This is a genomic window from Shimia sp. (assembly GCF_039969785.1).
Taxonomy (GTDB): Bacteria; Pseudomonadota; Alphaproteobacteria; order Rhodobacterales; family Rhodobacteraceae; genus Shimia.
Window position 1 is genome coordinate 1 of sequence record NZ_JBDVNC010000039.1, and the last position, 54,229, is coordinate 54,229.

63 protein-coding genes and 1 pseudogene (1 of these 64 cut by a window edge) are annotated in these 54,229 nt (G+C 61.1%); 13 read left to right on the plus strand and 51 right to left on the minus strand.

Annotated features, from left to right (window positions below; translation table 11 throughout):
* Positions 1-123 precede the first annotated feature (123 nt).
* The gene (locus tag ABJI08_RS18310) at positions 124-2,394 is read right to left on the minus strand and encodes an adenylate/guanylate cyclase domain-containing protein (protein WP_348403302.1); all 2,271 of its coding nucleotides are present in this window, start codon (positions 2,392-2,394) and stop codon (positions 124-126) included.
* A gap of 330 nt (positions 2,395-2,724) precedes the next feature.
* Between ABJI08_RS18310 and ABJI08_RS18315 the strand changes: the two are divergent.
* Positions 2,725-2,958, plus strand: a pseudogene (locus tag ABJI08_RS18315) (site-specific integrase); the annotation flags it as partial.
* A 176-nt stretch (positions 2,959-3,134) separates the two neighbouring features.
* Here the strand turns inward: ABJI08_RS18315 and ABJI08_RS18320 are convergent.
* The 10 genes from ABJI08_RS18320 to ABJI08_RS18365 form a co-directional block, all read right to left on the minus strand.
* A complete protein-coding gene (locus ABJI08_RS18320) occupies positions 3,135-3,842 on the minus strand; it encodes a helix-turn-helix domain-containing protein (protein WP_348403303.1) in 708 nt (235 codons plus the stop codon).
* Between the two features lie 275 nt (positions 3,843-4,117).
* A complete protein-coding gene (locus ABJI08_RS18325; RefSeq protein WP_348403304.1) occupies positions 4,118-5,695 on the minus strand; it encodes an SNF2-related protein in 1,578 nt (525 codons plus the stop codon).
* 47 nt (positions 5,696-5,742) lie between these two features.
* Positions 5,743-6,126, minus strand: coding sequence for a hypothetical protein (locus ABJI08_RS18330; RefSeq protein WP_348403305.1), 384 nt, complete (start codon positions 6,124-6,126; stop codon positions 5,743-5,745).
* A gap of 301 nt (positions 6,127-6,427) precedes the next feature.
* Entirely contained in the window at positions 6,428-6,640 is a 213-nt protein-coding gene (locus tag ABJI08_RS18335) for a hypothetical protein (protein WP_348403306.1), read from the minus strand.
* A 3-nt stretch (positions 6,641-6,643) separates the two neighbouring features.
* Positions 6,644-6,847 carry a hypothetical protein gene (locus ABJI08_RS18340; RefSeq protein WP_348403307.1) on the minus strand — a complete coding sequence of 68 codons (204 nt, stop codon included), beginning with the start codon at positions 6,845-6,847 and terminating at the stop codon, positions 6,644-6,646.
* 9 nt (positions 6,848-6,856) lie between these two features.
* Entirely contained in the window at positions 6,857-9,100 is a 2,244-nt protein-coding gene (locus tag ABJI08_RS18345) for a hypothetical protein (RefSeq protein WP_348403308.1), read from the minus strand.
* Between the two features lie 120 nt (positions 9,101-9,220).
* Entirely contained in the window at positions 9,221-9,805 is a 585-nt protein-coding gene (locus ABJI08_RS18350; protein WP_348403309.1) for an ssDNA-binding protein, read from the minus strand.
* Between the two features lie 88 nt (positions 9,806-9,893).
* Positions 9,894-11,132 (minus strand): DUF2800 domain-containing protein, encoded by a 1,239-nt coding sequence (locus ABJI08_RS18355; RefSeq protein WP_348403310.1) that lies wholly within the window; start codon positions 11,130-11,132, stop codon positions 9,894-9,896.
* Positions 11,133-11,135: 3 nt separating this feature from the next.
* Entirely contained in the window at positions 11,136-11,912 is a 777-nt protein-coding gene (locus tag ABJI08_RS18360) for a dATP/dGTP diphosphohydrolase domain-containing protein (RefSeq protein ID WP_348403311.1), read from the minus strand.
* Between the two features lie 119 nt (positions 11,913-12,031).
* On the minus strand, positions 12,032-12,583 hold the full coding sequence (locus ABJI08_RS18365; RefSeq protein ID WP_348403312.1) for a hypothetical protein: 552 nt from the start codon (positions 12,581-12,583) through the stop codon (positions 12,032-12,034).
* Between the two features lie 157 nt (positions 12,584-12,740).
* Here ABJI08_RS18365 and ABJI08_RS18370 point away from each other — a divergent pair, with 157 nt between their 5' ends.
* Together ABJI08_RS18370 and ABJI08_RS18375 are read left to right on the plus strand one after the other, a co-directional pair.
* Complete coding sequence (locus tag ABJI08_RS18370) at positions 12,741-13,064, plus strand: hypothetical protein (RefSeq protein ID WP_348403313.1); 324 nt, start codon at positions 12,741-12,743, stop codon at positions 13,062-13,064.
* 46 nt (positions 13,065-13,110) lie between these two features.
* Entirely contained in the window at positions 13,111-15,867 is a 2,757-nt protein-coding gene (locus tag ABJI08_RS18375; protein WP_348403314.1) for a VapE domain-containing protein, read from the plus strand.
* Between the two features lie 22 nt (positions 15,868-15,889).
* Here the strand turns inward: ABJI08_RS18375 and ABJI08_RS18380 are convergent, their stop codons facing one another.
* The 22 genes from ABJI08_RS18380 to ABJI08_RS18485 form a co-directional block, all read right to left on the minus strand.
* Positions 15,890-16,114, minus strand: coding sequence for a hypothetical protein (locus ABJI08_RS18380; protein ID WP_348403315.1), 225 nt, complete (start codon positions 16,112-16,114; stop codon positions 15,890-15,892).
* Positions 16,115-17,353: 1,239 nt separating this feature from the next.
* Positions 17,354-17,476 carry a hypothetical protein gene (locus ABJI08_RS18385; RefSeq protein WP_348403316.1) on the minus strand — a complete coding sequence of 41 codons (123 nt, stop codon included), beginning with the start codon at positions 17,474-17,476 and terminating at the stop codon, positions 17,354-17,356.
* Positions 17,473-17,700: a hypothetical protein gene (locus ABJI08_RS18390; RefSeq protein WP_348403317.1), complete on the minus strand. Its 228-nt coding sequence runs from the start codon at positions 17,698-17,700 to the stop codon at positions 17,473-17,475. Before ABJI08_RS18390 ends, ABJI08_RS18385 begins: the two co-directional genes overlap by 4 nt.
* A gap of 255 nt (positions 17,701-17,955) precedes the next feature.
* A complete protein-coding gene (locus ABJI08_RS18395; RefSeq protein ID WP_348403318.1) occupies positions 17,956-18,804 on the minus strand; it encodes a hypothetical protein in 849 nt (282 codons plus the stop codon).
* Positions 18,804-19,055, minus strand: a complete 252-nt coding sequence (locus ABJI08_RS18400) for a hypothetical protein (RefSeq protein ID WP_348403319.1) — start codon at positions 19,053-19,055, stop codon at positions 18,804-18,806. Before ABJI08_RS18400 ends, ABJI08_RS18395 begins: the two co-directional genes overlap by 1 nt.
* 66 nt (positions 19,056-19,121) lie before the next feature.
* Complete coding sequence (locus tag ABJI08_RS18405; RefSeq protein WP_348403320.1) at positions 19,122-19,727, minus strand: hypothetical protein; 606 nt, start codon at positions 19,725-19,727, stop codon at positions 19,122-19,124.
* Positions 19,724-21,085 (minus strand): DUF3560 domain-containing protein, encoded by a 1,362-nt coding sequence (locus ABJI08_RS18410; protein WP_348403321.1) that lies wholly within the window; start codon positions 21,083-21,085, stop codon positions 19,724-19,726. The genes ABJI08_RS18405 and ABJI08_RS18410 overlap by 4 nt, the downstream gene beginning before the upstream one ends.
* 34 nt (positions 21,086-21,119) lie before the next feature.
* Complete coding sequence (locus ABJI08_RS18415; RefSeq protein WP_348403322.1) at positions 21,120-21,752, minus strand: hypothetical protein; 633 nt, start codon at positions 21,750-21,752, stop codon at positions 21,120-21,122.
* A gap of 16 nt (positions 21,753-21,768) precedes the next feature.
* Positions 21,769-22,599, minus strand: a complete 831-nt coding sequence (locus tag ABJI08_RS18420) for a hypothetical protein (RefSeq protein ID WP_348403323.1) — start codon at positions 22,597-22,599, stop codon at positions 21,769-21,771.
* 3 nt (positions 22,600-22,602) lie between these two features.
* Positions 22,603-24,291, minus strand: coding sequence for a hypothetical protein (locus ABJI08_RS18425; protein WP_348403324.1), 1,689 nt, complete (start codon positions 24,289-24,291; stop codon positions 22,603-22,605).
* An 834-nt stretch (positions 24,292-25,125) separates the two neighbouring features.
* Positions 25,126-25,377 carry a hypothetical protein gene (locus ABJI08_RS18430; RefSeq protein WP_348403325.1) on the minus strand — a complete coding sequence of 84 codons (252 nt, stop codon included), beginning with the start codon at positions 25,375-25,377 and terminating at the stop codon, positions 25,126-25,128.
* A gap of 45 nt (positions 25,378-25,422) precedes the next feature.
* Complete coding sequence (locus ABJI08_RS18435) at positions 25,423-25,650, minus strand: hypothetical protein (RefSeq protein WP_348403326.1); 228 nt, start codon at positions 25,648-25,650, stop codon at positions 25,423-25,425.
* Between the two features lie 51 nt (positions 25,651-25,701).
* The gene (locus ABJI08_RS18440; RefSeq protein ID WP_348403327.1) at positions 25,702-26,298 is read right to left on the minus strand and encodes a hypothetical protein; all 597 of its coding nucleotides are present in this window, start codon (positions 26,296-26,298) and stop codon (positions 25,702-25,704) included.
* A gap of 82 nt (positions 26,299-26,380) precedes the next feature.
* On the minus strand, positions 26,381-26,920 hold the full coding sequence (locus ABJI08_RS18445; RefSeq protein ID WP_348403328.1) for a hypothetical protein: 540 nt from the start codon (positions 26,918-26,920) through the stop codon (positions 26,381-26,383).
* On the minus strand, positions 26,917-27,381 hold the full coding sequence (locus tag ABJI08_RS18450) for a hypothetical protein (protein WP_348403329.1): 465 nt from the start codon (positions 27,379-27,381) through the stop codon (positions 26,917-26,919). The genes ABJI08_RS18445 and ABJI08_RS18450 overlap by 4 nt, the downstream gene beginning before the upstream one ends.
* A 287-nt stretch (positions 27,382-27,668) precedes the next feature.
* Positions 27,669-27,905: a hypothetical protein gene (locus tag ABJI08_RS18455; protein WP_348403330.1), complete on the minus strand. Its 237-nt coding sequence runs from the start codon at positions 27,903-27,905 to the stop codon at positions 27,669-27,671.
* Positions 27,906-28,545: 640 nt separating this feature from the next.
* Positions 28,546-28,770: a hypothetical protein gene (locus ABJI08_RS18460; protein WP_348403331.1), complete on the minus strand. Its 225-nt coding sequence runs from the start codon at positions 28,768-28,770 to the stop codon at positions 28,546-28,548.
* Complete coding sequence (locus tag ABJI08_RS18465) at positions 28,767-29,183, minus strand: hypothetical protein (RefSeq protein WP_348403332.1); 417 nt, start codon at positions 29,181-29,183, stop codon at positions 28,767-28,769. Before ABJI08_RS18465 ends, ABJI08_RS18460 begins: the two co-directional genes overlap by 4 nt.
* A 20-nt stretch (positions 29,184-29,203) precedes the next feature.
* On the minus strand, positions 29,204-29,692 hold the full coding sequence (locus ABJI08_RS18470) for a hypothetical protein (RefSeq protein WP_348403333.1): 489 nt from the start codon (positions 29,690-29,692) through the stop codon (positions 29,204-29,206).
* Positions 29,693-30,075: 383 nt separating this feature from the next.
* On the minus strand, positions 30,076-30,288 hold the full coding sequence (locus tag ABJI08_RS18475; RefSeq protein ID WP_348403334.1) for a hypothetical protein: 213 nt from the start codon (positions 30,286-30,288) through the stop codon (positions 30,076-30,078).
* 238 nt (positions 30,289-30,526) lie between these two features.
* Positions 30,527-30,760: a hypothetical protein gene (locus tag ABJI08_RS18480; RefSeq protein ID WP_348403335.1), complete on the minus strand. Its 234-nt coding sequence runs from the start codon at positions 30,758-30,760 to the stop codon at positions 30,527-30,529.
* Positions 30,753-31,271, minus strand: coding sequence for a hypothetical protein (locus ABJI08_RS18485; protein ID WP_348403336.1), 519 nt, complete (start codon positions 31,269-31,271; stop codon positions 30,753-30,755). Before ABJI08_RS18485 ends, ABJI08_RS18480 begins: the two co-directional genes overlap by 8 nt.
* Positions 31,272-31,555: 284 nt before the next feature.
* On the opposite strand from ABJI08_RS18485, the gene ABJI08_RS18490 reads away from it, so the two are divergent.
* From ABJI08_RS18490 to ABJI08_RS18520, 7 genes are all read left to right on the plus strand, one after another.
* Entirely contained in the window at positions 31,556-31,852 is a 297-nt protein-coding gene (locus ABJI08_RS18490) for a DUF2312 domain-containing protein (RefSeq protein ID WP_348403337.1), read from the plus strand.
* Positions 31,852-32,061, plus strand: a complete 210-nt coding sequence (locus tag ABJI08_RS18495; protein WP_348403338.1) for a hypothetical protein — start codon at positions 31,852-31,854, stop codon at positions 32,059-32,061. The genes ABJI08_RS18490 and ABJI08_RS18495 overlap by 1 nt, the downstream gene beginning before the upstream one ends.
* Positions 32,058-32,240: a hypothetical protein gene (locus tag ABJI08_RS18500; protein ID WP_348403339.1), complete on the plus strand. Its 183-nt coding sequence runs from the start codon at positions 32,058-32,060 to the stop codon at positions 32,238-32,240. Before ABJI08_RS18495 ends, ABJI08_RS18500 begins: the two co-directional genes overlap by 4 nt.
* Before the next feature lie 110 nt (positions 32,241-32,350).
* Positions 32,351-32,695 carry a hypothetical protein gene (locus ABJI08_RS18505; RefSeq protein WP_348403340.1) on the plus strand — a complete coding sequence of 115 codons (345 nt, stop codon included), beginning with the start codon at positions 32,351-32,353 and terminating at the stop codon, positions 32,693-32,695.
* Positions 32,692-33,018, plus strand: coding sequence for a hypothetical protein (locus ABJI08_RS18510; RefSeq protein ID WP_348403341.1), 327 nt, complete (start codon positions 32,692-32,694; stop codon positions 33,016-33,018). Before ABJI08_RS18505 ends, ABJI08_RS18510 begins: the two co-directional genes overlap by 4 nt.
* Complete coding sequence (locus tag ABJI08_RS18515) at positions 33,015-33,293, plus strand: hypothetical protein (RefSeq protein WP_348403342.1); 279 nt, start codon at positions 33,015-33,017, stop codon at positions 33,291-33,293. Before ABJI08_RS18510 ends, ABJI08_RS18515 begins: the two co-directional genes overlap by 4 nt.
* 121 nt (positions 33,294-33,414) lie before the next feature.
* Entirely contained in the window at positions 33,415-33,663 is a 249-nt protein-coding gene (locus tag ABJI08_RS18520; RefSeq protein WP_348403343.1) for a hypothetical protein, read from the plus strand.
* Positions 33,664-34,181: 518 nt separating this feature from the next.
* Here the strand turns inward: ABJI08_RS18520 and ABJI08_RS18525 are convergent.
* Together ABJI08_RS18525 and ABJI08_RS18530 are read right to left on the minus strand one after the other, a co-directional pair.
* Positions 34,182-34,322, minus strand: a complete 141-nt coding sequence (locus ABJI08_RS18525; protein WP_348403344.1) for a hypothetical protein — start codon at positions 34,320-34,322, stop codon at positions 34,182-34,184.
* 310 nt (positions 34,323-34,632) lie between these two features.
* On the minus strand, positions 34,633-34,818 hold the full coding sequence (locus tag ABJI08_RS18530) for a hypothetical protein (RefSeq protein ID WP_348403345.1): 186 nt from the start codon (positions 34,816-34,818) through the stop codon (positions 34,633-34,635).
* A 65-nt stretch (positions 34,819-34,883) separates the two neighbouring features.
* Here ABJI08_RS18530 and ABJI08_RS18535 point away from each other — a divergent pair, with 65 nt between their 5' ends.
* From ABJI08_RS18535 to ABJI08_RS18545, 3 genes are all read left to right on the plus strand, one after another.
* Complete coding sequence (locus tag ABJI08_RS18535) at positions 34,884-36,155, plus strand: hypothetical protein (RefSeq protein ID WP_348403346.1); 1,272 nt, start codon at positions 34,884-34,886, stop codon at positions 36,153-36,155.
* Positions 36,156-36,239: 84 nt separating this feature from the next.
* A complete protein-coding gene (locus tag ABJI08_RS18540) occupies positions 36,240-36,893 on the plus strand; it encodes an MT-A70 family methyltransferase (RefSeq protein WP_348403347.1) in 654 nt (217 codons plus the stop codon).
* A 178-nt stretch (positions 36,894-37,071) separates the two neighbouring features.
* Positions 37,072-37,641 (plus strand): hypothetical protein, encoded by a 570-nt coding sequence (locus ABJI08_RS18545; protein ID WP_348403348.1) that lies wholly within the window; start codon positions 37,072-37,074, stop codon positions 37,639-37,641.
* Positions 37,642-38,499: 858 nt separating this feature from the next.
* Here ABJI08_RS18545 and ABJI08_RS18550 read toward each other — a convergent pair.
* The 16 genes from ABJI08_RS18550 to ABJI08_RS18625 all read right to left on the minus strand — a co-directional run.
* On the minus strand, positions 38,500-39,159 hold the full coding sequence (locus ABJI08_RS18550) for a hypothetical protein (protein ID WP_348403349.1): 660 nt from the start codon (positions 39,157-39,159) through the stop codon (positions 38,500-38,502).
* Entirely contained in the window at positions 39,156-39,569 is a 414-nt protein-coding gene (locus ABJI08_RS18555) for a hypothetical protein (RefSeq protein WP_348403350.1), read from the minus strand. The genes ABJI08_RS18550 and ABJI08_RS18555 overlap by 4 nt, the downstream gene beginning before the upstream one ends.
* A complete protein-coding gene (locus tag ABJI08_RS18560; protein ID WP_348403351.1) occupies positions 39,566-40,351 on the minus strand; it encodes a glycoside hydrolase family 19 protein in 786 nt (261 codons plus the stop codon). The genes ABJI08_RS18555 and ABJI08_RS18560 overlap by 4 nt, the downstream gene beginning before the upstream one ends.
* 170 nt (positions 40,352-40,521) lie before the next feature.
* Complete coding sequence (locus ABJI08_RS18565; protein WP_348403352.1) at positions 40,522-41,031, minus strand: discoidin domain-containing protein; 510 nt, start codon at positions 41,029-41,031, stop codon at positions 40,522-40,524.
* Positions 41,028-41,747, minus strand: coding sequence for a DUF2793 domain-containing protein (locus ABJI08_RS18570; protein ID WP_348403353.1), 720 nt, complete (start codon positions 41,745-41,747; stop codon positions 41,028-41,030). Before ABJI08_RS18570 ends, ABJI08_RS18565 begins: the two co-directional genes overlap by 4 nt.
* 65 nt (positions 41,748-41,812) lie before the next feature.
* The gene (locus ABJI08_RS18575; protein ID WP_348403354.1) at positions 41,813-44,275 is read right to left on the minus strand and encodes a phage tail protein; all 2,463 of its coding nucleotides are present in this window, start codon (positions 44,273-44,275) and stop codon (positions 41,813-41,815) included.
* A 2-nt stretch (positions 44,276-44,277) separates the two neighbouring features.
* Positions 44,278-44,481: a hypothetical protein gene (locus ABJI08_RS18580; RefSeq protein ID WP_348403355.1), complete on the minus strand. Its 204-nt coding sequence runs from the start codon at positions 44,479-44,481 to the stop codon at positions 44,278-44,280.
* Positions 44,478-44,720: a hypothetical protein gene (locus ABJI08_RS18585; protein WP_348403356.1), complete on the minus strand. Its 243-nt coding sequence runs from the start codon at positions 44,718-44,720 to the stop codon at positions 44,478-44,480. The genes ABJI08_RS18580 and ABJI08_RS18585 overlap by 4 nt, the downstream gene beginning before the upstream one ends.
* Positions 44,721-44,729: 9 nt before the next feature.
* Positions 44,730-45,584, minus strand: coding sequence for a phage BR0599 family protein (locus ABJI08_RS18590; RefSeq protein ID WP_348403357.1), 855 nt, complete (start codon positions 45,582-45,584; stop codon positions 44,730-44,732).
* The gene (locus ABJI08_RS18595; RefSeq protein WP_348403358.1) at positions 45,581-47,266 is read right to left on the minus strand and encodes a hypothetical protein; all 1,686 of its coding nucleotides are present in this window, start codon (positions 47,264-47,266) and stop codon (positions 45,581-45,583) included. Before ABJI08_RS18595 ends, ABJI08_RS18590 begins: the two co-directional genes overlap by 4 nt.
* 3 nt (positions 47,267-47,269) lie before the next feature.
* Complete coding sequence (locus ABJI08_RS18600; RefSeq protein ID WP_348403359.1) at positions 47,270-51,784, minus strand: tape measure protein; 4,515 nt, start codon at positions 51,782-51,784, stop codon at positions 47,270-47,272.
* Position 51,785: 1 nt separating this feature from the next.
* Positions 51,786-51,938 (minus strand): hypothetical protein, encoded by a 153-nt coding sequence (locus ABJI08_RS18605; protein WP_348403360.1) that lies wholly within the window; start codon positions 51,936-51,938, stop codon positions 51,786-51,788.
* 83 nt (positions 51,939-52,021) lie between these two features.
* Entirely contained in the window at positions 52,022-52,483 is a 462-nt protein-coding gene (locus ABJI08_RS18610) for a hypothetical protein (RefSeq protein WP_348403361.1), read from the minus strand.
* 19 nt (positions 52,484-52,502) lie between these two features.
* On the minus strand, positions 52,503-53,276 hold the full coding sequence (locus ABJI08_RS18615) for a hypothetical protein (protein WP_348403362.1): 774 nt from the start codon (positions 53,274-53,276) through the stop codon (positions 52,503-52,505).
* A 50-nt stretch (positions 53,277-53,326) separates the two neighbouring features.
* Entirely contained in the window at positions 53,327-53,821 is a 495-nt protein-coding gene (locus ABJI08_RS18620; protein ID WP_348403363.1) for a hypothetical protein, read from the minus strand.
* Positions 53,818-54,229, minus strand: partial view of a hypothetical protein gene (locus ABJI08_RS18625; RefSeq protein WP_348403364.1) — the 3' portion only. Its footprint extends 197 nt past the window's final position; only the last 412 of its 609 coding nucleotides appear in the window; the start codon falls outside the window, past its right edge; it ends in the stop codon at positions 53,818-53,820. The genes ABJI08_RS18620 and ABJI08_RS18625 overlap by 4 nt, the downstream gene beginning before the upstream one ends.

A 54,229-nucleotide genomic window follows, 5' to 3' on the forward strand; every position in this document is an offset into this window, starting at 1 on the left:
GCTTCAAGGCCAGTTCAGAAGCTGCAAAGAAAACCACAAAGGAGGCCACCATATTGACCAAAGCATAGCCGCCGATACATAAATAAAGCGGGTCAAATCTCGGTGACAATACCGGGTCAGTTATCAATGACATTCAACAGTCGCCGCTAAACAATTCAGGCCATTTGTTAGGTGATGTATCGCCTCTTCGTTTGCCGATTTGGAAATTGCGATAAGGCCAGCCGAAAGCCAGAGGGGAACGGCATCACCAACGAGGCCAGCGGCCGAGAAGTGCTGAGCTGCTAGCTCTGGCTGCAATTCAACCTGTGTCGCAAATTGTTCCGTCAGCGCATTGGCGATTTTTGCGTGTAACTGCTGACGGCGGCTTTTCAGCAAACTGCTATAAGCCGCGTCCTGCACGAGTGCATGCTTGAAGGTGTAGATTGAGTCTGGTGGCGTACCACGCACACTGATCAGTTCATTTTGAACAAGCTCTTGAAGAGAGTTTTGCAGATCCTGATTGGTCTGGGGTGATACGAAGGCAAGTAGTTCGAATGAAAATTCTCGACCGATACTTGCTCCAGTCTGCGCGACGTCCTTGAGTGGGCTAAGGCGATCGAGTTTCGCCATCAAGGAATCTTGAAGAGACGACGGAACCGCAAATGGCGGAAGCGGCCCTTCGAGAATATAGGCACCATCATTCTCCACCAAAAAACCGGCGTCCAGAACGGTTCTGGTCAGCTCTTCGACAAATAGGGGAATGCCATCCGTTTTTTCAAGGATTTGGTCGACGATCTGGCGAGGTAGTTTTTTCCCTTTGGTAACGCCGTCGACGATCGACAAACTGTGCCGTTTGGGCAATCGGTTGAGATTATATTGCGTTACGTGGCCAAAGCTCTGCCAGGGTGACTCGAATTCTGGCCGATGTGTAATCAGCAGGAAGACAGGTAAGTTTTCTACCCGTTGAACAGCGGCTTCCAACATATCAAGCGTTGAGGCATCACACCAATGGAGGTCTTCAAACAAGAAAAGCAAAGGGGATTGCTTGGATTGCCCTGCGAGAAAATCAACAAAGGCATCAATGGTCTTTTCCCTTTGTTTAAGAGGTTCCAGCCCAATTGCAGGGTATCTATCCAACGGCAACGAGAGCATTGCCGCAAACAAAGCGACAACCGAAGCGGTATCATCAAACACTGTTTGGAGGAGCGTCTCAAGTTTATCCAGCTTCGTTACGTTAGCGTCGTGCCGTGAAAAGCCTGCTGAGCGTTCAATATATCCTATTACTGGGTAAAATGTGGTGTTCGCGTAGTATGGCGAACACTGGAACTGCAGTATTCTGTGTGGCTGCCCTTCAAGATTGTTAACAAAAGCAGCGCTTATCTGGCTTTTACCAATGCCAGCTTCTCCGGAGAGAACGAAAACCTGCCCTTCGCCTTCAACAGCATTACTCCACCTATCCATTAGAAGCGAAAGTTCCGTTTCCCGGCCGACAAGCGGCGCCGAGCTCGTCGAAAGATTGGCTCCGGCAATGGTTGATGCATCGTGCTCGCCTTGAACGACATATACGTCGACGGGTCGCGAGATCCCTTTGAGATCTCTTTGACCCAGATGCTTCACCTCAATCGAATGACTGAGCAAATGCCGGGTCGTATCAGACACAACAACTTGACCGGGTTCCGCGACACCTTGCAATCTGGCGGCCAGATTGGGTGTCTCACCAATTACGGCCTCTTCCTGTGATGCACCTTCTCCGATCAGATCACCGACGACGACCAGACCTGTAGCGATACCGATCCGCGCTTCCATTCGATCGCCATTCGACGCAAACGCGGATTCGAGATCAGAAATAATGTTCAGTGCAGCACGCGCCGCGCGCTCAGGGTCGTCCTCGTGAGCCTGTGGCCAGCCAAAATAGCAAAGCACACCATCACCCATGTATTTGGCTACATTGCCCTCAATGGCGTTCACATGTTTCGTAACGCACTCTTGATAAAGCGTAATCGCTTCGCGCATATCCTCTGGATCAAGTACCCCGGCCAATTCCGTCGAACCAACAAGATCCGCAAACATAACGGTCAGTTGACGGCGTTCCGCCGATCCGGGCCGATGGATTGGGTTGTCCGCAACAGACGAAACCGCCAATTTGCTCGCTGTTGCTGTTGCTTTCAGTTCAACCGCATGCTCAGCGAAACCGTCTTGAGGGTTGGTTGCTGAACTAGACGCCCGCAAAATTGCTTTCCGGTGCCCCATCGACGCAACACCGAGGTCTTTCAGATCTGCATCAGTCAGGTCTGGCAGGTCCAATAATGTGATGTCGTTTTCTTCGAAAGCACTAACATATTGCGGCATCTCTAGACTTGAGAGCCAGCGCCCAATCTCTGACTCCATTGCTTGAAACGCCCTTTCAGCTTCCACACATATAACTCGTATATCAATTTGCCATATGTAGATAGCTGTGATCGGCGAAAATCATGAGACGGTGTATTGAGACAAACTGCCCAATGATCCCATTGACCTTCGGAAAAATACTGTAGTAGCACGTGTTGAGGCTGTTCAACGAATGCCCTGTGTACCCGCGTTGCCAGCAAACAGCCAACGACCGACGTTTCAAAGTCACCAAATGCTGTAAGCGTCACCAATGGCTGGTCTAGAGAAACCACATTGCTGCGCCGGACGAACATCGCAAAGGAGGCAATGGGCCGATAGCTCTCCACACTCCCGTGTGAAACACGTGCATCTGGCCTAGCAGCCTGCTCATCGCATGGGTTGCGCAAAGCCTGTGCCACGCGCTTGGCCGAATCCGGCGCATCAGAACGCGAAATCATGGCTTGGACAGGTCACAGCTCACCGCAAATGGTCCAAATCTACGCGGACAAAGCAAGGCGTGGGCTAATGGCAGATCAGGGCTTTGCGAAACTCAGGCAGAACGAAACGGGTTCAAAAACTGACGAACCCACTGATAATGGTTCGACAAAATGAGAGGTAAACTAAATGAAAACAAAGGGTAAGAAGGTGAAATGGCGCTCTGGGGAGGATTCCCTTTGTTAATATTTTCAATAGGTTAATTCGGTAGTTACACCCTTCTTACACCAATTGACCGTGTTCTATGCCGAAGTTACACCCATCTCTTTTTCCAAGTGGGTGTAACTTACGCCTTACTTCGCAACTAGGTCGGCGAGGTTTCGGGCGGGCTTGAACGTAGTGTTGATGTTGGCGATCTCGAAGCCCGACGGGGTTCGCGTCGCCTGAACGAGGGAGAACCCTCCCAGATTATCGCGCGGAACACTGGTCAGGTCGAGCAGGTTTACGGCCAGCGAAACGCCGGGGACGTCCTGCTCGATCACGGCGATCACCCGGTTTGACCCGGTGGGTTCGGGGACGATGAAGCTGAACTTGTCGTCCTGCACTCGCGGCGATACCGCGATGAGTCCCACTCGCTGACCGCTGATGTTGGCCCACAGCGACACATCGGACTCTCCCACGCCGGGGAACGTGACATGGCCGCCTTGCACCCCAATCAGCGCCGCCAACAGGAGCGTGGCGTTGTCCGAGGGCACGGCCTCCCTCGGGGTCTCGGGCTTTTCAGACGCGGGCTGCGTTACCACGGGCGGTCTGCCGAGCGACAGCCAAACTTCGTCTACGTTCAGGACGCGCGCAAGGTCGCGCATGGCGTCAGGTCGGGGGCGGGACATGCCGTTGATCCACTTGTGGACCGTGTTCGCGCTGACCTCGCGGGACGCCTCTTTCGAGAGGCGGTCTTTCAGCCAGGATTGCCGCCCATGCGGAGAAGGCGGCGCGGCGGGGTGCCCCACCACAGCTTGACGAAGCCTGTAACTGAACTCCGATGTTGTCTCTTGTGCCATGCAGCCGCACCTCCCTCTAATTTTTTTTTCTCCACACCCCCGTGTCGTAACCGAAAGTATCGCAATCAACTTTCACCCATATGTGGAATAATTAGCGTCAAGTCAAGGGTCGCGATCTTCGGTGCCGGAGCATTGCGGCGAAATTAAGGCGCGATTTCACGCAGATGTAGCCTGCGCAAAGACCCGCCACCCAACATACTGTGGCAGCCCCAACAGACTCGAAAAATTTTACTTTTGGTAAATTTTATTGTTCAGAGGTGAATCTTCCTCTTTGCTCACTCCCGCTCCGACAAGTGCCACTTAACGGCGTCGGTGATCCTCTCTTGGGTGGCGTCCTTATCTTGGAGGACCGTAAGCAGCCGCTCATCGAAGGTTCCGCGAGTCAGGATGTGGTGCAAGAACACCCGCTCGGACTCCTGACCCGGGCGAGGCAATCGGGCGTTGAACTGTTGGTAAAGTTCGAGGCTGGCCGTCAAGCCATACCAACAGCAATGGTGCCCGCCGAATTGTAGGTTCATGCCGTGGCCGATGCTGGCCGGGTGCGCGAGGAGCATCCGCACCTCACCCCGGTTCCAGGCGTCCAAAACTCCCTCCTCAGTCGCCTCGCGGGCATACGGGAATTTGCGCTTGATCCGCTCTAGGTCGAACTCGAACGAATAGGCCACCAGAAGGCTCTCGTTGCCTATCTCGTGGACGATACTCTCCAGAGCGAACAGCTTGTGGTCGTGGATCGGGATCGTCTCCCTGGGCGCTTCCTCGTCGTTCGGGTCCTGGCGGTAGACTGAGCCGTTGGCGTACTGGAGCAGCTTCATCGTCAGGACGCCGCGATTCGCCGCCTCGATGTCGTGTTCCTCCAGGGCCAGTTCGCGCTCGAACCGGCGGTAGGCTTTCAACTGCGTTGCCGTCAGGTCCACCCAGCGTTCGGACGGGACCACAGGCGGAAGGTCCACGTAATCTTTCGCTTTGAGGCTGTAGGTGATGTCTTCGATCCGGGACAGGATGTCCTCCTCTGCCCCCGGCTTGGGCGCGTACTTCCGAGCCGCAAAGTGACCGCCGACTTGGAAAGAGTTGAACCACCGATTCAGGAACGCGGTCTTAGTGGTCCCGAGGCGTTCACCCAAGTCGATCAAGCTGATCTGCCCCCAAAGGTCCGCCACGCCGTTCGGGGCGGGCGTCCCCGTCAATTCCACGATCCATGACATGTGCTTGCGGGCTTTCACTAGCGCGCCGAACTCGGACAGGTTCTTGTTACCCGTCCGTTTCTTGCCCTCTTTCAGCCGGGAGGACTCGTCGTAGATCAGGCCCTCGAAGGGCCAGGTGACGCCCCACTCAGTCAGCGTGTTGTAGAGCCATGCGACATTCTCGCGGTTGACGATCAAGACCTCTGATCTGGGGTCGTCTAGGAACTCGCGCAGCCACGCAATTCGTTGTTTCGGAGTCACTTTCTGGCCGATCTTGCCGCTGAGTGTCTTCCAATGCAAAGGCGTCAGGTGTTTCCACTCCGCGAACTCGTCGGGCCACGTCTTTTGCGCCACGCGGAGCGGCGCTATGATTAGGACCTTTCGCACTAGGAAGCAGTCGAGAAGCCACCGGGCGGCTGTGGCCGTGAGCACAGTCTTGCCCAGCGACATCTCGACGGCTAGGAGCGCGCCCGGCTTGTCGCCGAAGTCGGCAAACAGGGACTCCGCCAGTTCGCGCTGATACGGGCGCAGGTTCGACATTCCCCGGGGGCCTTGCGAAGCCCCCCGCGCCGCCGCGCCTTCTTCCTGCACCAGAAACAACTGGTAGATAGCGACCAGCGCCGCGTCGCCGTCTGCGCGGCCCCTCGGTGTGTTGTGGGACTCGCCGGGCATGAACACCCGCCGGTACAGGCACTCCAGGCTATCTTGGGCTTCACAAGTCAACGCGACGCCTTACGATCCGAGGCGCGGGAAGTCGGGTGGGACCAATCGGCCCGTTCCGTGTCGCCATGCGCCGCACCTCCAGCCGAGGGTTCAGGTTGTTGGTCCCAGGCGTCAAAGACCGCGCAGCCGTCCTCGATTGAATCGATTACGTGGACGTTGAACCCGTGGGTCAGGAGCCAGTTGACCTCGCGCCGTTGGTGGGGCGAGAGCGCGCCGTTTTTGTCCTTGAACTCGATGATGATGAGTTGCGCTTCGCCTCGCATGAACCAGCGATCCGGGCAGCCCCGCCGACCGACGAACTCCATTTTGCGTTGCCTCCAACCGCGCCCGGTCGCGTACTTGCAAACCTGTTGCTCGATGTAGGTTTCTCTGCGGGTCATGTCGCACCTCGTCATCTATCGCGCCACTCTTGCCTAGCCCGATCATCCATCCCGAGGATCGCGTCGTGCAGGGCTTTGAACTCCGGGTCGAACTGATCGCCGTGCTTGCGCAGCACGTTTGTGGCCGCTACTCGGAGGTCCTGGAGCGTCACTGCATCGACATCCGCCCTCGGGCGCTCCCGAGACCTGGCGACGGGCGTATGGTTCTCCAAGAGATGCTGCCGCCAGACGCCCTCGTCACCCCTGCGGTTTAGCGGCACTTGCTTGAGCCAGATGCTAGGCTGGTCTTCCGGGGGGCGGCTCATTGCATCCACTCCCGTGCCGCAGGGTTCCCACCCGTCTCGCGGGACAGCACCACCTCGAACCGTCCGTCGAAGAACTCCTCTGCCGGGCGGGTCCACAACAGCCCGGACTCGGTGTCCGAGTAGACTGCCACGGCGGACATGTCTGACTCCTGAACAGCGATATTGATAAGCCGGTAGACGGAGCCGCGTTTCTTGTGTCGAAAGAGCATCGCTTAATCCTCCCCAAATTCGCGAAGGTGCTTTTGCCCGTCAAAGTCCGTCGGTACTTCATACCCCGCCTCACTCGCCAACCGGCGGAAAGTGACGAGCGCTTGCTGCTCCGCGCGCCCGGCATCGGGGTCGTTTACTGAAAATTCTGCGGCAAACTCCAGCGTGGCTAACGCCTGCAAGACGTCTGTGTCCGGTGCTTTCGGCATTCTTCTCTCCTAGTCTTTGATGAATACGGGGGTGGTGTGACCGGCTGCCTTAAGCGGCATCTTGTCGTCCGCCCAGGGCGGCAGCGTGGTCATCAGGTCGATCATCTGGTCCTTCTGGCGGTCGGCCACATGGGCGTCCGCTACGGCGATGATTTGGTCGTGGACGTGCATACGGATGTCGATTCCGGCGTCGTCGGAAAGCGTCATCCCGAAGGCCAGGATGTCTCGCGCCACAGCCTGCGTGACGTTCTCCGTCAGCTTGCCGGGGTGGGTGGAGACGCGCCGCCATTGGCCGTTCTCCATGTTCTGATACGTGACCTGGAGTTTGATCTTGCCCCAGGGCATTTTACGCTTCACCAGTTTGGGGCGCATATAGTGGAGATACCGACCGCTGGGCAGCTTGATCCGCATGAACGGACCCTTCATGTCGATGTAGAGATACCCTACGCGTTCAGGTTTCGAGGTCTGGATGACCCGCTTGACCGCGCCCTCCAGGTCGTACCAGAACGACTTGACCTTGTGAAACTTGGCCCGGAAGGTTTCGACCGATAGCGCGGACATCTCGGGGGTCAGCGCGACGCCCATGTTCCAGGCATAACCTAGGAGGCCGGATGCCTCGATCTCGCCTGTCTGTTTGTTCTCGCGCGGTTCGCCCTTGCCGAGCATGTAGCCGCAGCCCAGAACGCCCGGTTTTGCGGTGGTCCGCTTGCTCTTGTTCCCGGAGTCCACCTCTACCTTGATGTCGGCGTAGGACATTTTGAACATCTCGGTCGCGAAGTCGATGTACGGGTCCAGGCCCTCACGGAAAACGCGCAGAATCTTGTCATCACGGGCGAGCCACCCCAGAACCACGTTTTCGATGGCCGAGAGGTCGGCATCCACCAGGAGTCGACCGGGACCGCCCTGAACCAACGGGCGGATGGCTGCCGTCAGGGCTTCCATCGTGTTGACGCCCGGCTCGTCTGGGTCCTCGTACTTGGCCCAGAACTCGCCGATGGACAGGCCCTCTAGGTCTTGGCAGAGGAGGCTGTACCCGATTTTGGCGCGGTCCAGACTGTCCAGTTCGTTGCCCGCCTCATCGTGGGTCGGAGCCATCGACATGATGAACTTCTCCATCCCCTTCGAAGGCTTCGGGAGGTTTTGCGGCTGGAAGCGACGGCCAGACCAGCGCCATGTGCGCCCGGCTCCGGCGAACTGGTGGCAGCCCCGCAGGCCGCCGTCCTCGTCGGTCGCCATGAGTAGCGCGGGCAGCTTTTTGACGCTGGCCTTGGACACCCGCAGGCGCAGTTCCAGGACGCGCTCCAGGTCGGGGTTCACGCCGAGCAGATCGGCGATGCCGTTCTCCCGCTCCTCTTGAACCTGGGCGTGGGCGCGCTCGACGTGGCCTTTCTTCAAGTCCATGTACGGATACCCGGCCTCGCGGAGCCAGGGCAGGATTTGGACGTTCGAGTTCGGGTTCGCCAAGCCGGTTAACTCGCGCATTTCGGCGAGGTCCTTAGCGATGGTGGCCGCCGCGATCTGTTGAGCCTTTTTGACGGCGTTCAGATTGATCGGGATTCCCGCGTTATTGATCTTCTGATCCAGGTGCCACAGACGCCACTCGTGATCCGGCATCTGATACCGTTTCAGGCGGCGGTAAATCTGGCGCTCGGCCTCAACGTCCTGGATGTTGTACTCAAGAAACTCGCGCCATTCGTCGGGGTCCGTCTCCGGCGTCGCGCGGGTCCAAGGTTTGTTCTTGGTGGGCTTCCGGGGCTTGCAGAAGCGAGTAATCAGGGCTGTGCCGCGCGCCAGCTTCCGCTTGTCCTCGGGCAGGCCGATGACTTCGCCGCACTTGGACAGCTTGCCCGGCAGCGACAGTGAAAAGGCCAACGCCATGACGTCCAGCCAACGCTCGACGGGGATATGCCAGCCCAGCACGTGTTCGGTGATCGCCATCTCGAACGGCGCGTTCCAAGCCGCCAAGGTGACGAACGGGTCACGAAGCGCGGCTTTCAGGTCCTCGGGCATCGGCTCGCCGGATGACGGGACCCACTGTTTGATCTCGCCCTCGGACCATCCGTAGGCAAGCATCAGAATTTCGGTTGACGGGTCGCGCGCGTACCTGGAGCCGCCGGTCTTGGGGAGATTCGCCTCGGAGTACGTCTCGTAGTCCAGGTGGAATAGACGTCGGTGGGGAGGCGCAACCTGAGTCTCGGCGATCTTCTCAACGTATCGCGCTAGGAACTGCTCGTGGCGTGGAATGAAACTCAAGGTAGCTCTCCTGTCTGGTGGACCGCGCCGAGAAATCCGAGAAACCGGCGCGGTCCTCTAAGCGGGGTGTCCAAACCCGCCTACTGCCCTCTGATTTTCACCTTTCGGGTGAAAATCAGATCAACCGAGCATGTCGTCGTCGTCGTCTTCGTCGTCTTCGATGTCGTCGTAGTCATCCAAGATCGAGTCATCGACAGGGGGCGCGCCAAACGGGTCGCCTTTTTCGAGGAAGCGAACCAGTTCGAGCGAAGCGAACACGCCTTTCGAGCCGCCCGCCTCAGTGCCATACAGGCGCAGGATCGCCTCGACATAGCAGCCCCCATAGAACGGGTCGCTGTCCTTCTCGGCGCGCGACTTGTTGCGGTTGCGGAGGTCCAGCGGGCGCTCGTTCGACCCTTTGATGACCATCATGTCTTCGTAGCCGTCTTTGATGGTGCCTTCGTCGTCGGTCACGTCGTTGCCGTCGAAGAAGCACACGCGGTCTTGCTTGTACTTAAAGCCGGTCTTTTTCCATTTCTGTGTCTCAGCTTCCGCAATCGCGGCTTTGACAAGTTTGATGTTGCGCTTGCCGACTTTTGTGGTGGGGTCGATCAAAAACGCCGCCGAGAATTTAGGTTTCGCGTCCTCGTTGGCTTTTTGCTTTTCCCAGAGGTGGGGGTACGAAAGGCGGACGCCTTTCAGGTAAACTTCCCGCGCATCAGTCATGGCATTTCCTTCTTAGTTATTTCACCTTTTGGGTGAATATCGGTTTACGTTTTCGCGTTTTCTCGTTTTCGCGTTTGCTCCTCCGCCCTCAGTCAAGCAACGCCGCCAGTTCGTCCTCGTCATCGAGATCGTCCAACACGGCAGAGTGGTTGATTGCGGGTTTCGGGTCGTCCTCGTGAACGAGAACGGGTTTCCCCTCGGCCTGACTCCAGAGGCTTTTCATGGCCGCCAGTCGGGACTTGGGGATCACACCCTCCGCTTGTGTCGGAGAGATGATCTGCGGGGCGGACATGATCTTGCTCTTATCCGCGTTTTTCAGGAGAAACTTTTTGGCCTTTGCAGGTTTCAACCAGGTCTTCTTGCCCCGGCGTCCCTTGACGGCTTTCAGGCCGGGAGTCGGAAACCCTCTGATCGCGTCGGACAGGACGCGGGCGTGAACGGCATCGACCCACTTTTTGATAAGGTCGGCGTTCTCGGCCACCGTCGCGCGGCGCTCGGAGGAAAACAGGTCGGCGTCCGCCAGGGTCAGTTCGTCACCGTCCAAATCGTCCAGGATGGCGTCCATCTGGTCGAGGCAGAACCGGGCGTACTCGGGGCAGAAATCCTTGGCCTTGCAGAACCGGCATTGTTTCTCGCCAGCCGCCAGGATCGCATCCTCCAGGAACGGGGGCGAGCCTTCCTTGTAGTCCGGGATCGGCTCCGACAGGTCGTAGATCGTGGCGTAGCCGCGCTTAAGGCGCTCACCAAATTCCAGCAGTTCTTCGAGACCCACGCGCCATTCGCCACCCCCACCAATGGCCCTCGGCTGGTCGATTACCAGGAGGAACTGGTCTGCGTGGGTCTCGTGTTGGGCTACGTTGTCCCAGAACCCCAGAGCGTAGGTCATTAGTTGTTCATTGCGCTCTGGGGATACCGGAACCCCTGCCCCGTATTTCAAATCGTTGATCGTGATGAGATCGGGCGCAACCAGACCCACGTCGAGAGTCCCAAACTGGCCCGGGAGCCAGCGGTCGAAGGTCACGCGGTACTCGTTGACAAGGCGACCGGGCCGGTCCTCAATCCACTCGATCCCTGGGCGGAGATGTTCGATCATCTCGTCGTCCACGGTGAACGTGAAACCGTCCGCCGTGATGTCCATGCCCACGAACTCCTCCAGTTCGAAACCGAACATCAGGACGCACTCACGGACATGGTGCGCCACCGTCCCTTCGGCGGCAAAGACACTGGACCGATCCTCCGCGACTCCGTCAGACATTTTGACGGAGCCGGGGCACCGGAGCCAGCGCGAAGCCGACGAAGGGCCGAGGGTTGCGTGAGCGGCAGGCATGGGTTACTGGCGCTCGCTTTCTTCGCGCGCCAGGTGTTCGAACAGGTCGTCCAACTCGGGCAACGATAGACCCGAAAGCACGGAATCCACTTCAATGAAAAAGACGATCCGGGTCCGCTGCATCTGGTCAGGCCACGCCCTTACGTCGGTCCCAACGTGAGCGCGGAACATATCAAAACGGGCACGGCGTTCCTGGACCCGCTCGCGGGGGCAATCGAACAGGTATTCCTGGACCACGCAGGCATAGTCGCCCTCGGCGATGTCCGACTTCAAAACCATCTCTTTCTCGGTTTGGCCGTTGAGGATACTCATCGCCGGGGGGTCCTCGGACAGACCCAGGGCGGCGTCAACGTCGGCGCGACAGTACGCCTCGAACGCGGCGAAGTCTGTGGGCACTTCCGGGTCATCGAACGGGCGGGTCATGGCCGCAACCACGTCGCCGAAGTTTCCGGGGGTCGCGGGGCGGTCGTCGTTCAGCTTGCCCTGGGCCTCTGCGTCCAGGAGGATCGCGCAACAGGCCATCACATGACCGAGATGGTGGACGCCGGAGTCGGGGGCGTTCTGCTCCCCTTCGTACCAGGCCGCTATGTGGCGGAATGCGGCGTTGTAGTAGACGGAGGCGGAGACTTCATGCTCGCGCCAGTTCATTAAACCATATTTCTCTTTGCCGTCGTCCATGCCGCGACCGCAGTGGAGGAGGGCGATGGGTGGTATTGACGAAATGCCGGGCTTGGCTTGGCCTAAACGGGTTTTCGGATTTGTGTCGAGAAGTTCAATCAAAGGTGAAACTTTCGCTTTTGGTGGACAGTTACGACGCGGGAAAGGAGCCGGGTTGAAGGGCGCTCCCTCTCCCGCGTCTGGGTCGATGCTGAGTGTTGGCGACCAGCATCCGTGGAGGATCAGTCGAGCATGTCGTCGTCAGACCCGCCGCCCACTTTCTCGTCAAGCGCTTCGAAGAAGGCCGAGTCGTCGTCCTCCTCGCCCGCCTGCCATGCTTTGATATAGGTCGCCAGCTTGGCGCGATCTTCGTCCGTGTCCACCTCGGACAACTTCTCCGCGCCAAGGTGTTCGAGGGCGCTGCCAAAACGGGCCTTTGCGGCATCGCGTTCCTCGGCTTCGTCCGACGACATGAACTCTTTGGCGAGGGCGCGGAGATCGACAACGCTGATCTCGGTTACGACGTCGGCCTCGGATTCTTCTTGGGCCTTGGCCTCGGCTTCCGCCTTTTTCTTCGCAGCGGCGGCTTTACGCTTCGCGGCGGCGTCGGCCTTTTTCTTCGCGGCGGCGTCGGCCTTGGCCTTCTCCGCGTCGGATTCTGCGGTGTCCGCCGCTTTCTCACCGGACGATTTGCCTGTGGCTACTTTCTTGGCGACTTCCGCAAACGCTGCGTGTTGAGCGGTGTTTTCTTTGACCGCCTCGGTCAGTTCAGCGAGGGCTTGTTCTAGGCTCATGGGGTTCTTGCTCCTGAAGGTTTTTTGGTTGGCGATTCTTCCAATGGCTACACTCCTATCTGTTCTCCCGCCTCAAAATCAACCGTAAAGTGAACTTTCCCCTTTTGGGCAAAACATGATACCACCAAAAGCGAATCTATTTGCTTTGAGGTGAAAAATGTCGAGCGAAACGAAAAACAGAAAACGCCGCCCTTATACCTTCGGGAAACTCTACGACACGCTCGAAGTCTACTTTCCCGACCACCGCTCCACCCAAGGCGTACTCGACGTGCCTGGGTTGGCGCGTGACTGCGGACTGGCCCATGAAACCCTATACCGCGCTGTACGCGGGAGCGAGGCCAAAGGCTTTCCCGAAGGCATGTTGAAGACCCCCGTAGCCCTGGAATTGTTGAAGTTTTCGGCAGAAGCCCACCCCGAGCAATCCTTGTCCTGGTCCGATCTTCTAGAGTTCGTTCTACCCGAATACGAAACCTACAACTGATCCCCGATTCCGCACCAAACGCAACATGGGTCTCGGGGAGAAATAGATGACCGATCTCAAACGGAACTTGGATAGCCATACGTTTGTTTTCGCGCTCGGCAAAGGCAAGGGCCTGGGCCGAATCGAAAACGTGCGGTGGATTTTCAGGAAGATGATTCGGAAGTTGTCCGCCCCGATGGTGGACACTTCTGTCACTTACGCGCAGTACGAGGCTCTAGACCAGGACGCGAAGCTGGAGAAAAAGCGCGCGCCCGGTTCCTGGACACCTTCCCGGTATAAGGGCAACCGCCGCGCCATCGCTGATCTACGTGAAAAGACGCTGATCGTCTATGACTTGGACTACGTGACCCACGAGCAGTTGGACGACATCCGGCAGGGCTTCGTGGGCATCGCCGACTACGCCTGGTTTATGCACACCACCCGGAGCCATACGCCCGAGTCGCCGCGCGTCCGCATGGTGATTCCCACCAGCCGTCCGATGCAGCCCGACGAAGCCCACGCGGTTTTCCGGCTTCTGGCGCTCACGCTGGCCGACGACCCCGAGGAAGCTATCGAGATTCCCGACCTCGTGTCGTTCCGGGGCAACCAGACGATGTTCTGGCCGTCGATTTCGCAGGGGCAAGAGTTCTGGGCCGACCGCAACGACGCGCCGATCTTGGACGTGGACGCCTTCCTGGCGGAGAACCCCGATTGGGAAAACTTCGAGAACCTGCCCTACCAGACCGAGGAGCGAAAGAACGGCAAGATCGACCCGAACCGGCGGATGGAGGACCCCTACGAGAAGCCGGGCGAGATGGGGGCGTTCAACCGTGCCTATACCGTCCAAGAGGTGATCCAGGAATTTCTGCCCGAAGTCTACTCGCCGGTCGATACCGAAAGCGGCGAGGAACGCTACACCTATCTGCAAGGCACGGCGTCGAGCGGCGCGGTGGTTTACGAGGACGGCAAATTCCTGCACTCGAACCACGGCTCGGACCCGGTGACGACGTGTAATGCCTTTGACCTCTGCCGCCTGCACATGTTCGGCCACCTGGACTCCGACGCGCACCACAACGTCTCGCCCGGCAACATGCCGTCGTTCAAGGCGATGATGGACTTCGCGCGAAAAGACGCTCGCGTGATCGCGGACATGTACTCCGGGTTCGATGACACCCTGGACGACCTAGCGGACGACGACGCGGACGAGGACGAGGACGAGCGCCCGGCCCCGCAACCGCGCCAGGACGATGACGACGATCTCCTCGGCCCGGAACCCGGGGGCGAGGACGACGGCGATCTCGGCAACAAGCTCGATGACCTGGACGATGACGACGAGCCGGTCGAGAGGCCGAAGAAGGACAAGCCCGACCACACCTGGACGGCCAACTTTCGACGCAAGGCCAACGGTGATCTGGAGCCGGTTTTGAACAACGCCACGTTGATCGTCTCCAATGACCGGCGCGCCAAGGACTCCATCGGGTACAACGAGTTCACGTTGGACCCGGTTTGCTTCAAGCCGATCCGCGCGCCCAAGATCGAGACTCCCTCCAAAAACGTCGCGAAGCGAGACCGCAAGACGGGGCGGGGCTGGGAGGACGCTGACGACATGTCGATCCAGATCATCCTCTCGGCCAACGCAGAGCGCGGCGGCTACGAGGTGGACATCGCCCGGACGCACATCGAGACGGCGGTACTGAACCAGGGCATGAACAATCCGATCCACCCGGTCAAAGACTTCCTAGAGGCTTGCGAGGCCAAGTGGCGGTCGAAGAACGCGCCTACGGGCAACATCGAGCGTCTGGCTATCGACTACCTCGGCTGCCCGGATACACCCTTCCACCGGGAAAGTTCCCGGATGCTCCTGATCGCCGCCGTGGCGCGTATCTATGAGCCTGGGTGCAAGTTCGATGTCATGCCGATCATCGAAGGCCCGACCGGCTCTCGGAAATCGACCTTCTGGGACATCCTGTTCGGTGGGTTCACGACCGAACTCAAGTGTGACCTGGATAAGACCGACCGGGTAATCGAGAACCTGCGCGGCAATTGGGCTGTCGAGATGGCCGAGATGGCGGCAGCCAAGAAGGCCGACTCCAACACGCTCAAGATGCAGCTTTCGTCGTCTCGGGACGTTCACCGCCTGGCCTACGCCAAACGGGAGAAAGAGTTTCCGCGCCAGTCGATTTGGGTGGGCACCTCGAACGAGGACGACTACCTGACCGATCCGACATCGACTCGCCGTTATTGGGTCTGGCGGACGTTGCTTTCGCGCTTCAACCCTATCGACACCGCCAAGCTGGAACGCAATCTCTGGGCGCTCTGGGGCGAGGCCATGTACGCGTACAAGACCATGCGCCAGGAGAAGGCCCACGGCGACCTATGGCTCGATCTTCAAGACCACGATGTCATTCTGGAGGCCAACCAAATCGCGGAAGGCAGCCGCAAGCGCACGGCAGCCGAAAACGTGTCCGAGATCGTCCGGGATTGGCTGGATACGCCTGTCCCGGCGGAGGACGCTCTTGTGGACAAAGACGGCATGACCCTCGCGGGGTACGAAGGCGACGTGACGCCGATGGTCCGCAACATGGTGACGCCGAAAGAGGCGTTCGAGGCTCTGCGCGATGAGCCGGTCGTACAGGCGTACCGGAACTCCTCAACTGCGGTTTTCGGGAAGGCGCTGAAACTGGTCCCTGGATGGTCTGAGGTCGGCAAGGTCCGCCGCCACGGCTCCAACCAAACGGTCTGGTTCGTGCGCGACGAGGATGGCCCGCTTTGGGTGCCTGCGGAGAACCACGAGGACCACGAAGTAGACGATCTCCTGGGCTGACCTGAGTCCGAATCCGACGCGTTCACGCAACGAGAGAAACCTGGCCTTGCGCCGGGTTTTTCGCTTTTTGGATGACAGAAAAAGAGGGGAAATCGTCGCCCGTTTTTGTTTCACAGAACCGTAGAAAACTCAGTTTTGACGTTCTCGCAGCGGTGGAAAACTCGGTTTCGACGTTCTCGCAGCGGTGGAAATCGGCAAAACAGGGCGAACCGGCGCGCAAACCGGGAACTTTCGCCGGGTGATCCAAGAGGGGTCGCGACGTGCTGGATCAGCCTTTTGTCTCTGTATATCAAAGGCTTACATGCCGGTTGATCCAGTGATCCTGGAGAAAACCCCATTGTTACCCCATATTTGGGGATATACCCCTATTTCGCGGGCCTACGCGGGTGCCCGGCGTGCTTACCGGGTGGCTACCGGGTGGCTACCCTATATATCCCTTTTTAATATAACCTATATAAGGTTTACTGCTGGATCACTGGATCAGCGCCTTAGAAATAAGGCCGAAACCCGATCCAGGAGCGCGAATGACTGCTGGATCGTCCTGGATCACTGGATCGGCCCCGAAAACCGGCTGAATCCGCCCCCGAAACGGGAATCCCTGCCCCCGGGCGCACCGCAAACAGGCTGGGTCCCCAGGGCGGGCCGCCGGAGATCGCGGCCAAAAAAAATTCGGGTGATCGGGGCCAGGGTGCCCGACCCGGCGGGGAACCCCTGATTTAACCCCCGAACACGGGGGTACGGATTCCTCTCGTGCAGAATTGCACATTGAATGGGTCCAAATGGCCCCAAATATCATAAAATTCAAGTTAATACGGGTCCAAATGGCCCCATTTTCAGGAAAACCCGAAGGATGCTCTATAGGGTCTGTGCAAAATTGTCGAATAACGCGCTCCGCGCCCCCCGTGGAAGCCCGAATCGGGCAGGAGGGACCCGCTGATTCCCGGGTGAGTCGGACCGCGCGAGTCCGTGGTTGATGTGTTGAATGTTCGCGCGTCCGTTGACTGCCCCGGCCACAGGTCCACCCGGCCACAGGTGTGCAGGCAATACGCGCCGCCGCGCTTGCCCAATAGTACCGGGCAGCACGTCCACCCGGTCAAAGTTATGCAGTATGATTCGGCGGTTGCACCCTGTCCGCCACGCGGTAAGCGCGGCGCGGAAACTGCCCGGCGCGGGCGGCAACCGATTTGCGCCAGCCGCGCGCACGCGGTCCCCTCGGGTCACACGGCGCGCAAAAAGAAAAGCCCGGCGCGCTGGCCGGGCTTCCCGTTAGTTCGGTTTGTTGTTGTTGCGTCAGATCGGGGCAAGCGCCCGGACCATCACGCCTAGAGTCGTTAGCCCTAGGCCGGTCTGCATTACGTCCGCTTAACGGTTTGGCTTTGTCACGCCAGCATAGCGGACCCTACCAACCAAACGAGTCCGATTGTCAGCGCCGCGCCAATGTTCCCGGACGCCAGCGCAAGCCCGGCGCAAATCAGAGTCCACGCGGCTATGATCCACCGCCCCGGCGCTTGCCGTTGCGCGCCTCTACCATCGCCAGCCATGCGCGCGCCGATAGGGGCAAGGGCGCGCCCGTGGTTTCGTGTCGCCTGTTGTGCCGGTCGCGCGTCATTGTTCCGCCCCCGTGTAAACGTCGTTTCTCAAGTCCCGGATTTCCCCGGAGTCCAGTTGCGCGAAGTATTGGGGCAGCAAGGTTTTAGGCGTCACTTGCTCCAGCAAGTCCCCGGCCAACCATTGCCCCGACACTTGCACGCGTACCCGCCGCCCCGTGGGGGCCAATTCATGTTCCGCCATCATACCGCCGCCCTTAACAGGTACGCCGCGCGGTTGCGCCACGCTTGCGCCGACTCTCTGTCTCTGTCCCGTTCCGACCGCGCGGCCATGCTTAAGAACGTGAAAGCGTCCGCCCGGAATTTGTCCGCGTAGGAGTCCCGTTTCATTGGACCGGCTCCGGCTTGGGGATTCCGTCCCGGTCCCATTGCTCCGCGATTTCCCAAGCCTGTTTAAGCGTTTTGACCGGGACCGAATTGCCCGCGTGTTGCAGGTAGAACCGCCCGTTAAACGCGCTCCGCCCTATGTGATAACCGAACACTATGCCGCCTCCCCTTGATTGATTTGTGCTATTGCGTCCGCCCGGGTATCCGCCCGGACATATGCCGCCGCGCCGTCCGCCGCGACCGCCCGCCATAGCGGAGTCCCCGTCCCCCAATATGCGCCGCCGGAGTCGTATCCGCCCGCGTCCAGTGTCACCCGGCGCACGGTGACAGGTTCCGCCGCGTCCAGCACGTCAGACCGCCGCCCCATAGGCGCGCCATAGCGTCCCCCGACCTCGCTCAAAGCCTCAACAGGTGCGCCGCCCGTCGCGCCAGCCTCCAGCGCCGCCAGAGTCGCCCGTTCCGCGTCCGTTAGCGGCGACACGGCCCGGTCCAGCATCACGCGCCACGCGCCAGCCTCCAGCGCCTCCAGATCGACGGACTCCCCGTCCACCGGCTCCGCGTATAGATCGACCTCGCCAAAATCGCCGCGCCAGTCGCAAGCCTCTGTTAACGCGTCGCCCGCGTCCCCTATGTCACGGCACCAAAACCCGACCCCGTGCCCGTTACGGGTAAACCAAAAGTCGCGCCCCGCCTGTTCCAAGTCATACGCGCCGCCTGTCGTCACTTCGGCAACCGTTGCCGCGTTCGCGATCCAGAAACGGACGGCTTGCGCCTCCAGCCCGGCGCGGCTTTCCGCGTCCAGATTGGCCGGGCCGACTCCGTCCAGTTCTTCACAACGTCCGCGCGCCCCGTCCGCCAGTTCGGTTTCGCCGTCCGGGTCCGGGACCACAACCGACACGCCGCAGAAAAAAGCCGCCTCAATGTACCCGCGCGCAATGTCCGGGAGTCCGTCAAACCATTCATGTGAGTCGATGCTGTCCAAGGGCAAAACAAATTCCGGCATTATGCGCCCTCCCCGTAAACTGATTCAAACCAGCTTGGCACGGTCGCGCTTGAATGATTTGTGCGCCGCGTTTTGCCGCCGGGCAGTGCGCGCCCAGACGTGGCAAAACAGTCCATGCGCCCGCCGGGACCAAACGCCGCCCGCTTGATTGCTCCGAAACGTTCCCGCGAAACCCGGACGCCGTTTGCGTAAAACCGCGCGGCCATGCCGCCGCCCTTATGATCAGTTAAGGCAAAGTGAATGTTGCTCATTTGGGATTTATCCTTTGTTTTCAAGGGGCGAAAAATCACCCTGGACTCTTTCTGTCGCGCCCGGATTCAGGCGCTTTCAATGCGAATAATTTTTGTGAAAACGCGCGCCGTGGGGAACGTATCCGGGGGCAGTTCCTCCAGCGTCTCCGCGCGGTCATGTTTGAACGTCACGGGCACCAGCGCCACCAGAGTCGCGGGTTCCGCATGACCGCCCCGGCCCAATAAAGACTCCGCCGCCGCCACATGCGCCCGGACCTTGCGAAACGGCGGATTCATGATAATTCGCGGGAACGCCGCCGCGCCTTTGACCTCCGCCGCATACTCCAGAAAACAGCGGTTTATCACCGGCCCGTAGCGGTAGAGGTGGCCGCAAAGCCCGATATGGCGTTCAACCATTGTTAACTCATTGCCGCTATGGCCCGACGCCAGCAAAGCCCGGATTAATTGGCCCGTCCCCGCGCTTGGTTCCAACGTCAAATAGTCGCCTTGCGGCCCTAAATACTCGACCATACGTCGCGCCACGGAGTCGGGCGTTGTGTGGCATTCTGTGGCCGCGTCAACGATCACAGGTTGCACCAATTCGACGGGCTGGAAGGGGGCCGGGTCCCGCCGGTTTTTCACCGGAATCGAAAGCGGTTTGTTCGGGCGGGTATACATGGCCGGGCGGTTCATTCCACCGGCTCCAGCGCGTCGAAACGGGCGCTTTCCGGCGCGGGGTGTTTCTTTTGGTTTTCGATGAAAACAACCGCCCAACCGCGCTTATAAGCCGGGCCGGTGTGGGTCGGGTTCAACGTGACGCGGACCCGGAATTGACCGCAAGCGGAAAGGCGAGTCCCGCGATAGTCCGAACCGATTGCCGAATAGTCCGCTTTGCTAATCCCCACGACCGGCAAAACATCCACCGACTCCGCGCCGCGATACGTTGCCCGGCTTTGAACGTGAATAACTCCAGTCGGGGACTCCAAGTTCAAAATCGGCGGTTTCGCGGGCTTTTTGGCAGGCGGGACAAAGCCGCATTCTTGCATCAGGTCGCGCCATTCGTCCCCGGACATTTCGGCGGTTGAACCGTCCCCGATATGCACGGGCAAGGGCGCGTCGCATTCAACCGCGAACAGACCGCAATCAACTTTCTTTGCCGCCGGTTTGTCCGCGCCGTGTTCCCGCAAGAATTGTTGAATAATAACCGGGGTCAAATCGCCGCCAAAACGGGGGACGTCGCCTAAAAGTTCCGTTTCATATGCCAAACGGTTCAAGGTGTGCGCGATATACCGGGCGATGATCGGGCTTGAAATAGTCGCCCGTTTTCCGGCCATATCCTCCGCCCGCGCCGCCTCGGGTGTAATCTCGCCGCCATTCACGCGGGACCAAAGGCCATAGGCCGCGATTCCCGACCCGACCACAATTCTAATTTGTTCGGGAGTCGTCATGGCTTCCCAAATCGAAAGGGCCTTGTGCGCCTCGTTTAGGCGGCGCTGAAAGTCGCGCAATTCGGCCAAAAGTGTTTTGATCCGACGCGCCCGCGTCCGGGGGTCATTTTTGTAATTCGCGTGACGCTCGACTCCCGTCGCGCGGTAAAGCCAATAACCCGCCAAATCATGCGCCTTGACCGCGTTTGCCTGCGCCGATTCCGCCTTTTCCTGCGCCTTGAGGGCTTTCCGCTCCGAGTGATGGCCCGCTAGGATCGGTTGCCCGTTGCCGAATTGTTCGGACAATTCGCGCGCCCGGCGCTGATACGCGTTTGCGTCGTCGGCACGCTTCCCGGCTAGGGTTTCCAGCCGCTCCGCCTTGGCTTGCGCCCGTTCGGCAAGGGTCATTTGCTCCGCCCCAATTTCCCCGGCCAGTTCAATCGCCAAATCTTCCCGGCGCGGGGACCATTTCGGGGCAACGAATAGCCCTTGTTTCGGTGCCCATTTGAACCCGGCGGCCTTGACCTTTTCAAAAGTTCCCGCGTCCAGACGCTCCGCCGGGTAAAGGCGAATTTTGTTATCTTCGGGCGAGTAAGTAGCGTTTGCAATTTGTGGGTTTGTCATAAGTTGAACCTTTCGTTTTCGGGTGATTTTTAACTCAAAAGTCGGAGTCGTCCGCGTCCGCGTCCGCTCCCATTTCCAGCGCCTCCGCGATGCTACCGGCAAGGCTTGCGCCCAAACCACTAGGGCAAGGCTGGACCCATTCACCGGGCGCGGCCTCATACCAGCCGCGCGCCTCTAACGCCGCCCGGTCGCGCTCATAATCGACCGAGTCACGGTCCCCAATTTGGCGGCAAAGGCCGCGCCAGTTGGCGACGAGTCCGCCGTTTTTCCAGTCGATACACGCCGCGACAAACCGGGGTACAAATTCCCAATCAAACGGGGAGTCGAAACCGGACCCTTGCGCCAGCGACCAGCCGGACTCCGCGTCCGCCGCGTAACCGATAACGTGCGACCGTAGCGCCGCCATGCCCTCCGCGCGCGCCTTGCGTTGCATGTTCGCTTGCCAGCCCTCCGCCGCCGGGTCCGGGGTCGCGCCGGGGTCCGCGTCCAACACGGATTCCCAAAGGCAAGCCGCGACCTCCGCCAGCGTCTCCGCGTCATACTCGGAGTCGTTCAGGCTGGCGGGCGCGTCAATCGCCACGACCGGTTCCGCGTCTCCGCGTTCAATCGCGCCGGATACGCGGGCGCGCAATGCCGCAAGCGCCGGGTTTTGTGTTTGTTGTGTCATGTCTGAGTCCTCTCGTTTAGTTGCAAATCAGCGCCACAAGGCGCGCCCGGCTTGCCGGTGTCATGGTTTCGGGAAAGTGCAGAGTCCGCGTTTCTGCGATGGTTTCGCCGTCATACGTCCGCCACGTCGCGGAAACGCTCCGCGCCGTCTCAGGGACGCTAGAATCGGCCTCCAGCGCCTCCAGCACGGCAAGCGGTCGCTCTACCTCCAGCGCCTCCAGAGACGCGCGCAAGGGCGCGGAATAATCGGACGCGCGCGCCGCCGGGCGGGCTGGCACCTCCAGCAAGTCACGCCGCCCGGTCGCGGGGTGGATAAACCCGCGCGCCTCCGCGTCTCCAGCCTCCGCCGACTCTTCGGTCACGGTCTCCCAAGTCACGCGAAAACCCGGCGTCATGGCGTCCAGCGTTTCGACCGCGCGACCGTCCGCCAGTCGCTCCGCCATTAGGACGGCGACGGCGCGGGTTTTATAGTCGCCGATTGCCTCCGCGCCTCTCCCCGCCGTGCAACCGTAAACAGTCCAGAAAACCGAGTCGGGCGCGGGTCCGATTCCACAAAAGCCGGTTTGCCAGCCGATAGGGGTGCAGTAATCCGGCCACTCCCCGACTCGGGCAATTTCAAACCAGTGAAAAGCGCCTTTCACAAAAGCCGGGCGCGCCTCCCCGGAATAGATTTGCGCCTCTGATTCATGTGCCACAATGCGCCCGCCCAGCATTTCGACGCGGGACTCTGAGTCCGCGTCCGCAAGGCGGTTTATGTCGGTCAAAACCTCCGCGATTTGCTCCGCCGGGCTGGCGTCCGCGTCCGCGTCATAATCAAGGGCAACGGTGACTCTGATTTGTTCCCGCATAGTTTAGACTCCTTCCTGATAGCCGTTGCGGAATCCGTCCGCCTCATTTTCCCAAGCGCGACCGCTAGGCGCGTCCGCGCGGGCTTTGCGCGCCGCTTTGCGCGCCGCCAGATACTCCCCGCAATGGTCCCGGGCTTGCTCCACTTGTGCCCGCATAAGGAGTCGCCGGTCGCGGCGGTCGATCCTATGGCGATTGCGGAAAACAGCGCGCGCGGCGCGGACGGCTTGAGTCCAGCGTTTCGCCGCCTCCAGCGCCTCCGCCGCCAGTTCACGCGCGGCGCGCCCGGCCCCGTGCCCGGTTTGGTATTCGCGTTCTTGCTCCGCCATGTTTTCGGCTATGCCGTCCGCGCGGCGCGCCACGTCGCGCAAGGCCGAGTCTTGATCCCATGACGAGTCCAGCGTTTCCCCGGTGAAAACCTCCAGCGACAAAAGCGCCGGGCCGTTGCCGTGTTTGTCCGTTTGGTATGGGTCCGCATAGCCCGCAAGATAGCGCGCGCGACCGTTAGCGCCGGGCAACCGATAGACGACTCCGGCCACGGTCTCCCCGCTCCAGTTGTCCGGGGTCAAATACCACCCGGAATGATCGACCGCCGCGCGGTAATAAGCGTGACCGCCGGGCGCGGCGTCATGCGCCAGCCCTACCAAACGCAAACCGGATTTTTCGGGGTCTTCAAACCAGCGGACGCGCGACTCGCCGTGTGCCTCAAAATCGGAATTGACCGCCGGGCGTTTCCAGATCGACTCGCCCGTGTAAACCGGCGCGCGGTTTGGGTCCGCTTGCCATTGGCGCGCGCCCCCCAGAGCCTCCAGAGCGGACGCGCCAGAGCGGCGCAAGGCGGCGTATTTATTGCGGGCGTCCGCGAGCAGGCGCGCGGGCGTTTCCGCGCCCTCCAGCGCCTCCAGAGCGGCGCGGACGTATACCACGCGCCCGGAGTCAGTCTCCGCGTCCAGCCGGGCGCGCAATGCGTCCGCGTCCAGCCCTCGCAATTCCACTTGCAGCGCGACCGAGTCGAAAGGCTCCGCGCCGTCACGGGTCCAGAGTCTCCGCTCCGCGTCAGCGTGAACCGCCACAAGCCCGGCGCGGTCATATTCAATTTGCATATTCGCGGCCAAACCCGCCGCCGTATAAATGTAAATGTCCGTTTCCCCGGTCCCGGCGGCGTCCAGCGGCAAGCCGTCGCGGCGCAAGTCCGACCACGCGATATGGTCCGCAAGGTCCGAGTCTTCCCAATCGGGAGTCCGGTCAATCAAGTTGACGTTGACGGACTCGCCGGTCTCACTTGTGCGGATTCCCGGCTCCAGTTTCACGTCACGCCGCCCGGTCCAGCGGGCGGCAATGTCGCGCGCGAATTGGCGGATCAGTTTTGACTCCGCGCTGGACAATTCCACAGAACCAAAGGGCGCGGGGTTTTCGTCCAGATCATAGTCAACCGCCGCCGGGTCAAACACTTCCCCCGGCGCATGGGTCCCGGATTCAATCGCTTCCCCCTCCGCGTCCGGTACGGGAACGGCTCCAGCCTCCGCACGGCGCGCCATATCTTGCGCCGTTGCCAGAGCGTCCGCCGGGTCCGTCGTGTAATATGCGGCGGATTCATTGCCGGGAAAGCCGACTCGAATTTCCCCGTCTAAGCGGGATACGCGAAAACCAAGGGCGCGGATTTGTTTTGCGGCGGCGGTATAAGAAATTGACATTTTCGGGACCTCAAAAGGGGCTAGGGGTTAAAGCGTGAACAGGTCGCGCGTTTCGTTTGACGCCATCCGGGCGGCGCGGATTGTGTCCCGGCGGGCGGCATTCTTCGCACGTTGGGAAAGGCGAAATTTGCGGGTAGGTTTGAAGGTGTTTTGCATTAAGCTAATCCTTTCGTTTTTGGGTGAATTTTAGAGCGCAGAAAAAAGAACGCTTTCAACCACATGCCAACCGCCAGCGAGGCAAAGCGCCAACGCCGGAATCGCGAAATGTGGGTTTTCCGCCGCCCACTGGAGCAGCGCGCCGCAAATTTCGCCTAAAGGGCTTGGGGGTGTTTGGGTTTTCATTTTCAGTTCTCCAGTAAAGGCGGGCGACGTGCCCGGCGTCCAGTCAATATGGGGCCATTTGGACCCAATCACAACCCCGTTAAGTGAACTTTCAATTTTTGAGCGAATACCGCGCCCGGCTCCAGCCCGCGACCGCCGACCGGGGCAGGCCGGGGGGCCAGATCGGCGGCGAGTCGGAACCCGCCCACGTATGCGCTCGCGCCCCATGCGCGCCCGCGTGGGGGTGCGTTTGTGCCCGCCTGCGCGTGCGTACCCGGGTGTGTGTGTGTGTGGGAAACTTTGGAGACCTAGCCGGTCCTGGGCCGGGGCAACTCTGGCTGCCTGGCCGGTCCTCGGCAACTTCGGACGCCTGGCCGGTCCTCGGCAACTTCGGACGCCTAGCCGGTCCTCGGACCGGGGCAACTCTGGCGACCTAGCCGGTCCTCGTAACTTCAAAAGCCCCGCCGGTTCTCACCAGCGGGGCAGACCCTCAGATCGTAGAGGGGAGAGTTTTCAGGTGTCGGATTTTCCGGCGTCACGACCCACGAACTGCTCGACGGACTTGTCCCAGCCCTGCCACCAAGCAGCCATGCCGCAGAATCCCAGGACGAGCCACACCCGGTAATCCCCGAGCATCCCAGGGATCAGGCCGGACGAGAAGGCCAGGACCAGACCGAACGCGAGAGACGCGCCACCGACCCAGGCTTTCACCTTGGCCGGGCCGAACAGTAAAATCAGAACAATGAGAACGAGTAGAACAATCATTTTAAACCTCCAATGGCGGCAACGTCGCAAACGATTATGTTTGGATTATGGCGCACCGGAAACTTCGACGACCTTCCACTTGATCGAAACGGGTTTCGCCTCGCAGTAGGTCTCCAGAAATAAGTCCCGGTCGGTCGCGACCTCGAAGCCCCAAAACGCGGTTTTGGCAGACACGGGTGCAGCTATGAAGTGGCCCAAGCCGACCGCCTCGGTCGGTCGGGGACGTCCGACGGGTGCCTGTGCCAAAAACGGGTACTCGCCCCTTTTACGCATGAACCAGTCCCAATTTCTCTCAGCGAATTTTGGGTGCATTTCGCTTTCCTCCTACGGTTTTGGGTTTTCGGCGAGATCAGAGGTCGAGCGGCCTGCGAACCGCATATCGGCGGACGCCTGGAACCCGGCCCGCACCGGGCCGACAGAGTGGGGGTACAGCCCGACGGGGACCTCGGCCTTGCCGAAGCTGCGGAACTCGACGTGTCGGTTGTGGAACTCCCGGACGTGCCCGAAAACCAGGTGGGATACGCCGAGCGCCCAAAGCACGTTGAAGCGTTTGATGCCTTCGGGGAACGAGGAGTCCACGCAGATCGCGCCCCGGTCGACTCCCCCGGCATGGCGGCGAACCATGCGAGCGAACTTGGCCCGTCGGTTGCCGATCAGCATGTGGCCCAGGACTAGGACGTTGGGGGTCGGGAACGCCCGGGTCGTGATCCACTTGGCGGAGGTTTCGACCGGGATGCCGTGCGGGTTTCGCAGGGGGTCGCGGAACAGGTCGCGGAGGTAGCGCCCGTGGGTCGCCACGCACCAGGTCTCCGGGTCCTCCACATCCAGGTAAAGCCGGTTGCTGCGGAAGGGCATGAACACGAACGGGCGCTCCTGTTCGGCGTCGGTGACGATCTCCTGGAGGCTCACGTCCGGGAGCATGGGCAATCTGGATTCTTCCAAACCAATTTCCTCCTACGGTTTTGGGTTTTTGGGAGAGAGCGAGGCCGAGCGACCCTGTGGCTTACTCTAGGAAACGGTGTCCGCTTGCCTCCACCAACCCGGCGATCTCATCGAACTCGACGCGAGGGATAGCGCGGAACGCCTCCTGGAATTTAACCTTGGCCGCGTGGGCGATTTCACCCAGCCGGTCTGCTTCCTCGATAGCGGCGTGAACCTCGGGGGTTTGCGCGGCCAGTAGGTGCAAAAGCGTCTCCCGGCGGGCGCGTCGAGCGGAGCCGCCTCGCCGGGCCATAGAAGCGACCTTGTGCCCCTCGAACTTGACCTCCCGGCTAGACCAAGAGCGCGACTCCTTGCGCCCCAAATAGTCAATCACGGTGGCCTCGTCAGCCTTCACGCGCACGCACTCGCGCGTCTCGCTCATCGCGATCTCGTAGCAAGGGAAGGCCGATTCCTTCCGCAATTTCAGGTGCATTTTGTCGATCTTCTCTTTCGCTTTGGTTAGCGTCGGCTCGCCCGAAATGCCGCAGTCGTAGCACCCCCATGCGTCCATATTTTGATCGTAATTGATCGTGTATCCGCGATAATCCGTCGATAGGTTCATTTCGATTTCCCTCCATCGTTTTTGGTTTTTCTGAGTCGCTTTTGCGCAGCGAGCAGCTTTTTCAGTCTCCAGGACGCCGGTATTTCGCACGACCAATCGTGCGAATCCGGGCCGCGTTCTTTGATCTCGGCGCGGACTTCGGCGATCTCTTGTCGCAAGGCCCCTAGTTGGGTTTTGGGGTACGGACGCCCGGCGTTGATCGAGAGCTTTTCGCGAAAACACGACCATGCGCCGGGCAACCAGCCGAGGTCGCCGTGCTTCCGGCTCACCTTGCCCCAGGTCGTGCCTTTCAACTTCGGCCACCAGTACCCGTAGGTGCAGGCGTACCCGGAAGTGTCGCCGGGCCAAAGCGGCTCTTTTCGGGTTTGAATGGTGCGCAAGACGTATTCCCACCACTCGATACGGCCATCTTCCGACCAAACCAGGCTCCAGCACGTGTCACCCTTTTTCAGGCCCGACATGTCGATTTCCTCCTACGGTTTTGGATTTTCGGGAGAGCGCGGGTTGCGGATTCGAACCGTCCCTCCACTGCACCAGGGACAGACCATCGGGACGGCCCAACTGGCCGGGGAACGCAGGTTCGGGACGTTGAACGCCCGCGCGATCACCGAGTTGATCTCCACCGTGACCGATCTCAGAATTTCAGTTTCCCGAAGGCGCGGCGGCGCAAGGTGTTCTACCTGCTTCTCACCGCAAAGGACGCCCGCCCGGCGGGCCACGACGCCGCCCGTGTGTAATTTTTTAGGCATCACTTGGACCCCGCAATTTCGGCGGCGGGAAAGCGCTCCAGGAAGGCGTCCCGGTCGGCCTCGAATTGGAAGCCCCAGATCACAACGGATGCCGACAACGGAACGGCCAGGAAGTCTCCGGGCACCTCGACCTCGGTTGGTCGCGGTTGCCGCGTACCGGCCTGGGCGCGGAACGGGTACTTGGCTTTCCGAGCTTCCCAAAAGGCCAAGTTTTCTCCGGCGATTTTCTGGTGCATAGCTACCTCCTGCCCTTGTTCTTCAACATCCGCCGCAGGCTGCGGCTGTTGCGTTTCGGCCCGGGAGATTTACCGGCCTCCATTTCCGCCGGAGGGGCGTGCCCGCAACTCTCGCAGGACCGGAATCTCTCGCGCCAACCGTCACACTTCTCGCATTTCTGCATGTTCCTCATGTCACTCTCCCCGGTCTGGAGGCTGTCACCATTTCAGCCATTTTCGCCCTCCCTTCTTTTCGCGCGCGGCCCGTTCTCGGGCGATCCTGCGCTTGGTCCCAGATCGCGCCGCTGGGGCCTCTCGGAAGCGGTACACCCGCGTCCAGAGGCCAACGGCGGTGATCGGCTGGCGGTTGCGCCCAGGCCGATCCAAGAGGCGGCGCATGACGCCTTTCTCGCGGACCCGTCGCCTCAGTTTTCGAGCGATCCTCGACGCCAGGCTCATCGACACTCCTCCGCCACAAGGCCCGGAACCGGGTGCTGCGGGCCTCCTGGTTGGCGGGACATCGCCGCGACGGCGAAAGCCAAAGCCAAAATTGCCACGAGGATCGCCAAAACGCTGACCGGGCCGCTGCTAGAGGGACCCTCGCCCCCTGTAGGTTTACCGGAGCCTGAGTAGTTCGAGTAAGCGGTTTCCCGACAAGGCATCACGAAGTCCCCCTGAACACGAAGCGCCACCGGGTTTTCAGGTTGAAAACCGCCGAGATGTCATCCGGTCCGAGGAGGAACGGTCGCACCGGGCCTCGTGCGCTCCAGGTCCACATGCCGGAAGACTCCCGGCGCGAGAACTCGGAGGTCCAAAAGTCCACCGACGCGCCGCTTTTGTAGAAGACGCGGACCAGATATTGTTTCTCGAAGCCAAGACGAGTCATGCGCCCACCCCCTCCGCCTCGGAAGCGCAATCGACGCAGACCAGTTCGTCGGAGTCGATGTCGTCGCTGGCCTCCTCGTCGATCTCGCACCACCAACCGCATTGCGAGCAGTTGAAGATTTCACCATCGAGCCGGGCCAGAAACTCGGTGTCGTCCTCCAGGTCCTCGGCGTCGAAGGCGATTAGGGCAGCGGACAGAGTGTCGGCGGTTCCGCGCAGGTACTCGATCACCCGCTCTCGTACCTTGTCGGCTTTGAAGGACTCGCATGTCGGGTGTTTGTCCAATTGCGCCTCCCCCGCTCCGCATTTCTTGCAAATCCCTAAACCGCCGAGGACCACCAATCGGGCCGTGCTGCTCGACTCCATCTCCTCGTTCGTGAAGTCGGCAGGAGTGTAAAGGTCGTGTCCGTCCATTTCGATTTCCTCCTACCGATTCAGTATTTCTTGCCGCCCGCAGCCCGAGCGGCGACCTTGTGGTCGGCCCGGTTCGCGTTGTAGGCCATCTTCTCGACCACGGCCCCGCCCAGGTCCAAGCCGAGCGCGCCCGCCAGATCGGCGATACGGATGAGTGAGTCGGCCAACTCGACCTCGACGCCCGGACGATGGGTCAGATGGTCGTCCAGCAAGCCCCTACGGTCCGCCTCCAGAGCTTCGCTGATCTCCGAGTGGATCAGGGCGATCTTCTCGGGGACCGTGCCGACAGGCTCTCCGGTCACGGGGCAGTGCCACCAGCCCGCGTCGTAGCTTGCCTTGTGCGCCAGGATGACGAGGTGGTTGACGCCTTCGGCAGCGACGGCCTCTCCAACCGGGTTGGTGTTCGGGTCGGCGAGTACCGCGCCGGGGTTCAACGTGGGCGTCCGGGATTTCGGTTTGTCTGTTGCCGGGTAGTCGCGCTCCCAGGCTTGTCCATCTGCAAGTCCCATATTCAACTTTCTCCTCTAATTTTCGCTTTTGGGTGAATTTTATCTCGTGACAATAGAAGTCGGGAGGGCTGACGCCTTGCTCCGTTTTCTATTCTGTTTTTCCCGCGCGTCTCGCCGAAGTTCAGCGGGGTCCGCGAGGTGGTCCACGGCCAACCGTCGGACCCAATCCGGGTCAACCCCTGCCGCCTCGCATATGTCCGAGCGAGCGCGCGCCCAATTCCCTCGGGCCGAGGTCAGGAAAGACCAAGCCTCGTCAGCCTCAACGGCGCGTCTAAACCGCTTAATGTCGATGACAGCTTGGCGCAGGACGGCCAGGTACAGGTCTTGCTCGGGGGTTGCCCCGCTCTGCGTGCCGTTGATTGCCGATAGTTTTTCCATGATCTTCATTTCTGTGGTCTCACTTTTTCCATTGCTTCGAGCGCCGTCTTACGACGGGCTTCCCACGCTAAAAGATGCTCGGGCCAGTCGGGGGGACGGTGGCCTGCCAGATACGCCCGGTAGAGTCGGATCACCCTTGCCGGGGGCGGTCGGGCCGTGGATTTGGCCGGGTCCATCTCCATCCGGTAGATCGGTTTGGTCGATGACAGGTCGAGCATCTGCGCGGCCTCCTGGGTAGTCAAACCCAAGGCTTCCCTGGCTGCGCGGAGTTCTTCGTGGTTCATCAGGCGTTCACCCCTAGAACCGAGAGTGTCGCCCGCTGGTAGGGTTGCAGGCTCGTCGGGCGACACCACGGGCACAGCATCGCAACAGCCCAAGGGGCCGGAAACCGCAGGTTCGGGACGTCATATAGCCGCGTAACCCCGTCCTCCGGGTTTGATGGTTCAAGTATTTTCATTAGTCGCCGACTCCAGCTTCCAGTTCGCGGATCAGATCGCGCAAGGCGTCCTCGGGTGATGGCCCCTGCCCGATGAACTTGCCTCCGACCTCGCCGAGCATGACAGAGTTCGTCGGGTTGCAAGCGTGGGCCGACCACTCAATGCCGTCATCGGTGTCCAGGTAGAACAAGGCGAAGTCCTCGCCCGGTGCGAGGTCTTGGGCGCGTTCGATCAGGGCCGAAAGGTCAGCCATTGTGTTCCCCTCTCAATTCCTTCAAGGCGGCCACCGCCTGCGTCTGGTTCTGGGCACCCAGGAGGCTCCACAATTGCGCCAATGCCGCCGTAGAAGACTGCGCCGCAATGGAGGCCGATGTCCAGCCCTCGGCCCACACCGGGCGCAACTGCTCATACGTTGCGACCTCCGCTGCCAAACGATCCTTCAAAGCGTCGCGCTCCTCGCGCAACCCCACAACAACTTCGTGCTTGAAATAGGATTCCATCCCGAGGCACATCCAAAAATCACTTCGGCGACCGGCCTCGAAATGCGAAGGCGAACCGCCCGGTTCGAAATACGCGATGATCTCGTCCGGTGCGGTGCCCTGCGGCTCGACTTTCGAATCCCGGTAGGAGGCGTTTACCGAAGCCTCTCGCATCTCCGGGTTCCGCTCTTTCGTTTGGCGCAGGGCCTTAGCGAACAAAGACACGCTCTCAACGGCGCTTTTGAGGCCCAACCCGTCTGCCGGGTCCGGGGTCGGTCCAGTCATTGTGCGCCCTCGCCAGCTTGAATGCGCCCTAAAGCGGCCATCTGCTTTTCAGTTACGTGTATGCCGATTGTCATGCGGTGATTCCTCCGGGTTCTGTTGTCGCTGCCCCGACATGTAGGGCCATTTGGACCCATTGTAAACTCTTTTGGTTGAATTTTCACTAAGCAATTGAAACGGCATTATTCACTTTTTGGTTGACGTTTACTGAGGCCAACGACTAGGAGAGGATTGTCTGGAGCAGAATCGCTTGCTCTTAAATTTAGCTGAAAAGGGATTATTCAACCATGAGAGACGCAGACGACCTCCTCGGAGAAGAACCCAGCATCGGGCACAACAGTGATGCTTCCTACCGAGTCACCGCCTCGGAACTTCGCCAGTTTGTCGAACGGTTCGAACGCCTGGAGATGGAGAAGAAAGACATCGCGGAGCAACAGAAAGAGGTGCTGGCCGAAGCCAAAGCCCGAGGCTACGACACCAAAGTCATGCGGAAGATCGTCGCCGAGCGGAAACGCGACAAAGATGATCTCAGCGAGGAGGAAGCCGTCCTCCAGATGTACCGCGAAGCCCTGGGTATGCGGTGATGACTGCCGCCCCAAAAACCCGGCAACAGCGCCGCGCCGCCACGCGGGTCGGCACGAAGATCACCCGCTCTGTTTTGAACTCAGACGTCGGCAAGAACGAGGCTTTGCGGCAGGCGGTGGCAGAGATGGAGCGACGCCAGGGCAACGTGACCCTCAGTCGCCGCCACCGCCGAGCGATGCAATCCCAGCACAAACAGGAGGCCACATGACCGAACTACCCGACTTGAAGTCCCAAGATGACATCGACCGAGAGGCCCGTACCGTCCTAAGAACCCAGTGGCGAGATTGGGTCATCGCCGTCCTCTTGGCTGCGCTGATCGCGCTGGGTGTCCTGCGCACAACGGTGCTGACCGACGCACCGATCTGCACCGAGGAGACGGCCCCGTGAGTTACCTCGTTTTCCCGTTGGCCCTCATCCTGATTGAAATCACCGGCATCGTAGCGGTGGCCCAAATCCACCCGGCATGGCCGCTCTGGTAGACCCAAGGAACCTGACACATGACCTTGAAAATAAAAATCGAAATGGACGGCAAGCTGATCGCTGCGGCGAGCCTGGATGAACTCAGCCAAATCGGCGGCAACTCAACTTACGCCTTCGAGGCCGTCGCTACGAGCGATGAAGGAGAACAGCTTTGTGCGCTCCACCACAAAGGCCAAGTCCCGAACTTCCTTCGCGCCAGAGGCGTCTGGGCGCTCGTTGGGCAAATCGCGTTGAGCGCGGCCCAGCGGCAGCAAACCCGCCCCGGCTGGCCCATCAAGCGTCGAGGAGAACCCGGTTCCCCCCACCGCAACCTGCGCTCGCTCGACTTCGACCACCACGAAACCCTGGAGGCCGCAGAGTGAGCCGCCAGATTTCACCGGCCATTGAGGCCGAGGCCCGCGCGTTCCGCATTTGGCGCGAAGGCACCTCCGTCGGATGGGATTGCACCGTCCGAGAACTCGCCGAGGCCCTGGGCATCAAGACCGAGACTGTCCGACGAATTTGCCGTTTTCGCGACTGGCCTGTTCAGGCGGGACAACCCGGCGGGAAAGACGACGGCAGCGTGGTCAGCTTCATGCGCCGCGCAGAACGGACGCCCCGTCGCCCAGAACTCAACGGGCAGATAGACCGGCTCAAGACCGCGATACCGTCCCCGATCCGCAAAATCTCGGGAGTCTGGGTATGATTTCGAATGTCCACGATCCGCGCTCGACGGACGACCTCGCCGATGTTGAAGCCTGGCCTTTCGCGGACGGCGCGGAACAAGTCTCGATCCGAGTATCGCGCCGTAAACCTGACGGGACGCCCGCGTGCTACCAAGCCACCGTGAAGGGTCAGGACGGCTCCCGCCCACCGAGCGTCGGGATGCTCGCCTGCCCCATCGCCGCGCTAAACCGCGCCATCACCGAATTTTACCGCAACCCTACCGCCGAACCCTCGGTGGACGACCTGCTCGGATAGGAGGACCCATGAAACGATTTATCTGCCTGATCAAAGGCCACGACTACCCCGAAGGCGATAGCTGGCACCCGTGCCTGCGGTGCGGAGCCGAACAGCCCGTATGGGGAGGATAGGAGAACCTATGAAAACGGAACAAGCAATTCGCGTCGCCCTTCTATGCGGCCCCGGGTGTGCCGCCCAGGCCGCAGTCAAGGCGGCAACGGAGGACCAGGAGGTTTCGCGCGTGTTGGCGGAGGCTGACTACTCGGACGTTGAAGCCCGCGCGAGCCTCTACTACCTGGAACCCGAACCCGAGATCAAAGAGGTCGATTTCCGGCACCCGAACCGGCCTACCAACGACCATCCGCGCAGCTACCGGAGGCGCAAATGATCCCGCTGAGTCCGATGGCCTACGACGCGGGCGTTCATCTTTACGGGCAAAGCGCGATGAGGCGGCTTTTCGTCCGGGTTAGCTGGGTGCCAGGCTACTCGACCGCGCGGAACCAAAGAGCGCCGTCTCCCGGCGAGTGCGTAAACCTACCGGAAGACAGCGGGACGACGTGATGCCGCGAAAACTGGACCTCAACAACCCCGCCGCGTGGCCGCCTATGTCCGACGTAGACGAAATAGTTCTTCGCTGTTCGTCGCTTGACCTTCGGACGGGCCTCGCGGAATCGCACCAGGCTATCGTCAAACACCGCAACCACACTAAAGCGTGGGGCGTAGGTCTCCACCGGTGCCCCTTGGCCGCGTTGGAGCAAGCGATCCGTGAGTTTCAGAGACGCCACGGCTCCGCGCTCCCGCAAAACGAGGACCCGGAAGTAGAGGATTTGTTGGGCTGAACCTGAGAAAAACAACAGCCCCTTGTCGGACACAAAACGGGGCAGACGGAGAATTGATATGGAAGACTCACACATCTGCGCCGCTGCCGCAGGACTCGCGGAACTCGACGCGGTATTCGATCCGACCGACCGATGGCGCTGTCAGTGCGGGCAGGAACACGAGTTCACCGAATACGCGGCGGCGCATTGGCACATCGAACTCGAACACACGTGCGCGTGCGGCGCGCGCCGAACGTTCTTGGAGGGAGGGGTTGTCGCATGAGTACGCCCGACGCACCTGACACGACTTCGCGTCGTTGCTCCGACTGCACCCACTGCCGCGACTTCGGTTTCCCCGGCGGCCTCCGTTGCCAGTGGGAAAAAGAGCAACTGCCGCCCCCCGTTTGGCGCGCCCGCACCTGGGGGAAAGAAGCCCCGGAGACCCACGACCCCTGGGCGCAGAGTTGTGCGCATTTCGAGCGCGAACCGCCAACGGAACAGACGGGGGGCTGACTTTGCGAAAGAACGGGAGAGAAGTCCTAAAGCGGTTCAAAGACGCCGGGCTGGACGTGACGGTCCAGCTTCGCAAGAAGCACTATCTCGTGTTTTTCGAGAACGAACTGGTGTTCAAATTCAGCCTGAACAAGTCGAGCCGGTGGCGCGATCAGCGGCTCCTCGACAACACCGTCCGTCGCCTGGCTTCCGATAGGTGTAAATTTAGCCAATAGTTGATTATTCACCGTCTCGGTGGTATTAGTGCCGGAGAGGAGCGCCCTTCTAGGAGCGCAAGATGAGCGAATCTAATCAACCGCTGACTGAGTTTGACCGTCAGTGCATCCAGGCTTTCCAGACCTGGCATATGATGGGCCGCCCGGCAGACACCAAGCCGGTTGCGGACAACATAGGTATCGCGCGCCATACGTTTTCGAACCGGCTGCTCAAATACTTCATCCGGGACCTCGGCCAGGCGATGCCCCTGCCGATCCTCCCCGGCCACGAGATCAAGTCGCACACCCAACAGTTTAACGCCGAGGGGGAACTGACCAGCCAAGTTGTCAAGACCGGCGCGGCCAAGTCCGACGAACAGTTCGAAGTTCCCGCCGGGCACCGCGTCAAAGGCGTCTCGGCCCTGGTGGACGCCAACGGCAACGTGGTCCAACAGTGGCAAAAGACCGTCGAAGGCGAGCGAAGCGACAAGGTGATTGCCGAGGCCGCAAAACGGGCCGCAGAGAGCTACGCAGGCCCGGCTGTCCCGATAACTTTGGACCCATACAGCCAAAGCCACCTCGACCGTGATCTGGTGAACGTCCACCTCCTCCCCGATCTGCACATCGGCCTCCACTCCAGCGCAGCGAACGCCGAGATGGACTGGAACCTGGAGAAGGCGTCCGAGACCTACCGGCGCTTGTTCCGCCTCCTGATCGAACGCAGCGCGCCCGCAGGCACCGGGGTTATCCTGGGCGGCGGCGACCTGCTCCACGCCGACGACCCCATGCGCGCGACCCGTGGCAGCGGCAACCGTCTGGACGTGGCCGACCCCTACGACGTGATCCTTGCCGAGGCGGAGAACCTGATGGTCCACCACGTCGAACTGGCGCTCCAGAAGTACGAGCGCGTCGTTGTCCGTATCCTCAAGGGCAACCACGACCCCGACTCTGCCGTTGCCATCGCGCACTACCTGGCCGCATGGTTTCGCAGTGAGCCGCGAGTCGAGATCGACTGTGACCCGTCGCTGTTCTGGTTCTTCGAGTGGGGCGTCACCATGCTTGGGGCCACCCACGGGCACGAGACCAAGATCAAGGACATGCCGGGTATCATGGCCGCTGACCGCGCGGAGATGTGGGGACGGACCAAGGTTCGCTACGCTCACGGGTTCCACATCCACCACAACAGCGCAGGAGCCGGTGAAGTCGGCGGCGCGTCGTGGCAGACGCACGAGGCCCCCACCCCGAGAGATGACTGGCACCAGGGCAACCCTTTCCGGTCCCGGAGGTCGCTGCCGCTCATCACATACCACCGTAGCTACGGCGAGGTCGCAACCACGCGTGAAACGTTGATTTGACGTAATAATCACTTTTTGGTTGAATTTTATCCTGCAAGGTGAGATTTTGAGAATCAACCAAAAGCGAAAAGTGAGCGACCTATCATGTCCGACGTAGCGGAATCCCTCCGGGCCATCGGAGGGCCTTTCGACATCATCTTAGCCGACCCGCCGTGGAAGTTCGCGTCGAACTCCGCCAAAAAACCCGGCAAGAACGCGATGGCGCATTACGACTGTATGCCCCGCGCCGAGATTGACGCCCTGCCGGTCAAGGAGATCGCCGCCAAGGACGCGCTCCTGCTCATGTGGGTGACGGTGCCATTCCTAGAACAGGCGTTCACCACGGCCCGATCCTGGGGCTTCAAGTACGTCTCCGAGATCATGTGGAAGAAAGACCGGATCGGCACTGGTTTCTGGGTCCGCAACAAGCACGAGGTCGTGCTTGTCTGCAAACGCGGTCGCTTCCCTTGCCCTAAGCGCGCGCCCTTTCCTGACTCCGTGATCGACGGCCAACAACGCCAGCACAGTCGCAAGCCCGACAGGCTGCACGAGATGGTGAACGACGTTGAGGACTGGCGCGACCTCCGCAAGCTGGAGATGTTCGCCCGTGAGAGCCGAGAAGGCTGGACGACGTGGGGCAACCAGACGGAGAAGTTTGACGGTCCCAAGGCCCTCGGCGCAGACGCCACTTGCCCCGTGGACCTGGACCTAGACGATCTACTCGGCCCGGACCCCGAGATCGAGGACCTCCTGGCATGACTGCCCCCGCAGGCTGGGTACGCGTTTCCTTGGCCGTCGATGTCGGCCCCGAGGGGGAGTGTTCAGTCTGCCGCGTCGAGTATGGCGACTGCCCGTGTCCCGGCCCGATGATGGACGACTACATCTACGAAATTTTCGACGGGGAGCTATACGCCCGTCGCGCAGGAGAGGAACAACCATGACCTTGAACCCCGACATCGACTGGAACCGCGTGATTTGGTCGGGAAGCCGGTACATCGACGTGCAGGCCCCCAAGCCCGAGGACATGCTGCTTGAGGAGATAGCGGTCGGCTTGGCCCGCGAAAACCGCTACGGCGGCAATGCGACCTCGGTCCCCTGGTCTGTATTGCAGCACAGCCTGCTCTGCCACGAGTACGCCCGTGACGACGGCATAGACCAAGGCCAGGTCCTCCTGACCCTCCTCCTGCATGACGCGCCGGAGTACATACTCCGGGACATCTTGTCGCCGGTGAAACGGCATCTCCCGGACTACAAACGACTCGAGTCGATATGGTGGAAAGCCGTCGCGACTCGGTTCAACTTACCGTTGCGCTTACCTTACGTCATCAAACGCTACGACGTCTTAGCCGCTTCGTCCGAAAAGGCGGCCCTGATTTCCGCCGCTGCGGGGCCTTGGCCGGGCCTTTGCGAGCCGCGCAACCTTCCTGATTGGATTCTAAATTTGTCAGAAGTAAGGCAGGTTGAGACTTTTCAGGCCGAGGTTCGGCGGCTTTTGGCTCAAAATTGAAGTTTTACCTGTAAACAAATTGTTTCCGGTTTTTTGAACGCTAATTGGCGTCAACAGCCCTTTTCCTCCAAGCCAGCCGCGAGTTAAACAGATCGCCATGAGCGGGCACTTGCCCCCCGCCTAGAGACCTTTTGCTCAACTTAGGAAGGAGGCATAGCCGTGTCCCAATTAGCGATTTCCCGTCTTTCGTTCGTGACAGGGGAGCCTGGCTCCCTTGATCTTTGGAACCCGGCGCAGACCGGGCGCGACGACTTTGATTTCTGTACGGGCCGGTGGGGGTTCGCTGCACTCCTGGCCCAGATGCGCCGGTTCGACAACCCAACTTTGCTGGGGCACGTTCTAGGCGCGATGACCTCCAAGGGCGCAGCGGACGTACATAAGCGAGGATTTGCCTCCGGCTTTCTTGCAGAACTCGGGGACATCCTGCGCGCCGCGCCGCGCGACCACCCTAGCCTGGTCTGCACCAGACACCTCGACCTACCCCACACCGGACTTGACGACGCGCTGGCCGTGATGCCCTTCCCGGTTTCCCACAGCAACGGGTGCTTTGCCCTCCGGGGCAGACCCGCCCACGGGGACTGGACCGATCAGAATGTGGCCGGTCGGTACTACGGCGCGGCGATCTGCGCGTTCACCGCCGCCTGGGGTTCCGTCGGCGCAAACCTAGCTGCGGCTTTTGGGGTATCAGGAGCGCCGAAGGGCTATCTGGTTGGGGTTTGCGCCACGCTGGCCGAGGTCGCGATGTCCGCGCCCGTGGACGCAACGCCGTCCTCCAGCGCAGCCCACAGTTTCTACACGTGGCAGGTCCCGCACCAACTCGCCCAAAACAGCACGCCCGGGCGCGACGGCCTCCCGACGCTACCGGGCTTTTATTTCGATCAGGAGCCGGAAGGTCTCCCGCTCGACGCGCTTGCCGTCGGTCACAAACGGGCAGTCTGCGTAGACGGTCAGAACGACGACTCCCACTAGGCCCGGCTCCACGAACGGCGGGATTGCCACGACGGCTTCCACTGTCTCAAACCGAGTCCCCAAGTCCAGGCGCTCGAAGTCGTTTCTGAACGCGACTGGAAACTCTCGGCCATCCGGGAGGACCAGTCGCGGTTTAGCATTCACCAAGTCGCAGGACGCGCCCGTCTGGGTCGCTCGGCCTCGGAAGTATACAGTGCAGTCCTCGCCCGCGTAACAGCCGCCCACGGCGTCTGTGAGGCGCTGGCTATGCTCGGGTGCCCACTCCACAATGGTCTCGTTCTGGAGACGCAGCGCCTCCAGCCCGTCGAGAACCTGGCGCTGCCCCTCGACCAGCCCGGCCAGAGTCAACTCCGTGCGAGCGTGGTACTCCGGCAGCCCCACAAGTGTTGTCGCGATCTCCGGCTCGCCGAGCGCGCCCATCGACGTGAGGAACGCTGCCGCGCCGCCGTTTGCGAGCCACCAAGTCGCGCCCGCAGTCATCGAGCAGAAGCCCCCGACCAGGGCCATGACACCCGAGTGTTTGTTCGTCCAAGAGAGGAGATTTTTCACTTACCGCGCTCCAAGATCGTACCCAAAGTGATCGCGGGGATCACCCACCAGGCCAAGTCCCACATATGGGGCGGCACGTCGTCCACCGTCCACCTCCCCTCAATCAAGAGCGGTTTGACGATACTCACGAGAAACACAGCGGCCCACCAGAGTCCGAAGGGCAAGACAATGAGGTACTGCCCAAGCTGCATCGGAGACCACCAGCGCGAAGCCTGCGGTTTCTGAATGTCCTGGATCAGGCGAAGGCGGATAATCTCTTGCTCGATCTCCGCCTCCTCGATTGCGGTGCGTGCCGCCTGGTGCTGACCGGCTAAGTCCACGAGCCGTTCGGCCACGTCGCCGATCCCGCCTTTGAGCGAGCCGGTCAACATCCGCCAACCGACAGCGAGGAGAGTCCCCCAACCGATCATTCGCCCGTCTCCCGGACCAGGTTGATCCGACCCCGGAAAATCAGGACGGCACCAACCACGAGGCCGAGCATGATCACGGCAAACGCGCCGAGGGCGTATGGGTCGTCCACGCGATCTATGAGGGCGGTAAGAGCGCCTGCCGCGCCGGTCACAGTCGAGATCGCGCCGCCCCAGGATACCGGGTCCTTGGCAGGCGGCAACTTGGCCGGGGCCAGTTCGTCTACGGTGACAACAGTTTCAACTTGCTGTGCCGCTTCAACAGCTTCCAGGAACTCGTCGTGATAGCCCGCGATGAGGTGGGCCTTGTCCGTCCCGTTAACGACCCGGCGGGCACCCCAAGGGTCGTCAACCGTTTCGTTAAAATATTCCTCAAGCGACTTTCCGGTAAAGTCGCCCCTGTCAGACTCGCCGCGCAGCATTCCCTCAATGAGGATTCGTTTCGAAACGCTGGATTTCAACGCCAAGTCGGGGTTCTCGGCCAAAGGCAGACCAAGCAGGTCCCCCATACGGACGTAGTTTTCGTACCAAGTCAGTTGCACGTCGCCGCGACCGTAGTAAACGTGGCCCCAAGGCCCCTCCGGTTTTCCGTATTTCCGACGGGCCACACCTTTTCGCGCCTTTGCGTCGGACGTCGCAAAGGTTTCGCGTACCGGCTGCATCTTCGCACCCGTTTCGTGGTAGTCGGTCGCCAAAATGTACGAAAGATGCCGGTTGTCCCCCGTCCCGACCCGCTCCCACTCGTCCAAGAGATCGTTGATCCCCTCGACTTGGCGCTGTGTCATCCGACCGGGGAAAGGTCCGTTTCGGATGTGGGCGAAGAACGTCTTGCGGTCCAAGTGTAACATCGTTTTTCCTTACAAGCGGGAATCAACTAATAGGTGATAGTTTACCTTAAAAGTGAATTACCCGCCATCCAGATTCCGACAGGGCCGCGAAGCCCCGCCAGGAGTCGTCACACCCACGGCGCGGTGTACGTCCGGGTCTCCCCGCCGCCGAACTGCCCGTCGCCCGTTTCCGACCAGCCCGCCGCCGTCCAGTCTACGCCGTTGTCCGAGTAAAACATCTCGAACTCGTAGATCGTTCGCCCCGCAATCGTCGCGTTCGCGTGGCCGAAGATTGCGATCTCCTGAACCTCCGTGTCGGCCCCGAAATCGTAATCGAGATAAATCGGCAAGGCCGCGCTGAGAGCGGGCTGGTAAAAAGTGCCGTCGTCGTCATCGAAGGCTCTATCGGCTCCGAAGTTGACCGATCGCTCCGAAGATGAGGACGCGGTTCCTGACCCGGTGAGGTCCGCGCCGCCCACGCTGCCCCGGTACTCCACCTCCATGAACAGACGGTAGCCGCTAACGTGGGGGCTTAACACGCTCATGCGCCAGTAGCGGTGGCTGTTCCCGCCTCCGCCTCCACCGCCGTCGAACCTGTTCCCCGAAGCGCCGATAGACGCCAGAGCGTGCCCCATCATGTCGCCAAATCCCCCACCAGAAGATAGTTGTCCGTGCCGTCGGGGATCAATGTCATTGAGGAGTATTGAACCCGCGCCTTGAGGTAGCCGTCGGCGCTGTTGATGGTGACACCGGAACCCGCCACGAACGTCGTCTGGCCTGCGCCCTTCTGTACGACGGTCACAGGCTCCGTGCCCACCAAACCGGAGTTCACCGTCACCGTGTTGGCCGCCGCGTTGGTCATCCCCACCAGAACATTCCCCGCCAGGTCAGTATCCGCCAGAACACGGTCGCTCCCGCTGTCCGTAACGAGGGTCATACCGGAACCGCCGCCTGCCTGCCATGTGCTGCCGCCGAGTTCAGCGTCCAAGAGAGAGACGATCCCCGCCCCGTCAAGACTCAGGTCCCCCCAACCAGCGCCCGTGTAAACTTCCAGGGTGGCTGAATCTGCGACATAGACGCGCCAGCCCTCGACCGGCGCGATGAAAACCCACGCCTCGCTACCAGCCTCGCCGTCCCAGACGGCGATCTCGTCGGGGTTGGTCGCGTGGTCGTCGGGGGCGATGTAGATGTCGCCCAGGTTCCCCGAGGCCGGTAGCGCTGTTGTGCGGCTCGCCGCCACCGCTTGCACCAAAGTGGACAGGAGCCGCATGTTGGCGTCCATTTCGACCTTATAACTTGCGCCGAGGTCCCAGAAGCCCGTTAGGCCGAGGCCGGGTAGAATACGTTGAGGCATTGTCGTCTCCGTAAGGTTTTCCCCTTGAGGGTGAATTTAACACAATTGGGTGAAACTGCAAACGATCACGGCCCGTAGTAGACACCATAGCCGAAACCGTAGCCGCGCCGCTCAAGCTCCAGACGCCGAACCGCCGCGCGAAGCGATTCCAGTCCGTCCCGAACGGCGACAAATTCCACGTCGTATTGCTGCGCGTTTGCCAGGAGACCCGTCTGCATCGTGTGTGAGGAACCCGACAGATCGGAGACCTCGATCTCGATCTCGCCGGACTCCACGTCGCGGAACCGCAACAGAGTGGTCTGGCCCGCTTCGGGGGCTGCCGAGGCTTCGTCCCACCGGACGGCAACGGCGTCCTCGCCGAGGCGGTTGCGAGTCGCCCAGGTGAACGTGAGGTCGTCCGGTTCGTCCCCGAACGGGTACACTAAAGGCTCGGCCCCGTTGCCGTCGATTTCGGGGGAAGCCGGGCGGAACGGGAGGTGCGGGCGCTCGCTGGGCGTGAATACCGCGTCGGGCGCTTCGGACACGTCCAGGGTCCCCTTCTGCGTCCGTGGCAAAAACCGATAGGTCACGGCGGAACCGGCCACGCGCTCATACGGGTCTCCGTTTTCGCTGCCCGTGGGCATCTCCCAGATCAGGTCCGTCGCCGCCCACTCCTCGGGAAGCGTGTCGTACCCGGCCCTGATCACAACCCACTCGTAAGTGTCGGCGTCGAAGCCGTCCAGAATGACGATCTCGTGGCGGTCCTCAGAGTCTCCGATCACCATGAGATCGCCCGCCTCGGCATCCTCGCCGATAACCGTGAGAACCAGATCGCCCGGCAGCCTGGACGACGCCTCGCTAACCAGCACCACGCCGAGCGGAGAAACCGGAGTAGGCGTAAACTTGGCGACGGAACCGTTCGAGGTGCCGCCGTTGTTCTTAGGAACCGGGCCGCGCACGTCGAGGTCGATCATCGGTGTGTCGGAGTCGTTGACCATGAAGGAAACAAAAGTCACCGGGTAGTCTGCGTCCACTTGATCGGGATCGACGCCCCCGGCGATCATCGGTGGGAGGGGCGGCGTCATCACAAACACCCGGTCCGGGTTCTCGGGGTACGGGTCCTCGACCGGCCCGAGGTACGGCTGCGGCTGCACCGAAACCGCCAGTGCCGGAGCCGCGAACACGTCCTCCACGATCTCCAGTTTCACGCGCCGGTCCTTGGAGTAGCCGTAGACGATCTTCTGGACCCGGCAGGCCATACCGTCGATCTGCTCGTCGGGCCAGGTGAAGTTTACCACGTCGCCGGGAGTCACTTCGCGCGCCAGTTGATCCGCATAGACTGTCGCGCTGGTCAACACCCGGCTCGCTTCGGCTACGTCGCGCTCGGCTAGAATTTTCGCGAGCCAGGGGTTGCGGACGCCGTGGTAATCCCGCTCCTCCGAGGCCACGCCGCCTTGGATGGCGATGTTCGCGAGGTTCTGCGCGGTGACTGTCTCCTCCTCCTCGGACGTCGGGTCGGTGTAGCTGACGACGATTTGGTTGATCGTCTCGCCCCACAGTTGGGTCTTGACGTTCTGCGCCGAACTGTTGCTCGGGTCGAGGGTGAGCAGGTCGCTCTGATCATAGTCGTCCCGGATCAGCTTGAGGGTCCACAACCCCGTGCGCGGGTGTTGGAACTGGACGGCTTTGATGTGGTCCAGAATCTCGCCGACGAAGTTTTGCACTTCGTCCTGGTCCATGAATTTCATCGAAAGGCCGAAGTTCTCCGAGAGCAAAACGGCGGCGCACGACTCGTATGACTCTTTGTCCATCGCCGCTTCCGGCTCGCCCTTACCCCAATCAGTGTTAGTCATAATCTCGTAGATCATCGCGGCGGGGTTCGCGTCGGGCAGTTTGGTCCGGTCCAAGGCCAGGCTCAAACCCGCGTCTGGGTCGCCGAACGTTTCGGAAAGAAAGGCGGAGTAAAGCCCTGTTTCCGGGTCAATGACGCCCCCGGAGGTCCACTCGGAGTCTTCCTCGGCTGCCGATTCTGTGGGGGTGAACGTAGCCTCGCCCTCGGCTGCCGTGAGGTATCCACCCGTCGTCTCGTTTACGCCCGTGATCGGCCAGACACGCGAGTCAACACTCAAGCCCGCAGGCGTGCGCGTCACGGAAGACTTCATGGCCGGGAGGTACGGGTTGTTCGAAGTCCACTTGAACCCTTTACCGTCCACCAAGCCTCGGAAAAAGACGTGGGCCAAGCCCCGATACCCCGGCGCTGTGGCCGTCGTGAGACCCAACATCGCGGCCAGCTTCTCGCCCATCGTCTGCGTGTAGCTGCCCAGGTAGAAGTCCGCGTAGCCGACCGGCCCGCCTTCCCCGTCATCGCCGCCAAACAGGTCTTTCTTGTCGATCCGCAGAGACTTCTGCGCCCCGACCACGCCCGAAAACGCCGCCTTCTCTTTGATCACGATCTCGTTGAGCGAGTCCAACGGACCGTGGCAAACGCCGTAGTCGATGGACATCAGAAAGTCGTAGATTGTCTCACTGCCGCCTTTACCGCCACCCATGCTTAATTCTCCTCTGCAATTCTTTTGCGCGCGACCGCCAAGCTGCGGCGGACTGCCGGGTCCTCCAGCGGCTCCAGCACGTCAAACGGTAGGCCCTCTCGAACCAACATTTTGAAATCCAGGTTCAACTCGCGGCAGCGGCGGCGCGCACCGCTGACGCAATAGCCCGCCTGGCGGACATCCCCGATAGTCAGTCGTTCAGTCATTTCTTGCCCTGCTTCTTATTGCGTTTGCTGATCGTCTTTTGCCCGTAGGCGAGAACGTTGACACCGGAGATTTCAATGGACCCGAACGGGACAGGGATGGGCCGCCCGGCTTCCGCCGTGGGGTTCTCTAAGTCCTCGACCGAAGGCGGCTTAGGGGCCTTCGTCTTCGGCATCAGAATATACCCGATGACCAGGGAGCCGAAGCCAACTAAAACGGCAGCAAAAAAGGGTAAGGGCATCAGTCGGTCCTAAGTGTGGTTATTTTGATTGACGGGGTTGGTCAGGGGGATGAACGGTGTGCCGCCGTAGTTCAGGATGTTGCCATGCAGAGTCGTGCAGGCATCCATGCTCCGGGGGCAGCCCAGAATCGCGTCTACCGAGTCCCCGGCCTCCAACTCAGTCAACGTGGTGTCCACCGTGATCGAAGTGTCCGAAGCATTGACGATCTGGCGGGTTTCCGCGCCGGTATCGCCGTCCCACTCCAACAGACCGCCGATGAAATACGCCGGATGCTGCGCCCCGTTCCAACCCGAGGGAACCGTGACTTCGCGCCCCGACACGGCGTCCACGGTGGTCGCGAATGTCGCCAGTAGTTTGCTGGCGTTACAGCGGTCCCCGTAGAGAACCAGAGGGCACTCGCGCTGGTAGTTCCGGGTCAACGCCGGGCGAGCCATCCCGGCCCCCAAGCTGTCACAGGCCAGTGTCGTCTGGCTGTCTTTTCGTGTAGCCTCCAGGACGCGCCCGGACCAGACCAGGTTCACCTCTACGGGTTCGGACGTACCGGCGAGATCGCGGGCGTCGGGGATGTTGCCTTCGTAGATGCGGAGGAACACCACCCGGCGAGGCGCGCCACCCCTGAACAGAGTCGCGATCTCCGAACTAGCGGGCAACTCGACCTTGAGTTCCCCGGACTGCCCCCGCCCGCGCGACTGCACCGCGTCCCGGTCGATGGCGAGCGGTTCGTAGAGCAAGCCATCGACGGTGTGCGCCTGCTCTGCCGAAGTGTAGGCCAGGTAGTCCGACTCGTCGGACCCGAGATCAAAGCGGTAGAAGTCTACGGGGCGAGCGCCTGCGCGGCTGCCCCCAAAGGAAAAGCGGCTCACAGTAGGACTCCTTTATCGGTTTCAGGTCCCCACGACGGGCTGACCACTTTGCAGTTGCTTGTGACCTCGGAGAACTGCGTTTTTTCGCTGACGTAGATGCGAAACCGGATGTGTCGGCAGCCCGCCGGGGTGCGAAACGGCTCCTGGGAAAGGGTGTGGACTTCGTATGGGTCCCCCTGGGAGTGGTTGACCGTGTTGCTGTTTCCGCTCGACCCGTCGGGTGACGTAAGCTGGCCCTCAAATTCGTCCAGGAATTTGACGTCGAGGATGTTCACGCTGGCGATGTGGTTGTCCCAATACGCCGGATCGAACACCATTTGGATTTCGGCTTCTGCCGTGACGAGGTTTGCGTCAACCGCTGCCGCCGGGATCAAGTCCAAGAGAACGTCAAACCCCGTGTAACTCCCGTCCGTCCAAGGCTGGGTAACGCCGCCGCCAACAGGATCGACAAGCGGAGACTTGACCTCCTCCATCGGCCAATCCACCCAATCACAGGTCAGGACGCGGACCGGCAAGCTGATCTCGGCAGCGGTGTCCGACTGCCACGCAACCTCCAAGGTGTCCGTAGCGAACCGACAGAGCAGGCCCCACTGGAGTCGCACCGAGACATCCACGTCGCGTTTCCACTCCTCGCGGAGGGTCAGCACCGTGTCGCCGTCCTGATCGACTGCGTACCCGTCAACTCTGTTCATTTGGACCGCGCCGTCGGGCCAACGCGCAAAGATCGTCCGGTAAACCCGGCTATCCTCGTACAGGGCTAGGTCCTCGCCGAGCAGAACTAGCGTCGTTGTGCCGGTCAAGGCGTCCGCCGCCAAGTCCATGTCCGAGAGGTGCGAAGGCAGCCAGAAGGGACGTTGCTGCCCGCGCTGCCGGTAAAAGAAGCCCGCAAGGGCGTCAACGCTTTCTCGGGTCAGTTCCAGGAAGGCCAGGGTCTCCCGCACGTCCCTATCCGCCGGATGGGGCTGCACGTCGATGCGGCCTTGCCCGTGGTCCAGGACTTCGCGCAGGTCATCGACCTCGGAGCGGAGTCCTGAACGCCAGTCGGGCGACGTCAGGAGTACGGGGTAGCCTTCGTGGTGGCCGTCGATGGTGTGCTGCGGCACGACATCGGGGCCGCTCGCCGGGTCAACTTCGAACGCCAGGCTCCCGCTACGGTGGGCCGCAACGGAACTCTGGGCGGTGTGTTTCTTGGGGAACCTAGCGACGTAGGCCAGGGACACCTTGACACCATCGGCGTAGTCGCCGGAGGTCGCGCCCGACAAAGTGATCGCGCCGGGCGTCACGCTCAGAACGTCGATCACTTCTTCCGAGGTATCGTTCTCCAGGTAGACCTGCACCCCTCCGACTAGCCACCAGGGCGTGTCCCCGGCGAACAGCAACTCGGAAGCCCCCGCGCCATGCACTCCGTCTAGGCGAACATTGCGCCAGCGGATCGGGAGGTGGAAGGTCGAACCGGCAGGGAACCGGAGCGCGTCCGCCGCCGACCGCCGGGCGCGGTCGCCCACTGCGTCCGCGTGAAAATCCACCGCCATACGGGGAGTCTGGCGCAGGGCTGCGCGCTGCTCGGTGCCGTCTCGCGACGTTGAGATTACCGTGCGGAACTCGTGCGTCTCGGTGACAGGTTGCGACCAGTTGGGGCGCGCCGAGATGATGTCCTGGGTCCGGGTTTTAACACTCTGCATAATTCACCCCAAAGCCTGCTTCACTTCGTCATGGTTCGCGCGGATGAAATTCAGGATCACTTCCACGCCCCGGTCTGCCACCAGCGCTGCTTCCAAGAACCCGGCGGAGTCCATCGCGTTGACGATTTTGACCCCTGCCTTCTCCATGCCGCCTGTGCCGCCCTGCCCGACGCGCCCACCGTTGAAGCGGTGGCGCGGGTCGGCCTCAGTCAGGATTTCCTCGTTCTTTTTCAGAACAGCGCCGACCTCATCCGGGGCGAACCCCGCGATCCCGCCAGTGTGGTAGCGCGCCGCGCCCGCAAAGGCCGCAGGGTCCACGACTCGAGTCTGGCTCGCGCCTCCGGCGACGCCGCCGCCGTGGAACAAGCCGTTGATGAGACCCGCCGCTTGGCCGCCTAGGCCCGTGCCGCCGAACATGCCGGAGATCGCGTTGAAAATGGCTTGGCGGATAATCATCTGCCCGATCTGGATCAAGACCTCCGCAGCCATTTGGCGGAACTCCTCGCCGAACGCCTGGAGGACGTTTTCCCCGTCCGCGACACGTTGCGCGAAGCGGTCAATCGCCGCCGACGCAGTGTCCGCGAAAAAGTCGTTCATCTGTTGGCCGGTCGTGACCACCTGGGTTTCGATGTTCCGCAATTCCGTGCGGGCGAACTCCAGATTTTGCAGGGCCATCTCTGACCCCTCGCCGCCCAATGCCTTCCAGAAATCCAGCGCTTTCTGGATCGCCGAGTCCAAGCGCTCGTCAATCGCGGCCAACTCCTCTTGGGCGTTCGCTACACCCACAGAGTCCCCGTTCGATTTCAGTTGCTCGATGCGGTCCTGCACAAACCGGCGACGGTCCTGGAGCAGCCCGATCTGCTCCTCGATCTTGCGGGCTTCCTCCAGCTTCCGGTTCCGGTCCTCGTCAGCCGCTTGCTGGGCGAACTTGGCGCGCGTCGTGGCTTCGATGTCGCCGCGTTGCTCTTTGGTCAGTTCGGTGCCCGCCTTCTGGGCCGCCAACTCCGCTTCGCGCAGAGCCTTCGCCACTTCGCGGTCTTGGAGCGCTTTGTCCTGGATCGACAACTCGAAGTTTGAGTTTTCGATCTGCTCTTTCACCTTTTCGTTGAAATCGGAGGCAAGCTGGAGCCGCTTTTCTTCGGCCTTGACTGCTTCCTCTGCGCGCTTTGTGTCCGCTTCGATAGCGTTCTCTGCGCCTGCCGTTGAGGTGAATAGCGCGGCTTCCATGTTGCGGCGTTCACGGTTGACGCCGCCGTTGTGACCGCCGAGTGCCCGGATGGCCTCGGCAACACCTTCGGGAACGCCTGACATCACGGCCTCGGCAACACCCGACAGGCTTTCGCCCGGGTCAAACGCGCCCGCGCCGTAGTTGTAAGACAGCGAAGTCAGCGCCGCTTTTTGCTGCGCGTTCAACTGGTCAAACAGGTCGGGGCCAACGCCGCCCCGGGCTGCGGGCATGAACTCGGTGGTGATCCGGCGGAGCAGGTCACGGTTGGCATCCTCTGCCGACACGTACATTCCCTCGGCGATCTTTTTGATCGTGCCGTCAGCCAGCGTCACCGTGTCTGAGCCATAGCCCGCGCGGTAAGCGTTTACGTCCCAATACGGGGTGTTGCGGAACCCTTCACGCTGGCGGATAAATGCTGCGGACTCCTGGACGGCATCGGTGCCCGTGAAGCCCGAGACCGCGTTAGCGTAAACGCCCGCCGTGGCTTGGTCCCGGACCAATTCTGCCTTCGCCAGGGCCACCGCGCGCATAGCAGCGGGCAGCTTGTTCGCGGCCTCGACCGCTGCCTCGAAGTCCGCCGCAATTTTAGCGATAGAGTCAAACCGGTCCAATTCTTTCTTGAGCGACGGCACTTGGTCCGCCAGCTTACGCATTGCTGCGGCGTAGGCGTCATAGGACTCCTTGCTGGCGTCCACCGCGTCCCGGCTCTCGTCGTGCGCGTCTTTCAAGCCGAGCAGGATTTCATCAGCCTCGGAGGCCGTACCGTTCATAAGGCGCAGGGCCGCTTCGGCCTCGGCAATCGAGTCCTCAATGTCTTTGCCGCCCTTAGCAACCCCGACCAACAGGTCTAGGAAACCGACCGGGAGAAGGTCGGGAGCGGCCTGTTTGAAGTCTTTGATCCGCTCCAGGTACTCGGACGCGCTGATTTCGGCCTCGTTAAACGCCTCGTCCGCGTCCAGGAGGTTCTGGATCAGCTTTCGCTGCTCGTTGTCCTTGGCGAAGTCCAGGATTTGCGCTCGCAATTCCGGTGCGGTGCCCTTCTGGGTGTTCAGCGTGTTCGCCAGGTCCTTGCGGTACTCGGAAAGCTGTTTCCGCAGGCGCACCAGTTGGGCCTCGACCTCGATCTCGGTCAGGTCCTCCAGCGAACCTTTCCAGTCGTCCGCGCCTTCCTTGGCCCGAAGATAAGCGCCTCGGATTTTCGACATCTGTTCTTCGTGCGCCCGCAGAGTCTTGTCGAGTTCCTGGGCCGCCTCGTCCACTCCGCCCATGCCGTCCAGGGCAAAGTACGAAAGAGCCGCAACCGCGATACCGATGGGGCCGCCGACCGAGGCTACGACCGCGCGGGCCGCCGTTGCAACGCTAAAGAACGCAGCCCGGAGACCGCGCAGAGACGCGCCCAACGCCGTGTTCGCCGTAACCGCTCTGAACGCCGCCGGGGACAGCGCGTAGAGGCTCGCGTTGAACCGCAGCATCGCCTGCCGGGACGCCTCAGTCGGTGCCGCCATGCGGGCGAAGTTACCGGCCAGGCCCGAGGCGACTTGCGCAGCCTTGATGGCGACGAAGGTTTTGAACGCGACGACGATCAAGTCGAGGTTGTCCACGATGCCGGGAAGCAGTTCGAAGATTTCGCCAAACGCAGCGCCCAAGGCCGTGAATAGCGCGATCCCGTCTTCGCTCTCTAGGAACCGCTCCAGCGACTCCAGCGCCGTCTCAAGACCGGCGATGAAGCCGGAGTTTGCCGCCGTCAGTTGGCGCTGGAACAAGAGGTCCTGGACCGAGCCGATCTTCGAGCGCGTGTTTTCCAGTGCCTCGGCCAACTGGTCGCCGAAGGTGTCTTCGAGACCTTGGCCGAGGGCCACCAGGGCGTCCTCCGCGCCGATTTGGCCGTTCTCGACGGCCTTGTAGAACTTGTCCAGTTCGTCCGTGCCGTAGCCCAGGGCTTGCGCTACAAGGCCCACTGCGCCTGGAATCCTATCGCCGAGTTGCTGGCGCAGTTCCTCCATTTGCAGGGTTCCCTTACCGGCAATTTGGGAGAGCGCTGTCAAGGTGCCTTCGATCTGATCGTTCGACAGCTTCAAGACGCGCCCGGCTTCTGCCACTTGGCGAAACACAGTGCGCAGCTTAGAGGTCTCAATCCCGGCTTGCTGCCCGGAGATCAGAAATTTGGAGTAGCTATCCGCCAACACGCCGAACTGAATGTTCAACCGGTCGGCTTCCTGCCTCAGAAAGTCCATTTCCGCGCGAGTAAGGGCCGCGTCCTGGTTGAAGGCGGCCATGAGGCGGGTGTTCGCGGCCTGCACGGTGTCGAAAGACGTCAAGATCGAGTTGCCGGTGCGGAACACGCCGTAGAACCCGACGAAGGATGCCGTCAGGGACAGGACCTCACCGCGTAGACGCTGCATGAGCGAGAGCGCCCGGCGGGAGTCGCCGTAGAAAGACGACAGCGCACGACGCATGTTCGTCATCTCGGCTGCGTTCTGGCGCAAGCCGGTGGCCGCGCGGCTCGCGGCAGGACCCATGAACGTCAGGTCTTGGATGACCTGGCGCAGGGGAACCTGGAACTGTTTAGCCCCGAGGATACTCTGCCGGAACGCTTGCGTGAGTTTTTGCTGTTCGGCGACAGTGAACTTGGTGGCCGCAGCCGCCGCGCGGTACTCGCGCGCCAACCGGGCCTGCTCGTCTGCCGATACACTGGCCGCTTGGTGCCGCTGGCGCTGTTGCAGTTGCGCCATCGCGACTGCCGCAGCCGAGGCCGCAGACTCCAGGCGGTTAAGATGCGAGGCGGAGTCCGCTAGGGCCTGCTCCTGTTTGGACAAGCCGGTGGACGTCCGGGCCACCTGACTCTGGAGGCTCTTGTACCCGCTCTCGGCGGCTTTCAGACGCTCCTTAAAACGGTCGTCCAACGCCGCGTCGTTACTGATTTTGAAGTTCTTGACGGCATTCGCCGCTGCCGCAAGTTGCGCCTGTAGCGCCTTGTAGGCCGCGCGGTTCTCGTTGATGTCGCGTTCCTGGCGGACCATAGCCGCACGGGCCGTGTCCACGGCACTCGCAACGCGCTTGTACGCGGTCTCGGCGTCGGCCCCGGCTTTCTTGGTCTGGTTTGCGATGGCAGCCGCGAACCCTTTGGCGTCCCCTTCGGCAGCCTTGAAGGTCCGCGATACGTCGGCAGAACCGGCGGCCACCCCTTTCTGGATGGCCGTCAGTTCTTCAAGCGCCGAGTTGACCGCGTAAAAGGCTTTGGTTGCGTCGTCCCGCGCCCGGATAATCAGATCGACGTTGCGCTCGGCCATCTTAGGTCTCCGTAAGTTGGCGGATGCGTTTTTGGAACGCTTTGTCCGCCTTTTCGGAAAGCACGCCGGAGACCGCCATCTGTGTCAGGATCGCCTCAGTGGCGTACCCTCGGTTCAGACGCTCGGTCACAAGCAATGCCTCCGTCCACAACATCGGCACGGGATAGTGCCTTGCCTCGGGGTGGCCGTGGGCCAACAGAAGCGAAACTTGCCTCCGAAGGCCCGCAACCCAATCGTCTAGGGAGACCGGCTTGCGGTCAGATCGGTCAGGCTTCCCGCCAGTTTGATTACGGTCTCCACCAGCTTTTCCAGCCCGCCCTCCGCCTCCAGAGTCAGAGTCACAATCTTCTGGATCGCCTCGATCTGAACGCCTGCCGGGAGAAGTCGCGCCAGGTGCGGATTGTCGGTTTCGTCAGCCGCGCGGGCGATGGCGTCCCCGATCAGCGCGGGTGCCGCTTCGATGGCTTCGAGGAGGACATCGTGAACCCGGGATAGGCCGAGCGGTGAGTCGCCGTTGGCGGCCTGGTCCAGCGCGTCAATAGTCCCCTCAGTGACGTAGCGGTCGAAGATCGCTTTCGCCGGTTGGTAATGCTCCCGTAGGAGGACCGTGAAGTCCTCCAGAGAGAGGCCCCGGACGGTGAACTCACCGCCCGGAATTTCGACCTTTTCGGTCTTAGGTGTGAAAGCCCCTAGGCCCATGCGCTCCTCCTAGTCTGCGTTAAGCGGTGTAAGGCCGACCGTCGGCGTAAATGTTCTCCAGTGTGCCCTTCTTGAGGACTTCCACGTTGAACCCGAACTGCTGCCAGTCCTCGCCTTTCAGGGCGTACTCGCCGTTGGGGCGGAGGGCTACTTTCGGCATGTAGAAGTCCTTCTGCTCGCCGACACCGTTGAACGAGAGGAAGCGCAACGCGCCGTAGATCAGGTCCGAACCCGAAACCACGAGGTCGTGAGTGTGGGCTGCGATGTCGTATCCGACTTCGATCTCAGAGTTGTCGGCAATGCTGCCGCCTTCAATGATTTTGATACGGCCCAGGGCGTCGTCCTTCTCGTAGTCGGTGCCCTCCACGTATGTCGGAGAACCGCTCGTGCCCGTGACCGAGTTGATGGTCAGGTCGCGAAGGCCGACCGGGTTGGTCGCAGTCGTGCCGATCTGGTAATACATGCCTTGGAGGACCGAGGAGAACACGTCTTCCTCGCCGGTCGCAGCGCCTTGCGTCACCTTCTCTTTGGTGCCGAAGAAGAACATCGCCACGTTGTCCAGGTCGATGTTGTCCGTCACAAACGAGGCCGAGTAGTCGATCTGGAGCGTGACGGACAAGTCTTTCACGCGCAGACCTTCTTCGCTCGAATAGTGTTCGAGTTCCTGGGTCTCGGTCGAGAGACCGAACGAAGGGGTGTTGCCGAGGTAGCGTTCCCCGGTGTTGGTTTCGGTGCCATCAAGGAAGCGGTCAAAGAACAGCTTGCCCCGGCCCAGCACAGTGTTGTTGCCCATTGCAAATCTCCACTTTTGGTTTAATCGTCACCTTACAGGTGAATTTAATGTCACGCAAACGGATTTTTCAGGTTCTCCGCGTACTCAAGCGTGACGGGGAGCCAGAAGAAAGCCGTGTCGGAGACAGCGGCGTCTGGCGGGCGAACGACAGGCTGGCCGATGTGGATGGCGCTAATGCGGCTTCCCATCCCCAGGATGTCGTATCCGTCGGCCCTGACCTTCTCCTCACTCAGACGTTGTTGCACGTCCGCCACGAGGTAGTAGGCCGGGTCGGTTGGATTCAGATTGTCATCTTGCGCGAAGCCCTGGATGAGCAGGGCGTGGCTTGTCTTTGCCGCCGCCGAACCGTTTGGCGTCTCGATCTCGTCGGGAGCCTTCGGCGGCTCGTTCACCGCGACGAAAGGCAGCTTGTCGTCCTGGGTGAACATAAGCCGCCCACGAAACACCTTACCGTCCAGGTCGTGCTGGTATCCGTTCGCCGTGGTGATCTCCTCTAGGGCCGCCGTAAGCGCCTTTAGGACTTTCAGTTTGAAGGGGTCGTTCATAGCAGCGCCTCCGACATTCGGGTAAATTCTTGCTCTAGGAAGTCCGCAGCGTCCTCGCTCACGTCCTCCGCAACCGTGTTAAAAACCTGGTCCACGGACGGGCCGTAGAGTAGGTAAAGTCCGTTGTTCATAAGCACCATGCGGCGCTTGTTCTCGATCTTCTCGCCGGGTGCGAGGCGGACGGCCAAACCCAAGTTCCCGTTTCGCAGGTTCATCAGGAAGGCCCGGTTCATCTTCTCCCGCCGACCGGCAGCCACTTCCACCGTAGGGGCTTTCCGCCCGTGGACCTTGGGGCCGCGCACGAACGTCGCCAGGCTTGTCGGGCGACCCCGGCCACGGATCGTGGCGGACAGGTCCTCGGGCGAGGCAAAACGGGGTATGCGCAGGCGGCCATCCGCCGCGCCCGTC

What these genes read in the sequence shown, in the direction of transcription:
- ABJI08_RS18320 (WP_348403303.1), bottom strand. Translation starts at nt 3,842, where the DNA reads ATGGCACAAGAGACAACATCGGAGTTCAGTTACAGGCTTCGTCAAGCT.
- ABJI08_RS18325 (WP_348403304.1), bottom strand. Translation starts at nt 5,695, where the DNA reads ATGCCCGGCGAGTCCCACAACACACCGAGGGGCCGCGCAGACGGCGAC.
- ABJI08_RS18330 (WP_348403305.1), bottom strand. Translation starts at nt 6,126, where the DNA reads ATGACCCGCAGAGAAACCTACATCGAGCAACAGGTTTGCAAGTACGCG.
- ABJI08_RS18335 (WP_348403306.1), bottom strand. Translation starts at nt 6,640, where the DNA reads ATGCTCTTTCGACACAAGAAACGCGGCTCCGTCTACCGGCTTATCAAT.
- ABJI08_RS18340 (WP_348403307.1), bottom strand. Translation starts at nt 6,847, where the DNA reads ATGCCGAAAGCACCGGACACAGACGTCTTGCAGGCGTTAGCCACGCTG.
- ABJI08_RS18350 (WP_348403309.1), bottom strand. Translation starts at nt 9,805, where the DNA reads ATGACTGATGCGCGGGAAGTTTACCTGAAAGGCGTCCGCCTTTCGTAC.
- ABJI08_RS18355 (WP_348403310.1), bottom strand. Translation starts at nt 11,132, where the DNA reads ATGCCTGCCGCTCACGCAACCCTCGGCCCTTCGTCGGCTTCGCGCTGG.
- ABJI08_RS18365 (WP_348403312.1), bottom strand. Translation starts at nt 12,583, where the DNA reads ATGAGCCTAGAACAAGCCCTCGCTGAACTGACCGAGGCGGTCAAAGAA.
- ABJI08_RS18370 (WP_348403313.1), top strand. Translation starts at nt 12,741, where the DNA reads ATGTCGAGCGAAACGAAAAACAGAAAACGCCGCCCTTATACCTTCGGG.
- ABJI08_RS18375 (WP_348403314.1), top strand. Translation starts at nt 13,111, where the DNA reads ATGACCGATCTCAAACGGAACTTGGATAGCCATACGTTTGTTTTCGCG.
- ABJI08_RS18385 (WP_348403316.1), bottom strand. Translation starts at nt 17,476, where the DNA reads ATGACGCGCGACCGGCACAACAGGCGACACGAAACCACGGGCGCGCCC.
- ABJI08_RS18395 (WP_348403318.1), bottom strand. Translation starts at nt 18,804, where the DNA reads ATGCCGGAATTTGTTTTGCCCTTGGACAGCATCGACTCACATGAATGG.
- ABJI08_RS18400 (WP_348403319.1), bottom strand. Translation starts at nt 19,055, where the DNA reads ATGAGCAACATTCACTTTGCCTTAACTGATCATAAGGGCGGCGGCATG.
- ABJI08_RS18405 (WP_348403320.1), bottom strand. Translation starts at nt 19,727, where the DNA reads ATGAACCGCCCGGCCATGTATACCCGCCCGAACAAACCGCTTTCGATT.
- ABJI08_RS18410 (WP_348403321.1), bottom strand. Translation starts at nt 21,085, where the DNA reads ATGACAAACCCACAAATTGCAAACGCTACTTACTCGCCCGAAGATAAC.
- ABJI08_RS18415 (WP_348403322.1), bottom strand. Translation starts at nt 21,752, where the DNA reads ATGACACAACAAACACAAAACCCGGCGCTTGCGGCATTGCGCGCCCGC.
- ABJI08_RS18420 (WP_348403323.1), bottom strand. Translation starts at nt 22,599, where the DNA reads ATGCGGGAACAAATCAGAGTCACCGTTGCCCTTGATTATGACGCGGAC.
- ABJI08_RS18425 (WP_348403324.1), bottom strand. Translation starts at nt 24,291, where the DNA reads ATGTCAATTTCTTATACCGCCGCCGCAAAACAAATCCGCGCCCTTGGT.
- ABJI08_RS18430 (WP_348403325.1), bottom strand. Translation starts at nt 25,377, where the DNA reads ATGATTGTTCTACTCGTTCTCATTGTTCTGATTTTACTGTTCGGCCCG.
- ABJI08_RS18435 (WP_348403326.1), bottom strand. Translation starts at nt 25,650, where the DNA reads ATGCGTAAAAGGGGCGAGTACCCGTTTTTGGCACAGGCACCCGTCGGA.
- ABJI08_RS18440 (WP_348403327.1), bottom strand. Translation starts at nt 26,298, where the DNA reads ATGCTCCCGGACGTGAGCCTCCAGGAGATCGTCACCGACGCCGAACAG.
- ABJI08_RS18445 (WP_348403328.1), bottom strand. Translation starts at nt 26,920, where the DNA reads ATGAACCTATCGACGGATTATCGCGGATACACGATCAATTACGATCAA.
- ABJI08_RS18450 (WP_348403329.1), bottom strand. Translation starts at nt 27,381, where the DNA reads ATGTCGGGCCTGAAAAAGGGTGACACGTGCTGGAGCCTGGTTTGGTCG.
- ABJI08_RS18455 (WP_348403330.1), bottom strand. Translation starts at nt 27,905, where the DNA reads ATGCACCAGAAAATCGCCGGAGAAAACTTGGCCTTTTGGGAAGCTCGG.
- ABJI08_RS18460 (WP_348403331.1), bottom strand. Translation starts at nt 28,770, where the DNA reads ATGACTCGTCTTGGCTTCGAGAAACAATATCTGGTCCGCGTCTTCTAC.
- ABJI08_RS18465 (WP_348403332.1), bottom strand. Translation starts at nt 29,183, where the DNA reads ATGGACGGACACGACCTTTACACTCCTGCCGACTTCACGAACGAGGAG.
- ABJI08_RS18470 (WP_348403333.1), bottom strand. Translation starts at nt 29,692, where the DNA reads ATGGGACTTGCAGATGGACAAGCCTGGGAGCGCGACTACCCGGCAACA.
- ABJI08_RS18475 (WP_348403334.1), bottom strand. Translation starts at nt 30,288, where the DNA reads ATGCTCGACCTGTCATCGACCAAACCGATCTACCGGATGGAGATGGAC.
- ABJI08_RS18480 (WP_348403335.1), bottom strand. Translation starts at nt 30,760, where the DNA reads ATGGCTGACCTTTCGGCCCTGATCGAACGCGCCCAAGACCTCGCACCG.
- ABJI08_RS18485 (WP_348403336.1), bottom strand. Translation starts at nt 31,271, where the DNA reads ATGACTGGACCGACCCCGGACCCGGCAGACGGGTTGGGCCTCAAAAGC.
- ABJI08_RS18490 (WP_348403337.1), top strand. Translation starts at nt 31,556, where the DNA reads ATGAGAGACGCAGACGACCTCCTCGGAGAAGAACCCAGCATCGGGCAC.
- ABJI08_RS18495 (WP_348403338.1), top strand. Translation starts at nt 31,852, where the DNA reads ATGACTGCCGCCCCAAAAACCCGGCAACAGCGCCGCGCCGCCACGCGG.
- ABJI08_RS18500 (WP_348403339.1), top strand. Translation starts at nt 32,058, where the DNA reads ATGACCGAACTACCCGACTTGAAGTCCCAAGATGACATCGACCGAGAG.
- ABJI08_RS18505 (WP_348403340.1), top strand. Translation starts at nt 32,351, where the DNA reads ATGACCTTGAAAATAAAAATCGAAATGGACGGCAAGCTGATCGCTGCG.
- ABJI08_RS18515 (WP_348403342.1), top strand. Translation starts at nt 33,015, where the DNA reads ATGATTTCGAATGTCCACGATCCGCGCTCGACGGACGACCTCGCCGAT.
- ABJI08_RS18520 (WP_348403343.1), top strand. Translation starts at nt 33,415, where the DNA reads ATGAAAACGGAACAAGCAATTCGCGTCGCCCTTCTATGCGGCCCCGGG.
- ABJI08_RS18535 (WP_348403346.1), top strand. Translation starts at nt 34,884, where the DNA reads ATGAGCGAATCTAATCAACCGCTGACTGAGTTTGACCGTCAGTGCATC.
- ABJI08_RS18540 (WP_348403347.1), top strand. Translation starts at nt 36,240, where the DNA reads ATGTCCGACGTAGCGGAATCCCTCCGGGCCATCGGAGGGCCTTTCGAC.
- ABJI08_RS18545 (WP_348403348.1), top strand. Translation starts at nt 37,072, where the DNA reads ATGACCTTGAACCCCGACATCGACTGGAACCGCGTGATTTGGTCGGGA.
- ABJI08_RS18555 (WP_348403350.1), bottom strand. Translation starts at nt 39,569, where the DNA reads ATGATCGGTTGGGGGACTCTCCTCGCTGTCGGTTGGCGGATGTTGACC.
- ABJI08_RS18560 (WP_348403351.1), bottom strand. Translation starts at nt 40,351, where the DNA reads ATGACACAGCGCCAAGTCGAGGGGATCAACGATCTCTTGGACGAGTGG.
- ABJI08_RS18565 (WP_348403352.1), bottom strand. Translation starts at nt 41,031, where the DNA reads ATGATGGGGCACGCTCTGGCGTCTATCGGCGCTTCGGGGAACAGGTTC.
- ABJI08_RS18570 (WP_348403353.1), bottom strand. Translation starts at nt 41,747, where the DNA reads ATGCCTCAACGTATTCTACCCGGCCTCGGCCTAACGGGCTTCTGGGAC.
- ABJI08_RS18575 (WP_348403354.1), bottom strand. Translation starts at nt 44,275, where the DNA reads ATGGGTGGCGGTAAAGGCGGCAGTGAGACAATCTACGACTTTCTGATG.
- ABJI08_RS18580 (WP_348403355.1), bottom strand. Translation starts at nt 44,481, where the DNA reads ATGACTGAACGACTGACTATCGGGGATGTCCGCCAGGCGGGCTATTGC.
- ABJI08_RS18585 (WP_348403356.1), bottom strand. Translation starts at nt 44,720, where the DNA reads ATGCCCTTACCCTTTTTTGCTGCCGTTTTAGTTGGCTTCGGCTCCCTG.
- ABJI08_RS18595 (WP_348403358.1), bottom strand. Translation starts at nt 47,266, where the DNA reads ATGCAGAGTGTTAAAACCCGGACCCAGGACATCATCTCGGCGCGCCCC.
- ABJI08_RS18600 (WP_348403359.1), bottom strand. Translation starts at nt 51,784, where the DNA reads ATGGCCGAGCGCAACGTCGATCTGATTATCCGGGCGCGGGACGACGCA.
- ABJI08_RS18605 (WP_348403360.1), bottom strand. Translation starts at nt 51,938, where the DNA reads ATGTTGTGGACGGAGGCATTGCTTGTGACCGAGCGTCTGAACCGAGGG.
- ABJI08_RS18610 (WP_348403361.1), bottom strand. Translation starts at nt 52,483, where the DNA reads ATGGGCCTAGGGGCTTTCACACCTAAGACCGAAAAGGTCGAAATTCCG.
- ABJI08_RS18615 (WP_348403362.1), bottom strand. Translation starts at nt 53,276, where the DNA reads ATGGGCAACAACACTGTGCTGGGCCGGGGCAAGCTGTTCTTTGACCGC.
- ABJI08_RS18620 (WP_348403363.1), bottom strand. Translation starts at nt 53,821, where the DNA reads ATGAACGACCCCTTCAAACTGAAAGTCCTAAAGGCGCTTACGGCGGCC.